Origin of the sequence: Ciceribacter sp. T2.26MG-112.2, from assembly GCF_900492205.1 — a bacterium.
GTDB classification, from domain to species: domain Bacteria; phylum Pseudomonadota; class Alphaproteobacteria; order Rhizobiales; family Rhizobiaceae; genus Allorhizobium; species Allorhizobium naphthalenivorans_A.
In genome coordinates, this window is the sequence record NZ_UEYQ01000011.1 from 1 (window position 1) to 56600 (window position 56600).

General features: G+C 63.9%; 50 protein-coding genes and 1 other RNA gene (1 of these 51 running past the window's edge). 36 read left to right on the plus strand and 15 right to left on the minus strand.

The window, feature by feature from the left end; all coding sequences use genetic code 11:
• The first annotated feature begins 335 nt into the window (after positions 1-335).
• On the plus strand, positions 336-1343 hold the full coding sequence (locus DYZ14_RS15450) for an ArsR/SmtB family transcription factor (protein ID WP_154721607.1): 1008 nt from the start codon (positions 336-338) through the stop codon (positions 1341-1343).
• A complete protein-coding gene (gene metF / locus DYZ14_RS15455; RefSeq protein ID WP_154721509.1) occupies positions 1344-2261 on the plus strand; it encodes a methylenetetrahydrofolate reductase [NAD(P)H] in 918 nt (305 codons plus the stop codon).
• A 452-nt stretch (positions 2262-2713) separates the two neighbouring features.
• On the opposite strand, the gene DYZ14_RS15460 is transcribed toward metF, so the two are convergent.
• From DYZ14_RS15460 to DYZ14_RS15480, 5 genes are all read right to left on the minus strand, one after another.
• Positions 2714-3631 (minus strand): DMT family transporter, encoded by a 918-nt coding sequence (locus DYZ14_RS15460; RefSeq protein WP_154721510.1) that lies wholly within the window; start codon positions 3629-3631, stop codon positions 2714-2716.
• Between the two features lie 223 nt (positions 3632-3854).
• Positions 3855-5039, minus strand: coding sequence for a lytic murein transglycosylase (locus DYZ14_RS15465; protein ID WP_154721511.1), 1185 nt, complete (start codon positions 5037-5039; stop codon positions 3855-3857).
• Positions 5040-5258: 219 nt separating this feature from the next.
• The gene (locus tag DYZ14_RS15470) at positions 5259-6044 is read right to left on the minus strand and encodes a glycoside hydrolase family 25 protein (protein ID WP_154721512.1); all 786 of its coding nucleotides are present in this window, start codon (positions 6042-6044) and stop codon (positions 5259-5261) included.
• A gap of 131 nt (positions 6045-6175) precedes the next feature.
• Positions 6176-6841 carry a class I SAM-dependent methyltransferase gene (locus DYZ14_RS15475; protein WP_154721513.1) on the minus strand — a complete coding sequence of 222 codons (666 nt, stop codon included), beginning with the start codon at positions 6839-6841 and terminating at the stop codon, positions 6176-6178.
• Positions 6841-8088 (minus strand): DUF3419 family protein, encoded by a 1248-nt coding sequence (locus DYZ14_RS15480; protein WP_154721514.1) that lies wholly within the window; start codon positions 8086-8088, stop codon positions 6841-6843. The genes DYZ14_RS15475 and DYZ14_RS15480 overlap by 1 nt, the downstream gene beginning before the upstream one ends.
• Before the next feature lie 199 nt (positions 8089-8287).
• On the opposite strand from DYZ14_RS15480, the gene DYZ14_RS15485 reads away from it, so the two are divergent.
• Complete coding sequence (locus tag DYZ14_RS15485) at positions 8288-9661, plus strand: serine hydrolase domain-containing protein (protein ID WP_154721515.1); 1374 nt, start codon at positions 8288-8290, stop codon at positions 9659-9661.
• A 120-nt stretch (positions 9662-9781) separates the two neighbouring features.
• On the opposite strand, the gene DYZ14_RS15490 is transcribed toward DYZ14_RS15485, so the two are convergent.
• The 4 genes from DYZ14_RS15490 to DYZ14_RS15505 all read right to left on the minus strand — a co-directional run bounded on the left by DYZ14_RS15490 (position 9782) and on the right by DYZ14_RS15505 (position 13711).
• Positions 9782-10738: a lytic transglycosylase domain-containing protein gene (locus DYZ14_RS15490; RefSeq protein ID WP_154721516.1), complete on the minus strand. Its 957-nt coding sequence runs from the start codon at positions 10736-10738 to the stop codon at positions 9782-9784.
• A 105-nt stretch (positions 10739-10843) separates the two neighbouring features.
• Positions 10844-11479: a LysE family translocator gene (locus tag DYZ14_RS15495; RefSeq protein ID WP_154721517.1), complete on the minus strand. Its 636-nt coding sequence runs from the start codon at positions 11477-11479 to the stop codon at positions 10844-10846.
• A 48-nt stretch (positions 11480-11527) separates the two neighbouring features.
• Positions 11528-12742: a pyrophosphate--fructose-6-phosphate 1-phosphotransferase gene (locus DYZ14_RS15500; protein ID WP_154721518.1), complete on the minus strand. Its 1215-nt coding sequence runs from the start codon at positions 12740-12742 to the stop codon at positions 11528-11530.
• Positions 12743-12835: 93 nt separating this feature from the next.
• Entirely contained in the window at positions 12836-13711 is an 876-nt protein-coding gene (locus DYZ14_RS15505; protein WP_154721519.1) for a DMT family transporter, read from the minus strand.
• A 236-nt stretch (positions 13712-13947) separates the two neighbouring features.
• Between DYZ14_RS15505 and DYZ14_RS15510 the strand changes: the two genes are divergently transcribed.
• The 28 genes from DYZ14_RS15510 (at position 13948) to ligA (ending at position 47295) form a co-directional block, all read left to right on the plus strand.
• Positions 13948-14685 (plus strand): J domain-containing protein, encoded by a 738-nt coding sequence (locus DYZ14_RS15510; RefSeq protein ID WP_154721520.1) that lies wholly within the window; start codon positions 13948-13950, stop codon positions 14683-14685.
• Positions 14682-15443 (plus strand): N-acetylmuramoyl-L-alanine amidase, encoded by a 762-nt coding sequence (locus tag DYZ14_RS15515; RefSeq protein ID WP_154721521.1) that lies wholly within the window; start codon positions 14682-14684, stop codon positions 15441-15443. Before DYZ14_RS15510 ends, DYZ14_RS15515 begins: the two co-directional genes overlap by 4 nt.
• 265 nt (positions 15444-15708) lie before the next feature.
• A complete protein-coding gene (locus DYZ14_RS15520; RefSeq protein ID WP_154721522.1) occupies positions 15709-16230 on the plus strand; it encodes a lytic transglycosylase domain-containing protein in 522 nt (173 codons plus the stop codon).
• A 188-nt stretch (positions 16231-16418) separates the two neighbouring features.
• Positions 16419-17606 carry an FAD-dependent oxidoreductase gene (locus DYZ14_RS15525; protein WP_154721523.1) on the plus strand — a complete coding sequence of 396 codons (1188 nt, stop codon included), beginning with the start codon at positions 16419-16421 and terminating at the stop codon, positions 17604-17606.
• 82 nt (positions 17607-17688) lie between these two features.
• Positions 17689-18087, plus strand: an RNA gene (gene rnpB, locus DYZ14_RS15530) — RNase P RNA component class A.
• A 419-nt stretch (positions 18088-18506) separates the two neighbouring features.
• On the plus strand, positions 18507-18947 hold the full coding sequence (mraZ, locus tag DYZ14_RS15535) for a division/cell wall cluster transcriptional repressor MraZ (RefSeq protein ID WP_154721524.1): 441 nt from the start codon (positions 18507-18509) through the stop codon (positions 18945-18947).
• A gap of 14 nt (positions 18948-18961) precedes the next feature.
• Entirely contained in the window at positions 18962-19987 is a 1026-nt protein-coding gene (gene rsmH / locus DYZ14_RS15540; protein WP_154721525.1) for a 16S rRNA (cytosine(1402)-N(4))-methyltransferase RsmH, read from the plus strand.
• A 3-nt stretch (positions 19988-19990) separates the two neighbouring features.
• Entirely contained in the window at positions 19991-20365 is a 375-nt protein-coding gene (gene ftsL / locus DYZ14_RS15545; protein ID WP_154721526.1) for a cell division protein FtsL, read from the plus strand.
• Positions 20365-22119, plus strand: a complete 1755-nt coding sequence (locus DYZ14_RS15550; RefSeq protein WP_154721527.1) for a peptidoglycan D,D-transpeptidase FtsI family protein — start codon at positions 20365-20367, stop codon at positions 22117-22119. The genes ftsL and DYZ14_RS15550 overlap by 1 nt, the downstream gene beginning before the upstream one ends.
• Positions 22120-22181: 62 nt before the next feature.
• Positions 22182-23642, plus strand: coding sequence for a UDP-N-acetylmuramoyl-L-alanyl-D-glutamate--2,6-diaminopimelate ligase (locus DYZ14_RS15555; RefSeq protein WP_154721528.1), 1461 nt, complete (start codon positions 22182-22184; stop codon positions 23640-23642).
• Positions 23639-25072 carry a UDP-N-acetylmuramoylalanyl-D-glutamyl-2,6-diaminopimelate--D-alanyl-D-alanine ligase gene (locus tag DYZ14_RS15560; protein WP_154721529.1) on the plus strand — a complete coding sequence of 478 codons (1434 nt, stop codon included), beginning with the start codon at positions 23639-23641 and terminating at the stop codon, positions 25070-25072. The genes DYZ14_RS15555 and DYZ14_RS15560 overlap by 4 nt, the downstream gene beginning before the upstream one ends.
• Positions 25073-25096: 24 nt before the next feature.
• Positions 25097-26197 carry a phospho-N-acetylmuramoyl-pentapeptide-transferase gene (gene mraY / locus DYZ14_RS15565; RefSeq protein WP_154721530.1) on the plus strand — a complete coding sequence of 367 codons (1101 nt, stop codon included), beginning with the start codon at positions 25097-25099 and terminating at the stop codon, positions 26195-26197.
• Between the two features lie 7 nt (positions 26198-26204).
• Positions 26205-27614 (plus strand): UDP-N-acetylmuramoyl-L-alanine--D-glutamate ligase, encoded by a 1410-nt coding sequence (gene murD, locus DYZ14_RS15570; protein ID WP_154721531.1) that lies wholly within the window; start codon positions 26205-26207, stop codon positions 27612-27614.
• 1 nt (position 27615) lies between these two features.
• Complete coding sequence (ftsW, locus tag DYZ14_RS15575; RefSeq protein WP_154721532.1) at positions 27616-28770, plus strand: putative lipid II flippase FtsW; 1155 nt, start codon at positions 27616-27618, stop codon at positions 28768-28770.
• A gap of 6 nt (positions 28771-28776) precedes the next feature.
• Positions 28777-29898, plus strand: coding sequence for an undecaprenyldiphospho-muramoylpentapeptide beta-N-acetylglucosaminyltransferase (murG, locus tag DYZ14_RS15580; RefSeq protein WP_154721533.1), 1122 nt, complete (start codon positions 28777-28779; stop codon positions 29896-29898).
• Positions 29895-31307, plus strand: a complete 1413-nt coding sequence (murC, locus tag DYZ14_RS15585) for a UDP-N-acetylmuramate--L-alanine ligase (protein WP_154721534.1) — start codon at positions 29895-29897, stop codon at positions 31305-31307. The genes murG and murC overlap by 4 nt, the downstream gene beginning before the upstream one ends.
• A 1-nt stretch (position 31308) precedes the next feature.
• The gene (gene murB / locus DYZ14_RS15590; RefSeq protein ID WP_154721535.1) at positions 31309-32283 is read left to right on the plus strand and encodes a UDP-N-acetylmuramate dehydrogenase; all 975 of its coding nucleotides are present in this window, start codon (positions 31309-31311) and stop codon (positions 32281-32283) included.
• Positions 32284-32430: 147 nt separating this feature from the next.
• The gene (locus DYZ14_RS15595) at positions 32431-33285 is read left to right on the plus strand and encodes a GGDEF domain-containing protein (RefSeq protein ID WP_154721536.1); all 855 of its coding nucleotides are present in this window, start codon (positions 32431-32433) and stop codon (positions 33283-33285) included.
• A 227-nt stretch (positions 33286-33512) separates the two neighbouring features.
• Positions 33513-34439: a D-alanine--D-alanine ligase gene (locus DYZ14_RS15600; RefSeq protein ID WP_154721537.1), complete on the plus strand. Its 927-nt coding sequence runs from the start codon at positions 33513-33515 to the stop codon at positions 34437-34439.
• Positions 34440-34459: 20 nt separating this feature from the next.
• Positions 34460-35359, plus strand: a complete 900-nt coding sequence (locus DYZ14_RS15605; RefSeq protein ID WP_154721608.1) for a cell division protein FtsQ/DivIB — start codon at positions 34460-34462, stop codon at positions 35357-35359.
• Positions 35356-36687 carry a cell division protein FtsA gene (gene ftsA, locus DYZ14_RS15610; protein ID WP_154721538.1) on the plus strand — a complete coding sequence of 444 codons (1332 nt, stop codon included), beginning with the start codon at positions 35356-35358 and terminating at the stop codon, positions 36685-36687. The genes DYZ14_RS15605 and ftsA overlap by 4 nt, the downstream gene beginning before the upstream one ends.
• 100 nt (positions 36688-36787) lie before the next feature.
• Entirely contained in the window at positions 36788-38554 is a 1767-nt protein-coding gene (gene ftsZ, locus DYZ14_RS15615) for a cell division protein FtsZ (protein ID WP_115669136.1), read from the plus strand.
• 284 nt (positions 38555-38838) lie between these two features.
• Positions 38839-39795: a UDP-3-O-acyl-N-acetylglucosamine deacetylase gene (gene lpxC, locus DYZ14_RS15620; RefSeq protein WP_154721539.1), complete on the plus strand. Its 957-nt coding sequence runs from the start codon at positions 38839-38841 to the stop codon at positions 39793-39795.
• A 298-nt stretch (positions 39796-40093) separates the two neighbouring features.
• Positions 40094-40903 carry an outer membrane protein assembly factor BamD gene (locus DYZ14_RS15625; RefSeq protein ID WP_419178267.1) on the plus strand — a complete coding sequence of 270 codons (810 nt, stop codon included), beginning with the start codon at positions 40094-40096 and terminating at the stop codon, positions 40901-40903.
• Between the two features lie 31 nt (positions 40904-40934).
• Entirely contained in the window at positions 40935-42608 is a 1674-nt protein-coding gene (gene recN / locus DYZ14_RS15630; protein ID WP_154721540.1) for a DNA repair protein RecN, read from the plus strand.
• A gap of 64 nt (positions 42609-42672) precedes the next feature.
• On the plus strand, positions 42673-44121 hold the full coding sequence (locus DYZ14_RS15635) for a phospholipase D-like domain-containing protein (RefSeq protein WP_154721541.1): 1449 nt from the start codon (positions 42673-42675) through the stop codon (positions 44119-44121).
• 115 nt (positions 44122-44236) lie between these two features.
• On the plus strand, positions 44237-45052 hold the full coding sequence (locus tag DYZ14_RS15640; protein ID WP_154721542.1) for an endonuclease/exonuclease/phosphatase family protein: 816 nt from the start codon (positions 44237-44239) through the stop codon (positions 45050-45052).
• Between the two features lie 83 nt (positions 45053-45135).
• Positions 45136-47295, plus strand: a complete 2160-nt coding sequence (ligA, locus tag DYZ14_RS15645) for an NAD-dependent DNA ligase LigA (protein ID WP_154721543.1) — start codon at positions 45136-45138, stop codon at positions 47293-47295.
• A 130-nt stretch (positions 47296-47425) separates the two neighbouring features.
• Here the strand turns inward: ligA and DYZ14_RS15650 are convergent, their stop codons facing one another.
• Positions 47426-47869, minus strand: a complete 444-nt coding sequence (locus DYZ14_RS15650) for an Rrf2 family transcriptional regulator (protein WP_154721544.1) — start codon at positions 47867-47869, stop codon at positions 47426-47428.
• A gap of 232 nt (positions 47870-48101) precedes the next feature.
• Between DYZ14_RS15650 and DYZ14_RS15655 the strand changes: the two genes are divergently transcribed.
• Positions 48102-48797, plus strand: a complete 696-nt coding sequence (locus tag DYZ14_RS15655; protein ID WP_154721545.1) for a class I SAM-dependent methyltransferase — start codon at positions 48102-48104, stop codon at positions 48795-48797.
• 37 nt (positions 48798-48834) lie between these two features.
• Here DYZ14_RS15655 and DYZ14_RS15660 read toward each other — a convergent pair whose 3' ends face one another.
• From DYZ14_RS15660 to DYZ14_RS15670, 3 genes are all read right to left on the minus strand, one after another.
• Entirely contained in the window at positions 48835-49245 is a 411-nt protein-coding gene (locus DYZ14_RS15660; protein WP_154721546.1) for a TIGR02588 family protein, read from the minus strand.
• Between the two features lie 7 nt (positions 49246-49252).
• Entirely contained in the window at positions 49253-50122 is an 870-nt protein-coding gene (locus DYZ14_RS15665) for a TIGR02587 family membrane protein (RefSeq protein ID WP_154721547.1), read from the minus strand.
• Between the two features lie 204 nt (positions 50123-50326).
• Positions 50327-52423: a DEAD/DEAH box helicase gene (locus tag DYZ14_RS15670; protein WP_154721548.1), complete on the minus strand. Its 2097-nt coding sequence runs from the start codon at positions 52421-52423 to the stop codon at positions 50327-50329.
• Between the two features lie 257 nt (positions 52424-52680).
• On the opposite strand from DYZ14_RS15670, the gene DYZ14_RS15675 reads away from it, so the two are divergent.
• Both DYZ14_RS15675 and DYZ14_RS15680 read left to right on the plus strand, forming a co-directional pair.
• A complete protein-coding gene (locus tag DYZ14_RS15675; protein ID WP_154721549.1) occupies positions 52681-53292 on the plus strand; it encodes a 3'-5' exonuclease in 612 nt (203 codons plus the stop codon).
• Between the two features lie 65 nt (positions 53293-53357).
• A complete protein-coding gene (locus tag DYZ14_RS15680) occupies positions 53358-53846 on the plus strand; it encodes a CreA family protein (protein ID WP_154721550.1) in 489 nt (162 codons plus the stop codon).
• A gap of 419 nt (positions 53847-54265) precedes the next feature.
• On the opposite strand, the gene DYZ14_RS15685 is transcribed toward DYZ14_RS15680, so the two are convergent.
• The gene (locus DYZ14_RS15685) at positions 54266-54730 is read right to left on the minus strand and encodes a chemotaxis protein CheW (RefSeq protein WP_115669150.1); all 465 of its coding nucleotides are present in this window, start codon (positions 54728-54730) and stop codon (positions 54266-54268) included.
• Positions 54731-55020: 290 nt separating this feature from the next.
• Positions 55021-55809, minus strand: coding sequence for a DUF2189 domain-containing protein (locus DYZ14_RS15690; protein ID WP_154721551.1), 789 nt, complete (start codon positions 55807-55809; stop codon positions 55021-55023).
• Between the two features lie 140 nt (positions 55810-55949).
• On the opposite strand from DYZ14_RS15690, the gene DYZ14_RS15695 reads away from it, so the two are divergent.
• Both DYZ14_RS15695 and DYZ14_RS15700 read left to right on the plus strand, forming a co-directional pair.
• Entirely contained in the window at positions 55950-56108 is a 159-nt protein-coding gene (locus DYZ14_RS15695; protein ID WP_154721552.1) for a hypothetical protein, read from the plus strand.
• 137 nt (positions 56109-56245) lie between these two features.
• Positions 56246-56600: the 5' portion of an SCO family protein gene (locus DYZ14_RS15700; RefSeq protein ID WP_115669152.1), read on the plus strand. It continues 245 nt past the right edge of the window; the window shows 355 of its 600 coding nt (coding positions 1-355); the start codon lies at positions 56246-56248; the stop codon falls past the right edge of the window.

Sequence of the window (56600 nt, forward strand, 5' to 3'; positions counted from 1 at the left end):
TGGAATAATCGAGCCCGAAACGCAGACCGACCTCCCGGTAGCTATGCTCGCCGCCGCCATAATATGCGACGACCTCCTGCCTGAATGTGCTGCTGTATTTGGACATGCAAAACCCCCGAAGTTGGGTGTCCAACTTTCGGGGGTCAGTTCATCGCCGGGGTTTTTTGTTGTCGCCTTGCACGTAGGGCCGGGCAACGCCGCCGGGTTGCGAGCGCGTTAGTCGTGGCCCGTGATTCCACCTCAACCACTCGTTTGCGCATTTTGCCCTTGCACAAGAATTTCAGTCGATATAAAGACATCTTTATATCTTGATTGGATGCGACATGGCGGCAAGCATGAAATTCGGCGTCGATGCCTTGGTGGAACTCTTGAAAGCGGCCGGCGAGCCCACGCGGCTGCGCTTGCTGGCTCTGCTTTCCGCCGGCGATCTCACGGTCACCGATCTCACCGATATCCTCGGCCAGTCGCAGCCGCGCATTTCCCGTCACCTCAAGCTCTTGACCGAGGCTGGTCTCGTCGACCGCTATCAGGAGGGGGCCTGGGCCTATTTCCGGCTCAAGCAGGACGGTGATGCGGCAGCACTGGCCAATGCCCTTCTGGGGGCGACCGACGTGAACGATGCGGTTCTGGTGCGCGACGGCGAACGTCTCGCGGCGGTCAAGCGGAACCGGGCCGAGCGCGCCCAGGAATATTTCAAGCTCAACGCGTCCGAATGGGACGAATTGCGCCGCCTGCATGTGGATGATGGCGCAGTCGAGGCCAAGCTGCTCGAACTGATCGGCACCGATCCGGTCGATGCGCTTCTCGATCTCGGCACCGGCACCGGGCGGATTCTCCAGCTCCTGCAAGACAGCTATCGCCGGGCGACCGGCATCGATGCCAGCCGCGACATGCTTGCCGTGGCGCGCGCCAATCTGGACAAGGCAGGTGTCGTCAAGGCCTCGGTGCGCCATGGCGACATCCTCAACCTGCCGCTCGACGGCAATGAATACGATATCGTCATCATCCACCAGGTGCTGCACTTCTTGGTCCAGCCGGAAATGGCGCTGGCCGAGGCGAGCCGCATGCTGAAGCCGGGTGGGCGGCTGATCATCATCGACCTCGCGCCGCATGCGCTGGAATACCTGCGGGAGGAGCATGCCCATGTGCGGCTCGGCTTTTCTCACCAGACGATGGCCGAGTGGCTGACGAAATATGGGCTGACGGTCGAAAAGTCCGTGGACCTGCCGCCGGAGAGCTCGGCAGCCAAGGGACTGACCGTCACCATCTGGCTTGCCCGACAGGGCGCCAATTCCTCCGCAACCCCCATCAACGGGTCCGCCGACCAGACCGGGAGCAGGTGAATGGCTATCAAGCATGATCGTAACGTCCCGACCGCCCAGCGCCTGCGCTACTCGTTCGAGTTCTTCCCGCCGAAGTCGGAGGACATGGCCGACCAGTTGTGGAAGACGGTGGACGAGCTTTGCCTCTGGGACCCCGACTTCGTCTCCGTGACCTACGGCGCGGGCGGCACGACGCGCGAGCCGACGCTTTCGACCGTCAGGCGGCTGATCGCCGAGACACCGCTTCGTACCGCCTCGCACCTGACCTGCGTCGGAGCGACGAAGGAGGAGGTGCATCAGGTCGTCGAGCAGTTCCGAGCCGTCGGCGTGAATCATTTCGTGGCACTTCGCGGCGATCCGCAGGACGGCATGGGTACGGCCTACCAGCCGCATCCGGGCGGCTATGCCAATGCCGCCGAACTGGTCGCCGGTTTGCGTGAGCTGGGTGATTTCGAGATCTCGGTATCGGCCTATCCGGAAAAACACCCGGAAAGCCCGGACGAGGCAGCCGACATCGACATGTTGAAGCGCAAGGTGGACAATGGCGCCTGCCGCGCGCTGACCCAGTTCTTTTTCGATAACGATGTTTTCGAGCGCTATCTCGAGCGGGTGAGGGCGGCTGGGATATCGATCCCGATCGTTCCGGGCATCATGCCGATCCAGAATCTCAACCAGTTGAAGCGTTTCGCCTCGATGTGCGGCGCGACCATTCCGGCCTTCCTGGACAAGCGTTTCGCCGGTCTCGACGAGCAACCGCAGGCGCGGGCCGAGGTTGCAGCCGAGGTCGCGGCCGAGCAGATTGCCGATCTGTCGTCGCGTGGCATCGCCGATTTTCATCTTTACACGATGAACCGCTCGGCTCTGGTCAATGCGACGCTTCGCAATCTCGGCCTCGAGCCGAAAGGCCGGCGGAGCGAAGGAACGGGTGCCGCCGCCTGAAGGGCGGTCATCGGTGGCCAAAGAAAAAGGCGCATCTCCGAATGGATGATGCGCCTTTCTTTGTGAAACTGGAAAGCTCTACCGGCTTGTTTCGGGCCTGACCGCTGAGGGTTCCTTCGAGGCCTTGTTCAACTCATGTGGTTCAGATGAACAGCATTGTGGCAATGAACACAAACGCCGCACCGACGATCAGGACATTGAGAGAGTTCGTAAGTCCCATGTCTGCCTCCTTGTGTTGACCGTTAGATAATATGTCGGATTTGTGTCGCAAGGAAAGCGATTAATGTGCTGCAGTGCCGTCGAAGACGGTGGAAAACTAGTCGCACCCCCGCGCAGTTGTAGAAAATTCAACCGCTTGGCGCATTTCAGCGTTTGTTAATGTTGCTTAACAAGCGTGATCGGCAGGGCGGGCGACCGCCTCCAATGGGCACACTGGCCCGCTGCGATCGCCTCTATGCTGCGCTGCGGTAGAATACCGGCAGGCGACCGTCGAGGACCAAAAGGGCGATGCCGATCAGCAGCATGCCGACCAGATCCAGAACCTGAAGAGTTTCGCCGAGGAACAGCGCGCCAAGCAGAATCGCACTCGGCGGCACCAGCAGCGTGACCAGCGAGGCATTGGTGGCGCCGGCCTGCGCCATGATGCGGAAGAAGAGAATATAGCCAAAGGCGGTCGAGATCAGCGCGAGCGCGAGGATCGCGGCTGCGGCTTCGAGCGGGGGAAAGGGAATCTGCCAGGAGTGGTCCACCAGAAGCGCGGTCGGCAGCATGATCAGCGAGGACGCTGTCAACTGGCCGGTAGCGGTGACGGGTGCTGGAAGGTCGCGGAAGCGTTTGCCGTAGGTCGCGGCAAAGCCATAGGAGATCGCCGCGCCGATAGGCAGCAGGACGGCCCAGAGCGGGATGTCGCTGGCGTTCAGCGCACTCGGGCCGATCAGCACCGCGGTGCCGGCAAGTCCCAGCAGCGTGCCGGCGAGCTTGGCGGACGAGAGCTTCTCGTCCGACGTCAGGCGGTTGGCAATCAGCATGGTCCAGATCGGTGTCGTGGCGTTGAGAATGGCGGCAAGCCCTGCGCCGATTTCCGTCTGGCCGAAGAGAATCAGCGTGTGCGGGATCGCGTTGTTGATCAGGCCGAGCAGCAGGAAGGCCGGCCAGCGTTGCCATAGCGACCGGTAGAGGTCCATGCGGCCATGCAGGTAGACATGCAGTGCCACAGCGGCGATCGACAGACGCAGGAAGGCGAGCGTCACGGGTGGCACATAGGGCACGGCCACCCGGCCGAAGAAGAATGAACCGCCCCAGATCAGCCCGAGCAGGGCGAGCAGCGACCAGGTGGTGGCATTGAGGCGTGGCGGTGTTACGGCGGACATTTTGGCTCCATGAAACTCTCTGGAGCGAGGTTTAGGCGAAGGGCGCTTCTCGGGCCACCCGAAACATGTCGCCTGCCGGCGATCTTCGTGAGGCGGGCTTTGTCGGCCGTGTTGCCCCAAAGCTTGCGTCGATCGCGCCCGAGAAGAACCTTCCGCCGGCCGCGATGGATCGCCACGGTGCAAGAATCGGGCGGCGCAAGTGCTTGTGCCGCCCGTGACCTTGTCAAAGGGCGGCGAGCAGGGCCGGGGTCGCCCAGCCATCCGCCGGCATGCCGAGGCGCTGCTGTTCCTTCTGGATGGCGATGCGGGTGCCGGAGCCGAGGATGCCGTCGATCTTGCCGACGTCGTGGCCCATTGCCTGCAGCTTGGTCTGCAGCGCCTTCATCTCGGCATCGGCGAGTCCCGGTTCGGGATTGCCCTTCTGATAGGGCTCGGCCCCCATCAGCCGGGTGGCGAAATAGGCGGCCGAGGTCGTGTAGATGAACGACTGATTCCATTCGAGATAGATGTTGAAGTTGGGATAGGTGATGAAGGCCGGTCCCTTGCGGCCCTGCGGCAGGACGATCGACGCCGGCAGCGCGCTTGAGGCGGTGTTGCCGTCGCGCGGCTTGACGCCGAGTGCGAACCAGTCGCCCGCCGTCATGCTGCTGCCGAAGCCGGTCTTCTCCCAGGGCAGGTTGTCGGGTACCACGACTTCCTGGATCCATGGCTCGCCCCGGCGAAAGCCGAGATGCTCGATGAATTTGGCGGCCGTCAGGATGGCATCCGGCGAGCTCTTCTTGACGTTTACATGGCCGTCGCCGTCCCCGTCGACGCCGAAGGCGACGATGTCCTTCGGCAGCATCTGCACCTGGCCGATCTCGCCGGCCCAGGCGCCGGTATTGGTGGCCGGGTCGAGGTCGCCGTGCTGGACCATGGTGATGAGGTTCAGGAGTTGCGGGCGGAACAGTTCCGGGCGGCGGCAGTCATGGGCGAGCGTGAGGAGCGCGTTGCGGGTGTTGAAATCGCCCTGGACGGCGCCGAAATCGGTCTCCATCGCCCAGAAGGCGGCGATTACGCCCGCCGGAACGCCGTATTCCTGTTCGGCACGGCCGAAGACTTCGGCATATTGCTTGATCTTCTGGCGGCCGATGTCGAGCCGCGACTGGCTGACGGTGCGCTGCGAGAATTCGAGGAAGGTCTGCTTGAACACGCCTTGCGAACGGTCGCGCGACAGCACCTTCTGGTCGATCTTCGCGCCGGCAAGTGCTGCATTGGCGGCCTCGGGAGATGCACCCGCGGCGATCGCCTCGGCCTTCACGCCGTCGAGGAATACGCCAAGGTCACCGCCGCATTGCTGGGCTGCGGCAAAGGAAGTCGTGGCGAGAAGGGCGGTCAGGGCAAGAGCGAGGCGGGAGGCGGTCTTCATGGGGTCATCCTTGCGGTTCTGGCGGTGATTTGGCGCTGCGGCTGGAGGAAACACCCCGGCCATGACGGCGCCGTGAATGGTTTGACGGAATCAGTACGATCGCAAACGGCGACCGGCGGATCGTTCGGGTAGCGATATCGGCCGACTTTTTGACCAAAGCGAGATCGTCGCGCGAAAACCGCGGTGTACGCGGCATTTTTCGCGCCCCGATCGCGTCGGTCAGCGGTTCGACACGGCCGCCACCCAGTTCTTCCAGTTTTTCTCGGTGCCGGCGAAGACGTTGATGTCGGTGTCGCCCTTGATGCCCGGGACGACACCGGTCGACGTATACTGCCAGAAGGCCCAGCGCCGCGCCGGATAGATTTCTTCCGGATGCTGGGCCACTGCCCGAACCCAGAAGTGATGATCCTGGAAGGCACCCTCGAGATTGTCGCGGTGGAAGTCGACCGAGGTGTAGATGATCGGCCGCTTGCCGTAGTGTGCCTCGATACGGTCCATGAAGCGTTTCATCGCGGCCCTGACGGTCGCCTGATCCGGGCGCAAGGTGCAGGTGGGCGAGGTGGGATTCCACTCGACGTCGAGCACCGGCGGCAGGTGCATCGACGCCTTCGGTACGTTGCGGATGAACCAGTCGGCCTGTTCGTCGGCCGTCGAGCAGAAATAGTAGAAGTGATAGGGTGCATGCGGAAGGCCGGCGGCGGCGGCCTTGCGCCAATATTCATCGAAGCGCGAATCGATCCTGTCCTTGCCCTCGGTCGCCTTGATGAAGACGAAGGAAACCCCGGATTTCTTCACCTTCACCCAGTCGACATCGCCGTTCCACTTCGAGACGTCGATGCCGTGCACCTTGTGGTGATGAGGCGTCTTGTCGCCGAAATCCTGCGGGTCCTTGTCCGCAAAGCGCGGAGCCTGGACCGACGCGGTTTCCATCAGGTCATAGCTGGCGGAGGTGCAGCCGCTGACGGCGAGCGCGATCGGCAGGAGGGCAGGGAGAAGCCACCGCATGGAACATCCATTCTCGATTTCGAAGTCATGCCCCTCATGCGACGCGCGCATGCGATCGGAAGGGAGCCGACGCATCCCTTCTCTTTCATCATCCTTAAATATCCGTGATTTTCAACTGGCCTGTTGGCAATTCAGGTGCGAATGACAGCATGCCAGGCGTAGCCGCGACCGATCGGCTCGAATTCCAGCCGTCCATTCACCGATTCTGCCCTGGCCGCCAGAACCTGTCGAAGCGTCGCGCGCGGGGTCACATGGAAACGGGCGAGCCAGCCCTGCAGCATCCGCTTGAACCAGAGGGGAAGCCGTTCCTGCTGACCGAAATCGACGACGTGCAGCGATCCGCCGGGCTTGAGTGCCGCAAGCGATGCGTCGATCGCCTTCTCCCAGTCGGGTATCATCGACAGGGCGTAGGAGATCATGATCCGGTCGAAGCCCTCGACCGCAAAGACGCTCGGGGTGAAGGCCGTGGCATCCGCCACCTCGAGCTTCGGCATGACCGGCTTGCCGCGAAAATTGGCCTTGGCCGAGACCAGCATTTCGGCGGAAATATCGAGCCCATAGAGCCGGGCCGTCGGATAGATGTGGTGAGCCAGCAGGAGGTTGCGGCCCGTTCCGCAGCCGACTTCCAGAAGCGTGCCGTCACGCGGCACGTCGAGACGGCCGATCATCCGGTCGCGGCCGAGGAGATAGTATTTGCGCGTCAGATCGTAGATGTGCCGCTGGTAACGATACATTCCGTCCATGCGCTCGGCATGCTCGGTGTCGATGACGGGTGCGACGGTCGGCTCGACGGCCATCAGGCCGTCCTCTCGTAGATATGGAAGCCGCCGTAGATCGCCGACCGGTCCTGCTTGTTCAGTTCCTGCGACCGTTCCGCGTGATAGGTCCAGCGGCCGAGCAGGCCGTCGGCCAAGCGCCCGTCGAGCACGCTCTTTTCGGCCGCGGTGCGGAAGATGACGCGGGCACCCGGGGCGGCGGTGCGGGTGATCTCGGTCCACAGGTCGGCGAGCTGGTCGTCGTTCATCCAGTCCTGGGCGTCGAGCAGGATGTAGCGGTCGACGCTGCCAGCCGGCTTCGAGGTCAAGAGTTCGGTGAAGCTGGCATGATGAACCGTGACACGCTGCGCATTGGCACGGATCGCCGGGTAGTTCTGCGGCTGGAGATAGGTCGGCAGCACGCCTTCGTGCGGCTTCGGATAGCGCCGGGCAAAGGCCTGCCAGGCGAAGTAATTGTCCTTCATCGGGAAGTGACAGGTGAGTTTTTCCAGCCTGTGGCGCAGAACCGGGGCGATCGTGCCGCCTTCCGAAAGGCTGGCGAGCTCGTCATATTGCTGCGGCGGAATGCCGAGGCCGAAGAGCGAGCTCTTGCGGCTCGTCATCCAGCGGATCAGCGGCTTCTCGAACAAGGGAGCGATGCGGTCGTCGAAGAACTGGCGCTGCTCGCGCAGCGATTTGGTCCTGGTGATTTCGGTGAGGTCGACGCCGTGCAGCCGTGCCACGAGGTGTCCCGCGCCGATGAATCGGCCGAGCAGGCCAGTGCGACAGAAATTGCGGTCGAAGGCGGCGATCCGGCGCTTGCCGTCGAGGCCACGCCGGTTCCAGTAGGATCGCGTCCAGTCATCGAGATTGGGGGCGATGTAGCGGTCGAAGTTGCGGCTGTTGGTGCGGTTCTGCTCGCAGGCGAACTGGCGCACCACGGTCTCGTGGTCCGGCAGGTGGCGGAACGCGGCAAGCTTCAGACGGTTCAACGCCACATGGTTCGGATTGAGATCGACGACGTCGATGCGGGAGGGGTGGCGCGACAGGTAGGCGAGCATGTTGCAGCCGCCTGAACCGATCGTCACGATCGAATGGCCCTCGGCAAGCTCCATGGCCTCCATGTCGACCTCCGGATCCTCCCAGATCTGGGCATAGACCAGACCGGAGAACAGTAGCTCGAACAGCCGTTCCGAAAGGCCGTCGCGGCTCAGCGGCTGGTGCTGGAGAAGAGCGTTCTTCAGCTTGTGGTTCTTGCGAAAGCCGGCATCGGGCGCAACATCGGTCATCTTTGTCAGCCATCCATTGAACGTTGATGGCGTTTAGCCGCGCACTGCTACAGTTTGATGACGTGGCCTGTTGGCCAAGGCGGACTGCTCTCGCTTCGCCAAGAAAGACGTGCGCAAGCGGTGTGAAGATGGCTTTTCCGGCTTTCGTGCTTTGGCAGTTCCATGCTTCCATGGCCCAAGATCGACGGAGGAGACGCGCATGCGACTGTTCGGGAAGATATTGAGGGGAGCCGCTCTTGCGGTCATCATGCTGGTGGCGGGCGTCATCGTCTGGCTGTCGGTCGCACCACCCGAACTGCTTCGGGTCGGCACGGGCTATGCGGCGAAAATCGTCTGCTCCAATGTCTTCCTCGCCGGGCGCGATCCCCAGGCGGTGCTGGCGCTCGACGTGCAGGCGCCGGGCCACCCGCTGCTCAAGCTGGTCGGCATCGATGTCGATACAAAGAACGGGGTCGTCACGGCGCGGATGCTGGGCGCATTCGCAAGCGGAACAGCCGTTTACCGCGAAGGGCTCGGCTGCGCCAGCGTGCCGGACGGCGACGTCGAGGCGGCACTCGCGGTCTCCGCGCCGGCGCCTGGGTCTCCAGCCGTCGCGGACGTCGGCGCGTCCTGGCCTGCGGGTGAGAGGACCATGCCGGCCGACGCGCGCATTGCTCTCCTTCTGTCCGATCAGGCCCTTGTCGGTCCCAGCATGCGCGCCGTCGTTGTCGTCAAGGACGGGCGGATCGTCGGCGAGACCTATGGTCCGGGCTTTTCCGCCACGACCCCCTTGCTCGGCTGGTCGATGGCGAAGACCGTCAATGCGGCGATCATCGGCCGGCTGGTCGAGGACGGGCGCCTCGATCTCGACGATACACGGCTTCTGCCCGAATGGAGCGACGAGCCCCATGCATCGATCCGGCTGCGCGACCTTCTGGCGATGGAAAGCGGGCTCGAGTTCAACGAGGACTATGGCGACGTCGCCGATGTCACCCGCATGCTCTATCTCGAGCCGGACATGGCAGGCTTCAGCCTGGCGAAGCCCGTGCTCGCCGGCACGGGCGAGCGATTCGGCTATGCCTCGGGCACCAGCGTCCTGCTCGCCCGCATCTGGATGAGCAGGTTTGCCGATCCGGCGCAGGCGCTCGCCTATCCGCGCCAAGCCCTGTTCGATCCGCTCGGCATGACCAGCGCCGTGCTGGAGACCGATGCCTCGGGCACCTTTGTCGGCAGCTCCTATCTCTATGCCACGGCCCGGGACTGGGCGCGATTCGGCCAGTTCCTCGTCGATGACGGCGTGTGGAATGGGGAACGCTTGCTGCGGGAGGGGTTTGTCGCGGCGATGCAGCGGCCGACGGCCGCATCCGGCGGGCGTTATACGGAAATCCAGGCCTGGCAGGTCGGTCCGGGCGACGAACCCGACGAAAGTTTTGGCCTGACGCCGGAGACCTTCTGGCTGCAGGGCCACGACGGCCAGGTGGTGGCCGTCATCCCGTCAGAGCGGCTGGTCGTCGTTCGCCTGGGGCTCACCCCGTCGCGGCTCGGCTACAGGCCGCAGAGACTGGTGAAGGCGGTCGCGGACGCGTCCAGATGATGGGCGATGGACCCGCCACCGCGCAGGGACAGGAACGCCCAAGGAGGAGACGTCCAGCCGTCAGCCGCAGGTATCAGGCGTGCACCGGCCGAGGCCGGTGACATGGCGCTCACATGGTGCTTACATGAAATCGGGTTGCAGGACGTGCAGCATGCCCTTGCGCTTGGCGTCGTAGTAGAAACCGCGCGAATAGTGCCGCACCGCGCCGTCGTGGCTCTTGTCGGCGACCAGCCAGGCACCCTTCAGGTATTTGATCGCGTATTTGAGATTGGTTTCCGCATCGAACAGGCCGGAGGCCGGGCCGTCGTAGCCCATCGACTTGGCGGTCGCATATTTGATCTGCATCAGGCCGTAGTGGCCGTTGTTGTAGGCGGTCGGCTTGTAGGTGCTCTCGCGGTTGACGACGCGGTGGATCAGCGATTCGGGCATCTGGTAGATCGCGGCATATTTCTTGATCAGCGCATTGATCAACGTCGGACCCGAGGTGGCCGGCTTGGTCGCTTCGATCACCGGAGCGGGACCCGGCGGCGTGACGTCGAATTGCGAATCCAGTGCGGCGAGCGATGTCGCGGCGGACGGTGACGCATAGGCGAGGGCACCACCGGCGGGCTTGGCGACCGGCACGATCGTCTGTTGCGCAGTCACTTCGGGCGGCAAGACGGCGGGATCGGCGGTATCCGTCGACATTGGCAGCGTGGTCACCGTATTCGGGGACGACGGCATGGCCGCGGTCTGGATGGCGATATTCTCCTGCCCTGCCGCCATGGCTTGAGCGGCAGGCGTTGCCGCCGCATTCGTCAGTGCGACGGCCTTGAAGGTCGGGATCGGCGCAGGGGTGGCAGTGCCGGGAATGATGGGCGCGGGCTCGGCCACTGCATTCGGATCAACGGGCGCCGGCAGCGTGCTCGCCGCTTCGGCGGACGCCATCTGGACCTGGCCAGCCGCGCTGCCAGCGACCGGATTGGCCTTCAGTTCCTGCTTGGCGGCTTCTTCCATGCTGCTGGTGCAACCGGCCAGACCCGCAAGCAGAACCACTGCGAGGCCGAGGTGCAATCCGTGGTCTCTCTTTGCGATCATGCCGACTTCCCAATTAATCCCCGAGCAGCAAGCAAAGCGAGCGCCCTCCATTTGTATTCCGTTGTCATAATGGATGGGCTAAATTGCGGCAAGCTGACCTTGGATTCAGGCGGCGAGCTTGCGATAGCCCGCCGTCACCGAGGCCGAGGCGATCAGAACCGGGTCGTGACGGCGGCTCGTCACGCGCCGCGGGATGCGCCGTCGCATATGGCGATGAATGGCCTGCGCGCCGAGCGCCGCGGCGATCCAGGCGACAAGGGCGAGAGCGAGGACGATGCCGACAAGCGTTGCCGCCTCCTGCGGCAATGATGCCCCGGAGCGCAGGAATTGCGTCAGCAAAGCGGCGGCGAAGACATAGTTCCAGCGATCAAACGCGACGAGGACAAAGGCGTGGCGCATGATTCGCAGCGGCTTTTTCTCGGGAAGATTGTCGTTGTCCGCGAGCGGCGCACGTCCCTGATGCGGGCGCCACAGGCGGATAAGAACGAGCAGGAGAAAACCGGGTCCGAGCCAGCGAACGGGGTCGAGGATCTCCGGCACGGTATTGAGCAGCCGGGCAAGGGCGAGCAGCGTGATGCCCGAAACGAACAATACGCCCAGCGCCAGCGCGGGAAGCGTGGCGAGGATCGACCCCGGCCCGCGGGCGAGGGCCTGGGACATGACGGCAAAGGTCACCCGATTGGGCGATGCCAGGAAGGCCGCCGAGACGGCGGCGAAAGCCAGCCAGGTTTCAAGTGACATCGATGCTACTCCTCCACCCGAAGAGCAAGCCAGCTTTCGCCCGTGCCGTCAATTGGCCGGGTGGAATTTCTGGCCCATATAGTCCATCACCTCGTGGAACCACGGGGTGTTCAGATCAAACGCCTTGCCGCCCTTGATGCGGGGAAATTCGATGACCCGCAGACGGCCGTCCTGGTCCTCGTCATGACCGGTGACGCCGGAGATCTTGTTCAGGCCGCTTTCGACGGCGAGGTCGACCATGCTCTGGATGAGCCGCAGGTCTTCATAATTGGCCGGCGCCGAGCGCGCATAATAGCCCGACTTCTGCACCATGGAACGGTCGGCCTTCAGCAGCTTGGCAAAGTGCTTCTGGAACCAGTTGCCGACATTGATCGTGTCGATCTTCACGTGGCCGAAGGCGTCGCGCTTGACTTCCTCGCCGGCCGCCTCGCGGTCCGCGACGATCTCATCGAGGCAGGCGCCTTCCGAGACGAACAGGGTGACATAACCGCTCTTGTCCATGATCTCCTTGAGGCGGTCGGCCTCGGAATCGAGATCGAAATGGGTTTCCGGCAGGTAGAGGCCGTCGATGTTCTTGAGCTCGGTGTTCATCATCAAGCCTTCGACATACTCGTTGTTGCGCGTGCGATTGATATAGGCGCGCGCGGTCGCCGCGGTCAGCCAGCCGCAATGGCGGCCCATGACCTCGTGGATGACCAGCGTGCGCGGGGCCGCACTCTGTTCGTTCGAGACGTGGTCGAAGAAGCGGGCGCCGACTTCGGCGGCGGTCCAGGCGCCGAGCGACTGGCGGATCGGCACGACGTCGTTGTCGACGGTCTTCGGCAGGCCGACCACGGTCAGGTTGTAGCCATTGGCGCCGAGATAGGCGGCAAGGTCGGCGGCGGTGGTGTTGGTGTCGTCGCCGCCGATGGTGTGGAGGATGGTGACGCCGTCCTCGGCCAGACGTTCGGCGGCGACCCTGAGCGGGTTTTCGCCTTCCTTGGTCAGGCCGCGCTTGGCACAGTCGGCGGCATTGGTGAGCTTGACGCGGCTATTGCCGATCGGCGAGCCGCCGTAGCGATGCAGAACATGGGCCTTTTCGCGCATGTCCTTGGTGATCTGGATGCTGTCTCCCAAAAGCACGCCCTGATAGCCCGAACGGTAGGCGATCATTTCGATCTCCGGGGCGATGTCCGTGTAGCGCTCGATCAATCCGCCGACGGCGGATGAGAGGCAGGGCGCCAGGCCGCCGGCGGTCAGCATTGCAACTTTCTGTTTGGCCATCGATCCTCCTTCGGCGCCACATCCGGTGCCGTTGTCTTGCTTCTTTCCGGGCGAATGGATGCGACGAGCAGATGGCCTTGTAAAGGGAAAAGTTCAGGAAATACGGGCCTTTCGGCCGAGCCAGACGACGAAGGCGACGGCGATCGCGAATATAATCGTTTCAATGCCGATGTGCTCGCCGAGCAGGATCGCGGAAAACAGCAGCGTGACGAAAGTCTGCATCAGCTGGATCTGCGCGACGCGCGAAATGCCGCCGATCGCCAGCCCCGCGTTCCAGAAGATGAAGCCGCCGAACATCGACAGCAGGCCGTGGTAGAGAAGCGCGCCGATCGCGGCCTGGCCCGGCGCCGTGACACCGCTCGAAAAGGTCAGCACCGCGCCGACCAGCGACAGCGGCAGCATGACGACCAGCGCCCAGGAGATGACCTCCCAGCCAGACAGTCGGCGCGCCAGCCGAGCGGACAGCACGTAGCCGAGTGAGGCCGAGACGGCGGAGGCGAGCAGCCAGAGGTCGCCGACCTCGAGATGGAAACCGCTCTGGCGGGCGGAAAAGGCGACGACGAGGGCCGCTCCGGCCACGCCGCAGAGCCAGAAGACCGGACTTGGCCGCTCCCCGTCGACGATGACGGCGAAGATCGAGGTGAGCAGCGGCAGCAGACCCAGCACGACGCCGCCATGGGCGGCCGGCAGGCTCTGCATGGCGATCGAGGAGAAGATCGGAAAACCGAAGACGAGGCAGATGCCGGCGAGGAACAGGGCCGGGAAGGCGCCGCGCGGCCATCGTTTGCCGAGCACGAGAAGCGCCGTGCCCGCCGCCGCCGAGGCGATCACTGCACGGCCGAAGGTGATGAACAGCGGCGAGAAGCCGTCAAGGGCGATGCGGGTCATCGGCAGGGTGAGCCCGAAGATGGTGACGCCGATCGCGCCGAGGACGAGGCCGAGCGCAGGAGAGGGGATTGCCGATTTCATGCGGGCTCCGCTTGGAGGAAATGCGGCGGTGGTCGCATGAGACAGACGAATAGTCCAATCAATCCGCGAGATGGACCGGCGGTCGTGCCAAAGGGATCCGATGGCCGCCGGCCTGGCCGAAGGGGATGGATACATCGTCGCGATTCAGCGTTTCGCAATCGAACGTGAATAAAGTTTAATGTCCGGCAGGGCCTGTCCGGCTTGCTTTTTCCGGCGATATTTGGTCAAGCTCGCTCATGATTATCGATTTCGCCTGCGAACAGATCGCGTCGTTGTGGGATCGTCTGCTGGGCGCTATCGGCGATGCGGCGGGCAGCGTCCTGTCGGGCATGGTCGAGGCGGTCCGCACGGTTTTCGAGGGCGATCCCGAAACCCGCCGTCGTGTGTCCTTCTCCGTTGCGATCATCGCCTTGTCCGCCAAGATGGCGAAGGCCGACGGTATTGTCACCGTCGCCGAGGTCGATGCCTTCCGCAGCATCTTCGATTTCCCCGAGGAGGAGGGCAAGAACGTCGCCCGGCTTTACAACCTGGCGCGCCAGGATGTTGCCGGCTACGAAGCCTATGCCGAGAAGCTCGCGAAGCTCTGCCGGACCTGCGAAAACTTCTGCCCCGTGCTCGAGGACATCGTCGACGCGCTGTTCCACATCGCCAAGGCCGATGGCTTGCTGCACGAGAAGGAAATGGATTTCCTGGCGCGCATCGCCGAGATCTTCGGGATAACCGAGGAGCGCTTCCAGACCATCACCGAGCGGCACCTGCACCTCGACGGCGATCCGTATGGCGTGCTCGGCGTCCAGCGGTCTGACGATTTCGCCACCATTCGCAAGCGTTACCGGGCGCTGGCCGCGGAGCACCATCCCGACCGGCTGCATGCCCGCGGCGTGCCGTCGGAGTTCCACGCCGTGGCGCATCATCGCATGGCCAAGCTCAACGCCGCCTATTCGGCAATCGAGAAAGAGCGCCGCGCCGCATGACGCCGTTCACCGCCGATTTCGCCGGCGCAACCGTCATGCCGTCGCCCAATTGCGGCGAACGGGCAGGCGGTGATCGCCCCGACATGATCATACTGCACTATACCGGGATGCCGGAACATGAGGCGGCGCTCGCCTGGCTGTGCAATCCCGAAAGCCAGGTTTCCAGCCACTATTTCGTCCATGAGGACGGCCGGATCGTGCAGATGGTGCCGGAGAACCGTCGCGCCTGGCATGCGGGAAAAAGCTTCTGGGCGGGCGAAACCGACATCAATTCGCGCTCGATCGGCATCGAGATTGCCAATGCCGGGCACCCGGCGGGGCTCCCCGCGTTCCCTGAAAAGCAGATCGAAGCGGTCATCGAATTGTGTCTCGATTGCGGCCAGAGGCTCCATATCGCCCCGGAACGCGTGCTGGCGCACTCCGATGTGGCGCCCGTTCGCAAGGTCGATCCGGGCGAAAATTTCCCCTGGGGACGGCTTCATGCGGCGGGCGTCGGCCACTTCGTCGAGCCGGTGCCCGTGCAGGGCGGACGGTTTTTCCAGAAGGGCGACCATGGGCAACCCGTCGAAGCCTTGCAGTCGATGTTGTCGCTCTATGGTTACGACATTGATATTACCGGAGATTATTCCGACAAGACCGAAGGCGTCGTGGCTGCGTTCCAGCGCCATTTCCGCCCCGAACGGGTGGACGGGATCGCCGACATGTCGACCATCGAGACCCTGCATCGGCTGCTCGCGACGCTGCCGCGCTACACCTGAAATTTGGGTCGCGAGCGAGCGCCTTTTGGCCGGCCGGCCAAACGCGCGAAACGCCAATTTGTTGCATCGCCACACGAATTCCCTATTTCGCCGCTCTAAAGAACGAACTGAACGGCGGCACGGGCACCCAGATTTTGCGGACCGTGTTTGCGAATATCAACGATGAGAGCATGGGCGACGCCTGACCGATCGGTCGGGCGAACGAGGAAGATTGCGTCCTGAGCGGACGTTCGCCCACCTTTCTGGTTCGGAGACTGACTTTTACATGATGAAGCGAATTGTTGCTGCTGCGGCATGCCTCGGTATTCTTTTGTCCTCGTCCATGACGGCCTTCGCCGGCGATGACGAGCGTAGCTTCAAGGCTTCGATCAAGACGGTGAAGCGGGAGGCCGGCTATCCGGCGCCTTCCTTCTCCAAAAGCCCCTATACGAGCCTGATTTCCAAATACGCCAAGACCTACGGCGTTCCGGTGGCACTCGCCCACGCGGTGGTCAGGGTCGAGAGCAATTTCAATCCCAAGGCACGCGGCAGCGCCGGCGAGATCGGTCTCATGCAGATCAAGCCGGCCACGGCCCGGATGATGGGCTATTCGGGCTCTTCCAAGGGCCTGTACGACCCCGAAACCAACATCCGCTACGGCATGAAGTATCTGTCGATGGCGCATGACCTGGGCAATGGCCAGACCTGCTCGACCATCCTGAAGTACAATGCCGGCCATGGCGCCAAGCGGATGAACCCGGTCTCCAAGCGCTATTGCGGCAAGGTGCAGGCCCTGTTGGCATCGTAATCCCGTCGTAATCCCCCTTGGCGGCGCGACGAGCGGTCGCGCTGCCTTCGCGCCTGCCCGAGGGGCGCCCGCTCGTCCCGTCTCGCGGCAGGCCCTGCGATATGCAAACTCCCCCAAAGATTCGGCTCTTGCCGACAAGGCCCTGATCGGCAAGAAGCTTGTCGCGATGTTTCGACAGGGATTGCGACATGACCGACAGGTTCAACTTCATCATCATCGGTTGCGGCATGCTGGGCTCGGCCGCCGCCCGTCATCTCGCTCAGCAGGTGGACGGGGTCGCCCTGATCGGCCCCGACGAGCCGAAGGACGCCGCCCGGCACGAGGGCGTGTTCGCCAGTCACTACGACGAGGCGCGCATTACCAGGACGATCGACACCGATCCGGTCTGGGCGTTGCTGGCGAAGCGATCGATCGCCCGTTACGGCGCGATTGCCAAAGAGAGCGGCATCGATTTCTTCCACGAAACCGGTTGCCTGATGGTCGGGCCGCCGCGCGGCGGCGCCGATCCCTATGTCGCCGACATTTGCCGTGCCGCGGAGCGGGTCGGCGCTCAGACCCGCATTCTCGATGCAGCCGCCCTGGGGGAACGCTTTCCATACTTTGACTTCGGCACGGGCTGCGAGGGCGTGTTCGAGGCGGTCGGGGCCGGCTATGTCAATCCGCGTCGCCTGGTCGAGGCGCAGTCGGTGCTGGCGCGGCGCGCGGGCGCGACACTCATTCGCGCAACGGTCGTCGCCACGCGCGAGACCGACGACGGGGTCGTGGTCACGACGGCGGACGGGCAGGAGATCCGCGGTGAAAAGGTTCTGGTCGCGGCCGGCGGATTCTCCATTGCGGAGAATCTCTTGCCCAAGCCGGTTGATCTGTCGGTTTATGCTCGCACCGTCGCCTTCTTCGAAATCCCGGATGACGAGCTTTCCCGCTATGCCGGCATGCCGTCGCTCATCCATCAGCCCGACGATCCGCATGACCACATCTATCTCCTGCCGCCGGTGCGCTATCCGGACGGCAAGACCTATCTGAAGATCGGCGGCGATCCGGACGATCTGGCGCTTGCAACCGAGCCGGAGGTCCGAGCCTGGTTCAGGAGCGGCGGACGGGAGAGCACGCGCGACCATCTCAAGCGAATCATCGACCGTCTCATTCCGGGCCTTTCCGCGGCGCCCCTCAGCATGGGCGCCTGCGTCACGACTTTCACCCCGAACAACTACCCGGCGATTGGCTATGCCAGCGACCGGGTCGCCGTGCTGACCGGCGGCTGCGGAGCGGCCGCCAAGAGTTCGGACGAAATCGGCCGGCTCGGCGCGGAACTGCTGATCGGCGGCGGTCTGGACGAGGCCGCCTATGGCGATGTTTCTCGACCCTCTTTCCGCTGATTGTTCACCATCTGCGGCCATGCGCGCCGCCGGGACCTGTTTTTGGTGGCAATCGCCCGGCCGCTCGGTTAAGGACGCGGTGCCAGTTGGCCGGGCAGCCGCGCTTTACCAATGCCGAAAGGCGGTAGGGTGAGGAAAGTCCGGGCTCCACGGAAACACGGTGCCGGATAACGTCCGGCGGGGGCGACCTCAGGGAAAGTGCCACAGAAAGCAAACCGCCTCGCTCGCGAGGTAAGGGTGAAAGGGTGGGGTAAGAGCCCACCGCGTCGCTGGCAACAGGGACGGCACGGTAAACCCCACCGGGAGCAAGACCGAATAGGGATGACGCGGGTCACGCGCAAGCGCGGCCACAGCCTGTTTCCGGGCCAGTCATCCGGGTGGGTTGCGTGAGGCAGCGTGCAAGCGCTGTCCCAGATGAATGGCTGCCACGTTCCGGGAAACCGGAGCCATACAGAACCCGGCTTACAGGCCAACTGGCAATTTTCTCCCCGTTTTCGTCGCGAATTCTCCGCAGAATCAGCCGGGAAATCCAATGCGCTGAAAAAGCTTCACAATTTCGTCTCGCCCCTGACCAGCTTCGATCAAGGTCGAGCGTGATAAAGCATTGGTCCGACGGGCATTTCTAACCATTCGTTAAGCTTAACCGCTTATCAATATTTGATCCCGTTTCAGGGTCGTGAAGTCCTCTGTCCCATTGACGCCCATATAGTCCCATGTTATCCCATAATCGTACCGTTGAGGGGTCGATCAAGGTCCCGGAAATCGCAATCGAAAGCGGGTCGGTCGCCAGTTGCGACGGGTGGCCAGCGGTTCGGTTTGGCGGATCGGCGGTGCGGGTGGTGTCGAGTTCGCAAGGGTGGCCTGGCCATTCTCTGCAAGAAGGGGGTGCGGTCGGCAGTCATGAACCGCTTCCTGTCCAGCGCGATAAACAGGATCGATGCGAAGGGGCGGGTTTCCGTGCCGGCGGTGTTTCGTGCCGTGCTCGCGCAACGCGATATCCAGGAGCTCTACTGCATCCAGGATTTCGTCTTTCCGGCCATCAGCATCGGTGGTCCGGACCTGCTGGAGCGCTACGAACGGCAGATTTCGGCGGAGGACCCCTTCGCGCGGGAAGGCAACGAGATGTCGCTGCTGGTGCATGGCGGTGGGGTCTTCATGAAGCTCGATGCCGAGGGGCGTCTCATGGTCACGGATTTCATCCGCGACTTCACCGGCATCACGGCGGAGGTTTGCTTCGTCGGGCGCTCGGATCATTTTCAGCTTTGGCAACCGCAGGCGTTCCACGAGGCGCAGGTGGCTGCGAGGGAAGCGCGCAGGCTGCGAGGGCTGCATGCTTCATAAGACGGGGAAACGGAATGGCGGCGAATCCAGGCGGAGGTTCTTCTGATGCTGGTGGCGGACCGGTTCGCCACATTCCGGTCCTCCTCGGCGAGGTTCTGGCCGCGCTCGAGGCGGCGCCGGGCAAGGTCATTCTCGACGGCACCTTCGGTGCCGGCGGCTATACCACTGCGATCCTCGAGGCCGGCGCCGACGTCATAGCGCTCGATCGCGACCCGACGGCAATCGCCGCGGGGCAGGCGCTCGTCGCCGCGCATCGCGGTCGTCTCAAGCTCCATCACACGCAATTCTCTCATCTGGCGGACTATGCGCCACAAGGCGGTCTTGACGGCGTCGTGCTCGATATCGGCGTCTCGTCGATGCAGATCGACGAGGCCGAGCGCGGCTTCTCGTTCCAGCGGAACGGCCCACTCGACATGCGCATGTCGGGCGCCGGCGTTTCCGCCGCCGACGTCGTCAATCGCGCCAAGGTCGGCGACCTCATTCGCATCTTCGGCTTTCTCGGCGAGGAGAAACAGGCGGGGCGCATCGCCCGTGCCATCGAGAAACAGCGCCTCAAGGAACCGTTCCGCACCACACGCGACCTCGCCGGGCTGATCGAGATCGTCACCCCGCGCAAGGCCAAGGACAAGATCCATCCGGCGACCCGGGTCTTCCAGGCGCTGCGGGTCTTCGTCAATGACGAGCTCGGCGAACTTGCCCAGGCGCTGTTTGCCGCTGAGCAGGTGCTGAAGCCTGGTGGGCGGCTGGTGGTCGTCACCTTCCATTCGCTGGAAGACCGGATCGTCAAGAAGTTCTTCTCCGAGCGCTCGGGCAAGGCCTCCGGCTCGCGGCACCTGCCGATGGTGCATGAGCGGGCGGCAACCTTCGAGCCGATCGGCAAGCCGATGGTGGCGGCCAGCGAGGCTGAGGCGGAGATCAATCCGCGGGCCCGTTCGGCCAAGCTGCGGGCGGGATTGCGCACGGCCGCGCCCGCCGAACGCCCGGACATGGCGATCTTCGACCTGCCCGATCTGGCAAGCCTCGAAAAGCTGGGAGTGTGACCGATGATTAGGACATTCGATCTCCTGCTGATCGGCGCGATGGCGGCCGCGGCCGCCGTGACCTACCAGATCAAGCATCTCGCCGACAACAAGCTCGAGGAAGTCCGGCGGCTGGAGGCCGAGATCAAGCTCGAGAAGGATACGATCGACCTGCTCAAGGCCGACTGGGCGCTCCTGACCCAGCCCAACCGGTTGCAGCGGCTGATCAACGTCTATGGCGCCGAACTGGAGCTTCAACCCACGGCGCCGGACCAGTTGGCGCGGCCCGTCGAACTTCCCATGCCGAAGGATCAACTGCCCAAGCCCGAGGTGGCGGAAGGCACGAAGAGCCAGGATCCCGTCAAGGATCTTATCACAACCGGATCGGTGAAGCCCTGATGACATTCCTCTCGCGAATCATGCTGCTGAAGAGCCAGGCGCATTTCTCGACCGACGTGCAGCGCGGCGGTGGGCCGACGATGAACGGGGCCGCCTTCAAGGGCACTGGAAAGCGCAAGACCGAACTTGCCCGCAAGCGCGTCGGCCTGATGATCGCCGGTTTTGTCGTCGCCTATGGCGTGATCGGTGGACGCCTCGTGCAATATGGCTATGCCCAGCCGGAGGTGACGTCGAGCATCCTTCCGGCCGACCGGCTTATGGCGTCGCGTCCCGACATTCTCGACCGCAATGGCGAGGTCCTGGCGACCGACATCCGCACCGTCTCGCTGTTTGCCGAGCCGCACAAGATCGTCGATCCGGACGAGGCGGTTGAAAAGCTGGCCACCGTACTCACCGACATCGATATCAAGGGCACCTACAAGAAGCTCTCCAACCCCAATTCGCATTTCCAGTGGCTGCGCCGCCAGTTGACCCCCAAGCAGCAGAGCCAGATTCTCGCGCTCGGCATTCCGGGCATCGGCTTTCGCCCGGAGAAGCGCCGCTTTTATCCCGGCGGTTCGACCGCCTCGCACATTGTCGGCTATGTCAACATCGACAATCGCGGCATGGCGGGCATGGAGAAGTATATCGACAACCAGGGGCTCGCCGACCTGCGCGACCTCGGCATGACGAGCAATGCGCCGCTCGAGCCGGTCAGGTTGTCGATCGACCTGCGCGTGCAGAACATCGTGCGCGACGTGCTGGTCAACGCGATCGACAAGTTCAAGGCGCTGGGCGCCGGCGCCATCGTGATCGACGCGAATACCGGCGAGGTCCTCGGCATGGGTTCGCTGCCGGACTTCGACCCGAACAATCCGGCCGCCAGCGCCCAGGAAGGCTGGCTCAACCGGATGACGAACGGTACGTTCGAAATGGGCTCGACCTTCAAGACCTTCACCATCGCCATGGGGCTCGATTCGGGCAAGGTCACCATCAACGACAGCGTGGATGCCCGCTATCCGATCCGCATCGGTGGCTTCACCATCAAGGATTTCCACGGTAAGCACAGGATCCTGACCATCCCGGAAGTCTTCCAGTATTCGTCGAACATCGGCACCGCCAAGGTCGCAGACCTGGTGGGAACGGAGGGCCACAAGGAATTCCTCACCCGCCTCGGCCTGCTGTCCAAGGTCCGCACCGAGCTGCCGGAAGTCGCCATGCCGTCTCAGCCGCGGGAATGGAAGAAGATCAACTCGATCACCATTTCCTTCGGTCACGGCGTCTCGACCACGCCGTTCCAGACGGCCGTTGCCGGCGTTGCCATGGTCAATGGCGGCAGGCTGATCGAGCCGACCTTCCTGCCGCGCACGCGCGAACAGGCCGAGCAATTCTCGACACAGGTCATCCAGCCGTCGACCAGCAAGGACATGCGCTTCCTGTTCGAAACCAATGGCGTCAAGGGGTCGGGCCGCAATGCGCGCGTCGAGGGCTTCAATGTCGGCGGCAAGACCGGTACGGCTGACAAGGTGGTCAACGGCCGCTATGTCGGCGACAAGAACTTCAATGCCTTTCTCGCCGCCTTCCCGATCGATGACCCGAAATATGTGGTGCTGACCTTCATCGACGAACCGAAAACCGACAAGGGCAATGGCGCGGCGCTGGCCGGTACCTCGGCCGCCCCGATGGCGGGCGAGATTATCCGCAGAAGCGCCGCAATTCTCGGTGTAGAACCCAAATACGGGGAAGACGGTTCGGCCTTGCTCGTCTCTTATTGAGCCAATTTCAAATCAGGCGGCGATTCTTTCAGAAACGCCTCCCAGCAGTGGATGAATGATCGATGTTGTTGCGGGATCTGGCGGGCGCGGAATTTCAGGGACAGGTGGACAGGGCCGGCGCTGCCGCCGGCGCCATCGAGATTTCCGGCCTCTCCGCCGATAGCCGCAAGGTCGAGAAGGGCACGCTCTTCGTCGCACTGTCCGGCACCAAGGCGGATGGGGCCGCCTATGTCGCCGATGCCGTTGCGCGTGGTGCCGTCGCCATCGTCGCCGGCCATGCCGTCGATGCCTCCGTTCCTGTTGTCGTCGTCGAAAACCCGCGCCGGTTCCTGGCGGTTGCGGCGGCCGCGTTTTTCGGTCGCCAGCCACCCACCATGGTGGCCGTCACCGGCACGGCCGGGAAGACATCGGTTGCTTCGTTCACGCGGCAGATCTGGGCCGAAGCCGGTCATCTCGCCGCACAGATCGGCACGACCGGCGTCATCTCGCCGAGCCGCAACGACTACGGCTCGCTGACCACGCCGGATCCGATCGGGCTGCACAGGCTGCTTGCCGAACTCGCCGACGAGGGCGTCACCCATGCGGCGATGGAAGCCTCCAGCCATGGTCTCGACCAGAGCCGCCTCGACGGCGTCAGGCTCGCCGCGGCCGCCTTCACCAATCTCGGCCGCGACCACATGGACTATCACCCGACGGTCGAGGACTACATGGCCGCCAAGATGCGGTTGTTCGACACGCTGCTGCCCAAGGGGGCGCCTGCGGTGATCTTTGCCGATGATCCGTGGTCTGCCGAGGCAATCCGGGTGGCGACCGCGGCCGGGCACAAGGTGCTGACGGTCGGTCGCAACGGTCAGTTCCTGGCTTTGAAGCGTGTCGAGCACTTCCGCCACAAGCAGGTTGCCGAAGTGCATTTCGGTGACGCGATTTTCGAGGTGCATATCCCGCTTGCCGGCGATTTCCAGGTCGCCAATGCGCTGGTCGCAGCCGGTCTCGCCATTGCCACCGGCGTCGATGCGGCCGTGGCGATCAAGGCGCTGGAAAAGCTGAAAGGCGCTTCCGGCCGTCTCGAACTGGTCGGGCAGTCGAAGGCCGGGGCGCTCGCCTATGTCGATTACGCCCACAAGCCGGATGCGTTGGAGAACGTGCTCACCTCGGTCCGTCCCTTCACCACCGGCCGTGTGATCACCGTCTTCGGCTGCGGCGGCGACCGCGACAAGGGCAAGCGGCCGATCATGGGCGAGATCGCCTGCCGGCTTGCCGACATCGTCATCGTTACCGACGACAATCCGCGCTCCGAGGTCCCGTCGGTCATCCGTTCGGAGATCATGGCGGCGGCGCCCAAGGCGATCGAGATCGGCGACCGGGCGCAGGCGATACGCGCCGGCGTCGCCATGCTGTCTTCGGGGGACACGTTGATCGTGGCCGGCAAGGGGCATGAGGAGGGCCAGACGGTTGGCGATGTCACGCTGCCGTTCTCGGATCATGCGGAATTGCGCAAAGCACTGGAGGAGTTTGACCATTGACCTTTCTTTGGACGGCGCAGGAAATGATCGAGGCCATGGCGGGTCGCCCCTTCGGGTCGCTGCCCGCGGGGATCACCGGCATATCAATCGACAGCCGGACGATTGCGCCGGGCGAGGCTTTCTTCGCCATCAAGGGCGATCGGGTGGACGGCCATGACTTTGCCAGCCTCGCGATCGCCAACGGTGCTTCGCTTCTCGTCGTCGCCGAATCCAAGCTTCCCGCCCTCGGCCGCCTGACCGTGCCGATGATCGTCGTCGACGACGTGCTGGGCGCCCTTCAGAAGCTGGCGCTGGCAGCCCGTGACCGGAGCTCGGCAACGATCATCGCCGTCACCGGTTCGGTCGGCAAGACGACCACCAAGGAAATGCTGCGGCTGGCGCTGGCGCCCTTCGGCAATGTGCATGCGGCCGTCGCATCCTTCAACAATCACTGGGGCGTGCCGCTGACGCTGGCCCGCATGCCCGTCGACACCCGCTACGGCGTGTTCGAGATCGGCATGAACCATCCGGGCGAAATCGGCCCGCTGTCGCGCATGGTGCGGCCGGATGTGGCGATCATCACCACTATCGCCCCCGCTCATCTGGGCAATTTCTCCGGCATCGAGGAGATCGCCGCCGCCAAGGCCGAGATATTCGAGGGCGTCGTTCCAGGCGGCGACGTGATCCTCAATCGCGACAACAGCCAGTTCGAGTTTCTCGAGCACGCGGCGCAGGCCGCCGGCATCGACAACGTCCACTCCTTCGGCCAGCATGCCAAGGCGGAGTTCCAACTGGCCGAGTTCGACGGCGCCGCCGAGCTTTCCACCGTGTGGTTCAATCATGGTGGCGAGACCCGTGAGGTCGTCATCGGCGCGCCGGGGCAGCACATCGCGGAAAACGCCATGGCGGTGCTCGGAACCGTCTTGCTGGTCGGTGCCGACATCGACGCCGCAATCGAGGCACTGGCGCAGCTTTCTGCCGTCAAGGGCCGCGGCGCGCGCCATCGCCTGTCGATCGGCAATGCGAGCTTCACGCTGATCGACGAGAGCTACAATGCCAACCCGGCCTCGATGCGCGCGGCGATCGCGGTGCTGGCGGCAGCCCAGCCGGAAGGCGAGGGGCGGCGGATCGCGGTCCTCGGCGACATGCTGGAGATGGGCGCTTTCTCGCCTGCGGTTCACGCCGAACTGGCGAGCCCGCTGCTGGCGGCGGGCATCGAGCATGTCTGGCTCGCCGGTTCGGAAATGGCCGCGCTGCGCGACGCCTTGCCCGAGAGCGTCGACATCGAATATCGCGCGACCACGGATGAACTCGTTTCCTTCGTGACCGGCGCCGTCGCTCCGGGTGACGTGGTCATGGTCAAATCCTCGCTCGGCCTCGGTTTCGGCAAGATCGTCTCCGCTCTCCTTGACAAGTATCCGGCATTCCCCGACACGGGGCGCCAAATTTAATCCGGGCTTTTGGAAAGGGCTCCAATGCTGATCTGGCTTGTGGAACTGTCGGACAATTTTCAATTCTTCAACCTGTTCCGTTACATCACGTTCCGCACGGGAGCCGCGCTCCTGACTTCCGCCCTCGTCGTCTTCCTGTTCGGCCCGACGATGATCGCATCGCTGCGCGTCCGTCAGGGCAAGGGCCAGCCGATCCGCGCCGACGGACCGCAGACCCATTTCAAGAAGGCCGGAACGCCCACCATGGGCGGGCTGATGATCCTCGCCGGCATCGTCGTCTCCTCGCTTTTGTGGGCCGATCTTTCCAGCGTCTACGTCGTCTCCACCCTGCTGGTCACGCTCGGCTTTGGCGCCATCGGCTTCTATGACGACTATCTCAAGGTAACGAAGCAGACGGAGAAGGGCTTTTCCGGCAAGGCCCGCCTCGGCATCGAGTTCGTCATTGCCGGCATTGCCGTCTACTTCATGATGACGACGGCGTTGAGCTCCGGACCGCAGGGCTCGACCTTCGGTTCCTCGATCGCCTTTCCCTTCCTCAAGGACTTCAGCATCGATCTCGGCCTGTTCTTCATCGTGTTCGGCGGCTTCGTGATCGTTTCGGCCGGCAATGCGGTCAACCTGACGGACGGCCTCGACGGTCTCGCCATCGTGCCGGTGATGATCGCCGCCGCTTCGTTCGGCATCATCGCCTATCTCACCGGCAATGCGGTGTTCTCCAACTACCTGCAGATCAATTTCGTCCCCGGCACGGGGGAACTGGCGGTCGTGCTCGGCGCTGTGATCGGGGCCGGCCTCGGCTTCCTGTGGTTCAACGCGCCGCCGGCGGCGATCTTCATGGGCGATACCGGCTCGCTGGCGCTCGGCGGCCTGATCGGTTCGGTCGCGGTCGCCACCAAGCACGAGATCGTCATGGCGATCATCGGCGGTCTGTTCGTCGCCGAAACCCTGTCGGTCATCATCCAGGTCGGCTATTTCAAGCTAACCGGCAAGCGCGTCTTCCTGATGGCGCCGATCCACCACCATTTCGAAAAGCTCGGCTGGACCGAAAGCCAGGTGGTGATCCGCTTCTGGATCATCGCGGTCGGGCTGGCCATGCTCGGCCTCTCCACCCTGAAACTGCGGTGAGGGCGCGATGATCCCGGCCACCACGTTCAAGGGCAAGAGAGTAGCGCTGTTCGGCCTCGGCGGCTCGGGCCTCGCCACGGCGACGTCGCTGGTGGCCGGCGGTGCGGATGTCGCCTGCTGGGACGACAATCCCGACAGCGTCGCCAAGGCCAAGGCCGAGGGCATCCCGACCGAGGACCTGCGCGGCATCGACTGGAAGGCCGTCTCCACGCTGGTCCTGTCGCCCGGCGTGCCGCTCACCCATCCCAAGCCCCATTGGTCGGTCGACCTTGCCCGGGCGGAAGGTGTGGACGTGATCGGCGATGTCGAGATCTTCGTGCGCGAGCGCCGGGCGCAAGCGCCGGACTGCCCGTTCATCGCCATCACCGGCACCAACGGAAAGTCGACCACGACGGCACTGATTGCCCATATCCTCCAGTCTTCGGGGCGCGACACCCAGCTCGGCGGCAATATCGGCCGCGCCGTACTGACTCTCGATCCACCGAAAGCCGGGCGCTTCTTCGTCGTCGAGTGCTCGTCCTACCAGATCGATCTGGCCCCGACGCTCAACCCGACCGCCGGAATCCTGCTCAACGTGACGCCGGACCATCTCGATCGCCACGGCACCATCCAGCATTATGCCGACATCAAGGAACGCCTGGTCGCCGGCAGCGGGACGGCGATCGTCGGCGTGGACGACAGCTACTCGGAACGGATCGCCGACCGCGTCGAGCGGGCCGGCACCAGGGTCGTGCGTATTTCCAAGCGCCAGCCGCTGGCCGACGGTCTCTACAATGAGGGTCATCGCATCATCGAGGCGCATGGTGGCGCAACCGCCGTGATTGCTGACCTGAACGGCATCCAGACCCTTCGCGGCGCGCACAATGCGCAGAACGCGGCTGCTGCGATTGCCGCGTGCCTCGCCGTCGGCGTGTCGCCCGACGAGGTGAGGGCGGGGCTGAAATCCTTTGCCGGCCTGAAGCATCGCATGCAGCCGGTCGGACAGCGTGGCCGGGTCGTCTTCGTCAATGATTCGAAAGCCACCAACGCGGAAGCCGCGGCCCCGGCGCTGTCGAGCTATGAGCGGATCTACTGGATCGCCGGCGGCCTGCCGAAGGAGGGCGGGATCGCCAGCCTGTCGCCGCTCTTTTCGCGCATTGCCAAGGCCTATCTGATCGGCGAGGCGGCGTCCGCCTTCGCCTCGACGCTCGGCAATGCCGTGCCTTACGAAATCTCCGGGACAATGGAAAAGGCTGTCGCCCATGCGGCGGCCGATGCGGCCATGGAAAATAACCCGGTTGCCGTGATGTTATCCCCGGCTTGCGCAAGCTTCGACCAGTACAAGAACTTCGAAGTCAGAGGTGATGCCTTCGTCGGCCACGTCGCGGCCCTCGACGGAGTGACGATGCTGGTCGACGTGCCCAAGGGAGGCAATTGACATGGTAAGCCGCGTTGAGAGAGGTCCGGTCGCCGACTGGTTCTGGACAATCGACCGCCTGTTCATGATCACCTTCATCCTCTTGATGGGGATCGGGTTCATGCTCTCCTTCGCGGCGTCACCGGCGGTCGCCGAACGCCTTAACCTCGACAGTTTCCACTTCGTCAAGCGACATGCCGCCTTCATGCTGCCGGCGCTCGGCGTGATGATCGGGCTTTCCTTTCTCACCCCTCGCCAGGTGCGCCGGACGGCCATGGTTATCCTGGCGATGTCGCTGCTGATGATGGTGGCAGCGCTGTTCTTTGGCATCGAGGTCAAGGGCGCGCGGCGCTGGATCACCCTTGCCGGCATCTCCATCCAGCCGTCCGAATTCATGAAGCCGGCATTTGTCGTCATCTGCGCCTGGCTGTTTGCCGAGCACGCGCGCCAGCCGGAAATCCCCGGCAATCTGTTCGCCATCATCCTGTTCGGCATCGTCGCCGCTCTGCTCGTCGCCCAGCCCGACCTTGGCCAGACCATCCTGATCTCGGCCGTCTGGGGCGGCATGTTCTTCATGGCCGGCATGCCCTGGCTGTGGATCACGCTGCTCGGCGGCATTGGCGTCGCCGGCGTGTTCGGCGCCTACCTGACCCTGCCGCACGTCGCCGGCCGTATCGACCGCTTCCTGACCGGCGAGGGTGACACCTTCCAGGTGGACACCGCCCGCCAGGCGATCATCCGCGGCGACTGGTTCGGCCAGGGGCCGGGCGAGGGGATCGTCAAGCGGATCATCCCGGACAGTCACACCGACTTCATCTTCTCGGTCGCGGCCGAGGAGTTCGGCATCTTCTTCTGCATGGTCCTCGTTTCGATCTTCGCCTTCCTTGTCATCCGCGGCCTTAGTCACGCCTTCAAGGAGCGCAACGACTTCAACCGTTTCGCCGTCGCCGGTCTGGTGCTGCTGATCGGCACGCAGTCGATGATCAATATCGGCGTCAACCTCGAACTGCTGCCGGCCAAGGGCATGACGCTGCCGCTCATCTCCTATGGCGGCTCGTCGATGGTGGCGATCTGCGTCACGGCCGGCTTCATCCTGGCCCTGACACGACGGCGGCCGGAAAAGCGAGCCCAGGAGCGCAGCCTGTTTCGCGCCGTTCACGGCGTTCCGGCGGAGTAAGTCGTCATGACAAAAGGCATCATCCTGCTTGCCGCCGGCGGAACCGGCGGCCATCTCTTTCCGGCCGAGGCTTTAGGGCACCTGCTCGCAGAGCGCGGCTATTCGGTCCACCTCGTCACCGACAGCCGCGCGGAGCGCTATGCCGGCACCTTCCCGGCCGAGGCGATCCACACGGTTGCCTCCGCGACCATCGGCTCGAAGAACCCGATTGCGGTCGCGCGGGCTCTACTGTCGCTGTGGAAGGGATTTCGCCAGGCAAAGCAGCTCATTCGGACGTTGAAGCCGAAGGCCGTGATCGGTTTCGGCGGCTATCCGACGGTGCCGCCGCTTCTGGCCGCCGCAGGCCTCGGCGTCCCGACCCTGGTGCATGAACAGAATGCCGTGATGGGGCGCGCCAACAAGGCGCTCGCCTCGCGGGTCAGGGCGATCGCCGGCGGCTTCCTGCCAGAGGGCGGTACCTATGCGGACAAGACGGTGGTGACCGGAAACCCGGTGCGTCCGGCGGTCATTGCCGCTTCCTCGGTCGCCTATTCAGCTTCACAGCCGGGCCAGCCGTTCCGCCTCGTGGTGTTCGGCGGCAGCCAGGGCGCGCAGTTCTTCTCCTCGGCGGTGCCGAACGCCATCAGCCTGCTGGATGCTTCGCTGCGAAACCGCCTGGCGGTCACCCAGCAGGCGCGGCCCGAGGATGCCGAGCGCGTCACGGGTTGCTACCAGAAGCTTGGCGTTCCGGCTGAGGTGTCGCCCTTCTTCAACGACATGGCGGGACGGATCGCCGCTGCCCACCTGCTGATCTGCCGGTCCGGCGCCTCGACCGTCTCCGAGCTTTCCGTGATCGGCCGGCCGTCGATCCTCGTGCCCTATCCCTATGCGCTCGACCATGACCAGGCGGCCAATGCCGCGGCACTGGCGGGCGCGGGCGGGGCAAGCGTGATTGCCCAGTCCGAACTCTCGCCCGAGCGTCTGGCGCAGTTGCTGACCAGCGCCATGCAGGAGCCGGAAAGGCTGGCACGCATGGCGGATGCGGCGAAAACCGCGGGAAAGCCGGATGCAACGCGCTTGCTCGCCGATCTGGTTGAGTCTATTGCGGCAGGCAAGAATATCGCTCACGTGAAGGGAGCCAATTCATGAAGATGCCGACCTCCATCGGGCTCGTCCATTTCATCGGCATCGGTGGGATCGGGATGAGCGGCATTGCCGAAGTGCTGCACAATCTCGGCCACCGCGTCCAGGGGTCGGACCAGTCCGACGGGGCCAATGTCCAGCGCCTGCGCGCCAAGGGCATCGAGGTCTTCGTCGGGCACAAGGCCGAGAACCTCGGTGATACGGAAGTGGTGGTCGTTTCGACCGCGATTCGGAAGGACAATCCCGAACTCGTCGCGGCCCGCGAAAAGCTGCTGCCGATCGTGCGCCGGGCGGAAATGCTGGCCGAACTGATGCGCTTCCGCAATGCGATCGCCATCGGCGGCACGCATGGCAAGACGACGACGACCTCGATGGTTGCAGCACTGCTCGATGCCGGCGGGCTCGACCCGACGGTCATCAATGGCGGCATCATCAATGCCTATGGCACCAATGCCCGCATGGGCGAGGGCGAATGGATGGTGGTGGAGGCCGACGAATCGGACGGCACCTTTCTCAAGCTTCCGGCTGAAGTGGCGATCGTCACCAATATCGATCCCGAGCATCTCGACCACTACGGCAATTTCGATGCGGTGCGCGCCGCCTTCCGGCAGTTCGTCGAGAACGTGCCGTTCTACGGCTTCGGTGTGATGTGCCTCGACCATCCGGAAGTGCAGGCACTGGTCGGCCGCATCGAGGACCGCAAGGTCATCACCTATGGCGAAAACCCGCAGGCCGACGTGCGCTATTCGAACGTCCGGCTCGAAGGTACGCATTCGATCTTCGACGTCGAGATCCGCCGTCGGCGCACCGGCCGCGTGTTCAATTTCAAGGACCTCCGGCTGCCCATGCCGGGTCGCCACAACGTCGCCAATGCCTGCGCCGCGATTGCGGTCGCCAACCGGCTCGACATTCCGGAAGAGGCGATCCGCAAGGGCCTTTCGTCCTTCGGCGGCGTCAAGCGACGCTTTACGCTCACCGGAACCTGGAACGGCGTGCAGGTGTTCGATGACTACGGCCACCATCCGGTCGAGATCAAGGCGGTGCTCAAAGCCGCGCGTGAAGCCTGCCAGGGCCGCATTATCGCCGTCCACCAGCCGCATCGCTATTCGCGCCTGTCGAGTCTGTTCGAGGATTTCGCCAACTGCTTCAACGATGCCGACACGCTGTTGCTTGCTCCGGTCTATGCCGCAGGCGAAGACCCGATCGAAGGCGCCACCGCAGAAGCCCTGGTCGAGCGTATCCGCGCCGGTGGCCATCGCGACGCGCGCTATCTGACGTCGTCCGACCAACTCGCACCGATCGTGGCGGGCATTGCACAACCGGGTGATTTCGTGATTCTGTTGGGAGCAGGTAACATCACGCAATGGGCGGCGGCTCTGCCCCGCGAACTGGAAGCGTTGTCAGGAAAGTCTTGAAATGAAGCAGGTGGATGGGGAAAAGCTGCTGGCCTCGCTCGGGCCGGGTGTGGATCAATTGCGTGGTCGTCTGACGCCGGATGCCCCGATGGATCGCGTCACCTGGTTCCAGGCCGGCGGTCTTGCCGAACTGATGTTCCAGCCGCACGACACGGACGACCTCGTCGCGTTCCTGAAGCTGCTGCCCGAAGAGGTGCCGCTCACCGTCGTCGGCGTCGGCTCCAACCTTCTGGTGCGTGACGGCGGCATTCCGGGCGTGGTCATCCGTCTGTCGGCCAAGGGTTTTGGCCAGGTTGAGCTTGCCGGCGAAAACCGTATCCGCGCCGGCGCGATCTGCCCGGACAAGCACATCGCCGCGATGGCCATGGACCACAATATCGGTGGCTTCCACTTCTACTACGGCATTCCCGGCTCGATCGGCGGGGCGATCCGCATGAATGCGGGCGCCAATGGCGGGGAGACCGCCGAGCGTCTGATCGAGGTCGAGGCCGTCGACCGCCAGGGTAACGTGCATGTGCTCTCGAAGGCCGAGATGAGCTACAGCTATCGCCATTCGGCGGCACCGGAGGGGCTGATCTTCACCAGCGCGCTTTTCGAAGGCTATCCGGAAGAAAAGGCCAAGATCCGCGCCGACATGGATGCCGTGCGTCACCATCGCGAGACGGTCCAGCCGGTCAAGGAAAAGACCGGCGGCTCGACCTTCAAGAACCCGCCCGGTCACTCGGCCTGGGAACTGATCGACCAGGCCGGTTGCCGTGGGCTGATGATCGGTGGGGCGCAGATGTCGTCGCTGCACTGCAATTTCATGATCAATGTCGGCCATGCCACGGCCTATGATCTCGAATATCTCGGCGAGACCGTGCGCCAGCGCGTGTTCGAGCATGCCGGCATCAAGCTCGAATGGGAAATCAAGCGCATCGGCATCTTCATGCCGGGCCGCGAGGTCAAGCCCTTCCACGGCGTCACGACGGCCTGAGATACGGGGCAGGGCGGGACACCCCATCCATCCCGGTGCCCGGCGTTCGGCTGTCGCAGGTCGGCGAATAAAAGCGAATCGCCTCCCTGCCCGCGACGAATTGTTAAGCGGCTCCCCCTATGCTTTCATGGGTTTGCGGAGTGGCTCATGGAAAATGCAACGAAGAACTGGATCGTCGGCCAGCTGACGCTCGGGGAGTTTGCCAGCCGCGGTGCAGTGATTTCACGCGCCGGTTGGATGGCGGTGAAGATCGCGGTCCTCGCCTATGTCCTCAATGTCTGCGCCCATTTCGGCCTCGTCGCCTTCGACCTTCTGCCTTACGATCTCGCGCCGGCGCTGGTGATCGCCACCGTGCTGACGCCCCCGGTCTCCTTCGTCGTCGCGGTCATCGCCTATGCGGTTGTCGGCTTTGCCATCTACGATCTCGGCATCTCGCGTGCCGAATTCGAGCGGATCAGCCGCATCGACATGCTGTCGGGCCTGCTCAACCGCCGTGCCTTCCAGAGGGCTTTCGACGACGGCAAGGGCGATGTCTCCCTCGTCCTTTTCGACATCGATCGCTTCAAGACGATCAACGATACCTTCGGTCATTCGGTCGGCGACGAGGTGATCGCTGCCGTGGCGGAGGTCATCCGGGAGGGGTTTGGCGATTCGGAGGTCTGCGCGCGGATAGGCGGCGAGGAATTCGCGGTATTGTGGCCAGCTTCGGGTGTCGAGACGATCACCGAACGGGCCGAGCATGTCCGCCGCCGGGTCGCCGCACTCGACATTCCCTGCAATGGTCGTCGCGTCAAGGTGACGATTTCGGGCGGCGTTGCGGACCTGCCGAATGGTCGCAGCTTTAACGAAATCTTCTCCGAGGCCGATCGTGCGCTCTATGTGGCGAAGGCCGGTGGGCGCGACAGAATCGTTAGCCACCGCGACATCGACTCGCTTTCGACCGGCATGATCAAGCTACCGACGGCTCTCGCCGGTGCCGAACCGAGCCGCCGGGTAGGCTGACCCAATCTCCGCATTTTCTGGAAAAGTCGTTGATACGCAAGGGTTTGCGATCCTGATCGCCTGTCTCGTGCGGCAAAAAAATCGGGCCGCCGGGTCCGCCGGTTAACGAAAGTAAACACTTCATTAACCTTAATGTCGTCTAACTGATGCAAAGGACGGCGCCCCTCCCAACCGAGAAATCCGGCGCCAGATGTCCGGTTGGTGTTTCGCGATATGCGGGGGCGTTGATGAGTGGCAAGCATGTAGCCGTCCTGATGGGTGGCCTTTCCTCCGAAAGGCCGGTGTCGCTTTCCTCCGGGAAGGCGTGCGCCGAGGCCCTCGAGGCCGAGGGCTACCGCGTCACGCGCGTCGACGTTGACCGCAATGTCGGCCAGGTTCTCGCCGAGTTGCGTCCGGACGTCGCCTTCAATGCGCTGCATGGGCCGTTCGGCGAGGATGGCACGATCCAGGGCGTGCTCGAATATCTGCAGATCCCCTATACGCATTCCGGCGTGCTCGCCTCGGCGCTCGCCATGGACAAGGGTCAGGCGAAGATCGTCGCAGGCAATGCCGGGGTGCCGGTCGCCGAAGCGCGCGTCATGTCGCGTTTCGATATCGGCAACGAACATCCGATCGCGCCGCCCTATGTGGTCAAGCCCGTGTGCGAAGGTTCGAGTTTCGGTGTCGTCATCGTTCGCGAGGATATGGCGCATCCGCCGCAATCGCTGACCTCGAGCGAATGGCGCTACGGCGATCGCGTGATGGTCGAGCACTACGTCGCCGGTCGCGAGCTGACCTGTGGCGTCATGGGCGGCAAGCCGCTCGGTGTGACCGAGATCGTGCCTCAGGGTCACAGCTTCTATGATTACGACTCGAAATATGTCGCGGGTGGTTCGCGGCATGTCCTTCCTGCGGAAATTTCACCGAAAATTTACCAAAAAATACAATCATTGGCCGTTACGGCGCATCAGGCAATCGGGTGTCGCGGGGTGAGTCGTTCGGACTTCCGCTATGACGATCGTTTCTCCGAGGATGGCGAGCTTATCTGGCTGGAAATCAATACCCAGCCCGGCATGACCCCAACCTCGCTGGTGCCCGAAATGGCGGCGCATGCCGGCCTTGGTTTTGGTGAATTCGTGCGTTGGATGGTGGAGGACGCGTCTTGTTTGCGGTGAATGGCGATAAATCTGCGGATATGGTGGGGCGCTCCGGCGTGGCCTCCGGTTCTGCCGGCGAGGGGCTGGTTCTGCCCCGGCCGATGCGCCGTGTCGTGCGCTTCGTCGTCAGCCTCTGCTCGGGTCGCATCGTCATTCCGGCCCATGCCGGCAAGGTTTCGCTTGCCGGCTTCTATTCCGCCGTGGCGCTATACGGGATCGTCGTCGGTGGCCATGGCCCCGCAGTCGTCCAGGCGATGACGACGGGTGCGGGGTTTGCCGTCGAAGATGTTCACGTCTCCGGCAATCAGCACACATCCGAGATCGACATTCTCCAATTGCTCGGCCTGGATGGTTCCACCAGCTTGCTGGGTCTCGACATTGCTGCTGCCCGCCAGGCCCTGGCGGAGATGCCCTGGGTCGAATCGGCGGAGGTTCGCAAGGTCTATCCGCGGGCGGTCGAGGTCGTGCTGCGCGAGCGTCAGGCCTACGGCATCTGGCAGCACGGCACCGAGCTTTCGCTGATCGAGAAGTCCGGCAGCGTGATTGCTCCGCTGCGTGACAACAAGTTCGCCTCCCTGCCGCTGTTCGTCGGGCGCGATGCCGAGACGGCCGCCGCGACGGTCGAGGCGCAGTTCGCAAGCTTTCCAGGCATCGCCTCGCGGGTGAAGGCCTTCGTTCGCGTCGCTGGTCGTCGCTGGGATATTCATCTGGACAATGGCGTCATCGTCAAGTTGCCCGAGGATAATGTCGATGCGGCCCTCGCCAAGCTGGCGCGCCTGGATGCCGAACAGCAGCTCCTGGCGCGCGACATCGCCGCCGTCGATCTGCGGCTTCCCGATCGCACCACCATCCGGCTGACGCCGGAGGCCCAGGAACGTCGTCTTGCAGCGCTTGAAGAGCGGCGCAAGATGCTCAAGAAGGCGGGGCAGAACATATGAGCCTGTTCGGAAGCTCCCACTTCGGTCTGCCGCGCATGAAGCCGCTTTCGTCGAAGCGGGTGCATGTCGTGTCGGTGCTCGACATCGGTTCGACCAAGGTCGTCTGCATGATCGGCCGCCTGACGCCGTGCAAGGAAAGCGCGGTCCTGCCGGGTCGCACGCATAATGTCGAGGTCATCGGCATCGGCCACCAGCGCTCGCGCGGCATCAAATCCGGCGTGATCTCCGATCTCGACGCGGTCGAAGGCGTCGTGCGGCTCGCTGTCGATGCCGCGGAGCGCATGGCGGGCCTCACCGTCGAAAGCCTGATCGTCAACGTCTCGGCCGGTCGCATCGGCTCCGACGTCTACACGGCCACCATCGATCTGGGTGGCCAGGAAGTCGAAGGCAGCGACCTGAAGAAGGTCCTCGTTGCGGCCGGACAGCAGTCCCAGGGCAATGACCGTGCCGTGCTGCATTCGCTGCCGACCGGCTTCTCGCTCGACGGCGAGCGCGGCATCCGCGATCCCCTCGGCATGTATGGCGATGTGCTGGGTGTCGATATGCATGTAGTGACCGCCGAGCGCGCAGCACTGCGCAATCTCGAACTCTGCATCAATCGCGCGCACCTGACCGTGGAGGGCGTGGTCGCCACCCCTTACGCCAGCGGCCTTGCTGCCCTGGTCGACGACGAGGTCGAACTCGGCTGTGCCGCCATCGACATGGGCGGCGGCATGACGACGATCTCGGTCTTTGCCGAAGGCAAGCTCATTCACACCGATGCAATCAGCATAGGCGGGCATCACGTCACGACCGATCTGGCACGTGGCCTGTCGACCCGCATCGAGGATGCCGAGCGTCTCAAGGTGGTGCATGGTTCGGCGCTCGCCAACGGGGCCGACGAGCGCGAAGTGGTTTCCGTTCCGCCAATCGGCGAGGACGACCGTGACCAGCCTCTGCAGGTGCCGAAGGCGCTGTTGACCCGAATTATCGGCGCCCGCATCGAAGAGACTCTTGAACTGTTGCGCGATCGGATTCAGAAGTCGGGCTTCTCGCCCGTCGTCGGCAAGCGAGTCGTCCTCACGGGCGGCGCCAGCCAGCTGACCGGCATGCCCGAGGCGGCTCGCCGCATTCTGGCCCGCAACGTGCGAATCGGGCGCCCGATGGGTGTCGCCGGCCTCCCGGCCGCGGCCAAGGGCCCCGCTTTTTCGACCGCAGTCGGATTGATGATTTATCCGCAGGTCGCCGATCAGGAAACGCATGCCGGGCAGGGCGGGTTGTTCTCTCCCTTCGGCAACGGAAACAGCCGGATGGCCCGCATGGGCCAATGGCTGAAGGAAAGCTTTTGAATTGCCTCCAGGCCGCCGCTTGCGGTCCGGCCTGGGGCGAAACGGTTGAAATGACAATGGCCGGCGTGGCGCTGTGGCCGGAGAAAGAAGGAAGTCTGAAATGACCATCAAGCTGCAAAAGCCAGATATCACCGAGCTGAAGCCTCGGATCACCGTGTTCGGCGTCGGCGGCGGCGGCGGCAACGCTGTCAACAACATGATCACCGCGGGCCTGCAGGGCGTCGACTTCGTCGTCGCCAATACGGACGCCCAGGCACTGACCATGACCAAGGCCGATCGCGTCATCCAGCTCGGCGTCAGCGTCACCGAAGGCCTCGGCGCCGGCTCGCAGCCGGAAGTCGGCCGTGCCGCCGCCGAAGAGTGCATCGACGAGATCATCGATCACCTGAACGGCACCCATATGTGCTTCGTCACCGCCGGCATGGGCGGCGGCACCGGCACCGGTGCGGCACCGGTCGTTGCCCAGGCTGCCCGCAACAAGGGCATCCTGACCGTTGGCGTCGTCACCAAGCCGTTCCACTTTGAAGGCCAGCGCCGCATGCGGCTTGCCGAGGCCGGCATCGAGGAGCTGCAGAAATCGGTCGACACGTTGATCGTGATCCCGAACCAGAACCTGTTCCGCATCGCCAATGACAAGACGACGTTTGCGGACGCCTTCGCCATGGCCGACCAGGTGCTCTATTCGGGTGTCGCCTGCATCACCGACCTGATGGTCAAGGAAGGCCTGATCAACCTCGACTTCGCCGACGTCCGTTCGGTGATGCGCGAAATGGGCCGTGCGATGATGGGTACCGGCGAGGCTTCGGGCCAGGGCCGCGCAATGCAGGCTGCGGAAGCCGCTATTGCCAACCCGCTGCTCGACGAAACCTCGATGAAGGGCGCTCAAGGGTTGCTGATCTCGATCACCGGCGGTCGCGACATGACCCTGTTCGAAGTCGACGAAGCCGCAACCCGCATCCGCGAGGAAGTCGATCCGGACGCCAACATCATCCTCGGCGCGACCTTCGACGAAGCGCTGGAAGGTCTCATCCGCGTGTCGGTCGTCGCCACCGGCATCGACCGTGCCGCTGGTGCCATGGCAGCCCGCGACGCCGCTCCGGCAGCAAGGCCGATTGTCCGTCCCTCCGCGGCCGTTGCTTCGGCTCCGGCCGCAGTGCAGCCTGCAATGGCGCAGGCACCCAAGACCATCGACCCGGTGGCAGAAACCATCCGTTCGGCCGAAGCTGAAATGGAACGTGAACTCGAAATCGCCATTGCTCGTCAGGCAGCCGTCGCCCCGCAGCCGGCCGCCGAGCCCGACTTCCGTCCGCAGAGCCGGTTGTTTGCGACGCCTGCTGTCGCCGAGGCACAGCCTGCCGTTCGCATGCCGGTCGAGCCGGTTGCAGCTCCGGCGCCGGTCATGAGCCGTCCGGCTCCGGCCATGCATATGCCGGCGGCCGAAATGCAGGCGCCGGTCGCTCCGGCTCCGGTACGCCACGAGCCGGTTGCTCCGGCCATGCGTCAGGCGGCCGAGCCGGTGCGTATGCCGAAGGTGGAAGACTTCCCGCCGGTCCTGCGTGCCGAACTCGATCACCGCGCCCAGCCTGCGGCTCCGGCCGCCCAGGACGAGCGTGGTCCGATGGGTCTCCTGAAGCGGATCACCAACTCGCTTGGCCGCCATCAGGAAGAAGAACCTGCCTCCGACATGACCGCCTCTGCACCGGCCCCGGCCGCTCCGCAGCGTCGCGCTCTTTCGCCGGAAGCCAGCCTCTATGCGCCGCGTCGCGGCCAGCTCGACGACCAGGGTCGCGCCACGCCCCCGTCGCGTTCGAGCCACGAGGACGACCAGCTGGAAATCCCGGCCTTCCTTCGCCGCCAATCCAACTGATCGAACGCTTTCAGTGATCAGGGGCCCGGGTCTTGCGACCCGGGCCCTTTGCCTTTCAACATCCTTGCTGGTGTTTGTTTTTCATATGAAATTCAGTGGTTTGGTTTCGTTACAATGCGAAACGAACAGTGATTTGGCAGGACCCCGGCCAGTGCGTATGTAGGGGCTCGGAATGGGATTGGCGTGTTTGCCGCGTGATTCTCCACTTCCGGACAAGACAGGAGCAGCCGCGCATTGATCGAGCCCGAAGGTCGGGCCGGCTGCATCGCTTAAAGGCAGATTTCATGGCAATCGCATTGCTGGGTTTCCAGACCACCATCGCAGCTCCCCTCAGCCTGACGGGTATCGGCGTCCATTCCGGCCGCACGGTCACCATCAACATGCTTCCGGCCGAGGCCGGGACGGGGATCGTCTTCGTGCGCCAGCACGACGATGGCAGTTCCACGGAGCTCAAGGCGGTTTCCTCGCAGGTCGGCAATACCGATCTGTGCACGGTTCTCGGCTTTTCGCCGGCCCGTTCGATCGCCACCATCGAGCATGTCATGGCGGCCATCTATGCGCTCGGCCTCGACAATCTGGTGATCGAGGTCGACGGCGCGGAAATGCCGATCATGGACGGCAGTTCGGAAGTCTTCATCGATGCGATCGAGCTGGTCGGTATCGTCAATCTCGGCGTCAAGCGTCGCTACATTCGCGTCATCAAGCCGGTCCGGATCGAGTCGGGTGCGTCCTGGTCGGAGTTTCGCCCCTATGACGGCACGCGCTTCGAGGTCGAGATCGATTTCGACACGCCCTTGATCGGCCGCCAGAAGTGGGAAGGCGAGCTCACCGCCTCAAACTTCAAGAACGAGCTTTCGCGCGCCCGCACCTTCGGCTTCATGCGGGACGTCGAACGCCTTTGGGCCGCCGGCTTTGCCCTCGGTTCGTCGCTGGAAAATTCCGTCGTCATCTCCGACGACAACACCGTCATCAATGTCGAAGGCCTGCGCTACGATAAGGACGAGTTCGTCCGTCACAAGACGCTCGACGCTGTCGGCGACCTGGCGCTGGCCGGCGCGCAGTTCATCGGCTGCTACCGCTCCTATCGCGGCGGCCACAAGATGAATGCCAATGCGCTCAAGGCCCTGCTCAGCGATCCGACCGCCTACGAGGTCGTCGAGGCGCCGTCACGCAGCCTCAAGGCGCGGGCGCGCGAATTCGTCCCCGTCAATGTTCCGGAATTCGCGCCCTGGTCGGCGTGACCCTCTGATTACCTCCAAGCTAGGGCCGGGGCATTGAAACCTCGGCCCTTTTTTCGTCTTGAAGAATGTGCCGTGTTCGACCGGCGTTGCGCTTTGGGCCAATTGTCGTATTTCCCGACAGCCGCCACAAAAATGCGTTAAATCGCCATCATTGCGTTGCTCTCATACTGCTTTTATGGCTAGAAACGCGTGTTGAAAGCGACGGTTTTCTAGCGGCGCTGCAATCGGGAACTGTCGAATGAGTCATGTAGGGTCGGTCGTTGTGAATAAAGCCGCGCGTATTGCCAGTATATGTGTGATGATGACGGTGTCCGGCGCGCTGCTGGCTGCATGCCAGTCGGATCCCGACATCGACATCACCAAGCTCGGCATCGAGACCGATCCGCCGGAAACGCTCTACAATCAGGGTCTGGCGAACATCAAGGCCGGTAACATCGTCGAGGCGTCGCGCAAGTTCGATGCGATCGACGCGCAGCATCCCTTCTCCGAATGGTCGCAGAAGGCGCTGGTGATGAGCACGTTTACCAAGTATCGCCTGGCCCGTTACACCGATGCCGTGGCCGCCGGCAACCGTTACCTCAATCTTTATCCGCGCTCGGACGATTCGGCTTACGTGCAATATCTCGTCGGCCTTTCCTACTGGAAGCAGATCGTCAACGTGACGCAGGACCAGAAAACCTCGCTGCAGACGATCGATGCGATGCAGAAGGTGATCGATAACTATCCCGACTCGGAATATGTCGACGACGCGCAGGCCAAGATCCGTTTCGCGCGCGACCAGCTGGCCGGCAAGGAAATGCAGGTCGGTCGCTACTATCTCGAGCGCAAGGAATATCTTGCGGCCATTTCGCGCTTCCGCGCCGTGGTCGAAAAATATCCGAACACCAACCAGATCGAGGAAGCGCTGGCGCGCCTCGTCGAGGCCTATTTTGCCCTCGGTGTGGTGCAGGAAGCCCAGACGGCCGCAGCGGTGCTCGGACACAATTATCCCGACAGCCAGTGGTATGCCGATTCCTACAAGCTCCTGAAGTCGGGCGGCCTCGAGCCGCGCGAGAATACGGGTTCGTGGATCGCAAGGGCCGGCAAGAAGATCCTTGTCGGGAGCTGACCCTCTTTCCTAGACGCGAGATGAGTGTTCCATGCTGGTCCAGCTGTCGATCCGCGATATCGTTCTGATCGAGCGTCTGGATCTTGCCTTCGAGGCCGGACTGTCGGTGCTGACCGGCGAGACCGGCGCCGGCAAGTCGATCCTGCTCGACAGCCTGTCGCTGGCGCTCGGCGGGCGCGGCGACGGCTCGCTCGTTCGCCATGGTGAGGACAAGGGGCAGGTCACCGCCGTCTTCGACGTCGCGATGACCCATCCGGCCCGCACCCTTCTGCGCGGCAATGGCGTGGATGACGACGGCGACCTGATCTTCCGCCGCATCCAGTCCGCCGACGGCCGCACCCGCGCCTATATCAACGACCAGCCCGTTTCGGTGCAACTGATGCGCCAGGCGGGGCAGCTTCTGGTCGAGATCCACGGCCAGCACGACGACCGTGCGCTCGTCGATACCGATGCCCACCGCATGCTGCTCGATGCGTTTGCCGGCCTTTCCGACGAAGCGGTCAGCCTCGGCGAGAGCTATCGCCGCTGGCGCGAGGCCGACCGGGTGCTGAAGGCCCATCGCGCCCGCGTCGAGGCGGCCGCGCGCGAGGCGGACTATCTGCGGGCTTCGGTCGAGGAACTGGAAAAGCTTTCGCCACGCGACGGCGAGGAGGACGAACTGGCCGAACGGCGCGCCGTCATGCAGAAATCCGAGCGGATCGCCGGCGACATCGCCGAGGCTTCGGAATTCCTCAACGGTCACGCCTCGCCGGTGCCGCTGATCGCCTCGCTCGTCCGCCGGCTGGAGCGCAAGAGCCACGAGGCTCCGGGCCTTCTCGAGGATACGGTCCAGCTGCTCGATTCGGCGCTCGACAACCTCTCCAATGCGCAGATGGAAGTCGAAGCAGCACTTCGGCGCACCGAATTCGATCCGAACGAGTTGGAGCGGGTCGAGGAACGGCTGTTTGCGCTGCGTGCCGCGGGTCGCAAATATTCCGTGCCGGTGACCGGCCTTCCGGCGCTCGCCGAAAAGATGATCGCCGATCTGGCCGAACTGGATGCCGGCGAGGAGAAACTCGGCGCGCTCGAGGCTGAAGTGGTCGAGGCGAGGGCGCATTACGACCACCGGGCCCGGGCGCTGTCGGACAAGCGGCGCAATGCCGCTTCCGCGCTTTCCGAGGCGGTGATGGCCGAGCTTCCGGCGCTGAAACTGGAGCGCGCGCGCTTCATGGTCGAGGTGACGAGCGATCCGGAGGCGGCCACTGCCGAGGGCATCGACACCGTCGAATTTCACGTCCAGACCAATCCGGGAACACGTCCGGGGCCGATCATGAAGGTCGCCTCCGGCGGCGAGCTGTCGCGCTTCCTTTTGGCGCTCAAGGTGGCGCTCGCCGATCGTGGTTCGGCCCCGACCCTGGTGTTCGACGAGATCGATACGGGCGTCGGCGGTGCCGTCGCCGATGCCATCGGCCAGCGCCTCAAGCGGCTGTCCGCCAAGGTCCAGGTGCTCTCCGTCACCCATGCGCCGCAGGTGGCGGCTCGCGCGGCCACCCACCTGCTGATCTCCAAGGGCCCGACGGGCGAGGGCGGCGAGAAGATCGCCACCCGCGTCGCCACCATGGAGCCGGAACATCGGCGCGAGGAGATCGCCCGCATGCTGGCCGGCGCCTCGGTCACCGACGAGGCGAGGGCGGCTGCCGCGCGTCTGCTGGCCGGAGAGAACTGAGGCGCACCGGACCTTTGGGCCGGCAATTGCATTCAACGCCGAAACCTGTTTCCCTCGGTGCACGATGTTCGAAGTCCTGTCTCCCTATTGGCCGCATATCCTTGCCGTTCTGTCGATCGCCATGGGCGCGGTGGCCGCGATCCATGCCGCCATGACCAAGCGCGAGGTCCGCTCGGCCTTGGGATGGGTCGGTGTCATCCTCCTGTCGCCCCTGCTCGGCGCCTTGATCTATGCGGTCGCCGGCGTCAACCGCATCCGCCGCAAGTCGCTGATCTCGCGCCGCGCGCTGCATCTCGACGAGCTTTGGCGGACGCTTTCCCATTACGGCGTGTCGCGTGAGGCGGTGGAAACGCGGTTCGGCAGCCGCATGGCAGGGCTGAAGACACTCGGCGACCGGGTCGCCAGACACGCGCTCTCCTCCGGCAACCGGATCGACATGCTGTCCTCCGGCGACGAGACCTATGCCGCATTCTGCGCGGCGATCGATGCGGCGGAACGCAGCATCATCCTCGAGACTTACATCTTCGACCGGGACGCTGCCGGGCTGCGGGTCGCCGACCGGCTGATCGCGGCCCACAGACGTGGCGTCTCGGTCCGCGTGCTGATCGATGCGGTCGGCGCCCGCTACAGCGTGCCCAGCATCCTCGGCTATCTGGCCGAGGGCGGTGTCACGGTCGCCGCCTTCAACGGCAAGGTCGTCGCCGGCCTGAGGCTGCCCTATGCCAATCTGCGCACCCATCGCAAGATCCTGGTGGCCGACGGCGCCGTCGCCTTTCTTGGCGGCATGAACATCCGCGCCGCTTTCGAGGGCGACGAGGCGGCGCGCGACACGCATTTCCGCCTGACCGGGCCGGCCGTCGCCGACATCTTCGCGGTGGCGGCCGAGGACTGGCATTTCGAGACGGGCGAGATCCTGAACGGCGAGGTCTGGAGCGTCGCGCCGTTCAGCGCCGATCCCGGCACGCCGAGTTTCGTGCGCACCGTCGTCTCGGGTCCCGATGCCAATCTGGAGACGAACCACAAGATGATGATGGGCGCCTTTTCCGTGGCGGAGAAGTCGATCCGCATCATGTCTCCCTATTTCCTCCCCGACAATATCCTGCTCGGCGCGCTTGCCACGGCTGCCCGGCGCGGGGTGGCGGTCGACATCGTCATCCCGGCGCGGAACAATCTGGCCATCGTCAGCCATGCCATGGCAGCCCAGTTCGACCAGATCCTCAAAGACGGCAGCCGGATCTTTCGCGCGCAAGGGCAGTTCGATCACTCAAAGCTGATGACCGTCGACGGGCAATGGGTCTTTGTCGGTTCGTCCAATCTCGACTCGCGATCGCTGAGGCTGAACTTCGAGATCGATCTGGAAGTCTTCGACCCCGATTTCGCCGCGACGATCGACGCGCGCATCGATGCCGCCCTCGATGGCGCCGAACCTGTCACGCTGGAGGAACTGAGCAGGCGCCCATTCGTTTTCCGTCTGTTCGACCGTGTCCTTTGGCTCGGCTCGCCCTATCTGTGATGGAGACCTGTCTTGTTGAAATCCTGTCGTCATCCCGGAGCGGGCGTGGTCATTCCCGCCACATGCCCTATGCTTCGGGCGGGTCCGGCGATGGTGCAGTCCGCATGGAAGTGAAATGACGAAGACCAACAACACCCTGGCTTCCGCGGTCATTGCCTCGATCAAGAACCGGTCCAATCGCATCCACAATCCGCTGAGGCGGGACGCGCGCGACGGCTCCATGCTGGTCGCGTCCTATAATGTCCACAAATGCGTCGGCACCGACGGCCGCTTCGATCCTGAGCGCATCATCGAGGTCATCCGCGAGATGAACCCCGACGTCATCGCCCTGCAGGAGGCCGATCAGCGCTTCGGCGAACGGTCCGGCCTGCTCGACCTGCCGCGCCTGCGGCTGGAGACCGGGCTGATGCCCGTGCCGGTGCTGCACAAGCCGAAATCCCATGGCTGGCGCGGCAATGTGCTGCTGTTCAGGGAAGGCGTGGTGCGCGACGTCCACCAGGTGGCGCTGCCGGGGCTCGAGCCGCGCGGGGCGCTGGTGGCCGAGATCGACATCGAGGCGCGCGAGGGATTGCGAATCATCGCCGCCCATCTCGGCCTGCTGCGCTGGGCGCGCCGGCAGCAGGCCGACACGATCCTCGACATCATCGGCCGGCGCGAAGACCGACCGACCCTTTTGATGGGCGATTTCAATGAATGGCGCCTCGGTCCCGGATCGGCGCTCACCCGCCTCGAATCGGTGTTCGGACCGCTGCCGACGCCGATCCCGAGCTATCCGGCCCGCATGCCGGTGCTCTCGCTCGACCGGATCATGGCCAACCGCGCCGACCTGATCGCCGAAATGGCGGTGCATGACACGCCGCTCGCCCGCAAGGCCTCCGATCACCTGCCGCTTCTGGCGCGGATCGATCTTGGCGCCGGCAGCCTTGGCTGATTCAACTGTGCGATTGCTCGGACGAGGTTTTTCAAGCCGTGAATCTCGGCTAAGACCGACGAGTCAAATTCGGAGCAGGGGCAATGGCAGAGCAGATGATCGCAGTCGAGGACCTGAGCGAGGAACAGGCGAGGACCGAGCTGGCACGGCTGGCCGAGGAGATCGCCCGCCACGACGCGCTCTATCACGGCAAGGACCGTCCGGAGATCTCGGACGCCGACTATGACGCGCTGAAGCGGCGCAACGATGCGATCGAGGCGCGGTTCCCGGCCCTGATCCGCCCCGACAGCCCGTCGCAGCGGGTCGGGGCCGCGCCTTCTGTCACCTTCGCCCCGGTCGTCCATGCCCGACCCATGCTGTCGCTCGACAACACCTTCTCTGACGAGGACGTCGCCGATTTCGTCGCCTCTGTCTATCGTTTCCTCGGGCGGCTGCCGGACGATTCGATCGCCTTTACCGCCGAGCCGAAGATCGACGGTCTCTCCATGTCGATCCGCTACGAGAACGGCCGGCTTGTGACCGCCGCGACGCGTGGCGACGGGACGACCGGCGAAAACGTCACCGCCAATATCCTGACCATCCCGGAGATCCCGCGGCAATTGCCGGCCGGTGCGCCCGCCGTGGTCGAGGTGCGCGGCGAGGTCTACATGGCCAAGAGCGCCTTCCTGGCGCTCAATGCGCAGATGGAGGCCGAGGGCAGGCCGACCTATGTCAATCCGCGCAACACCGCGTCCGGTTCGCTGCGCCAGCTCGACCCGAAGGTGACCGCCAGCCGCAAGCTGAAATTCTTCGCCTATGCCTGGGGCGAAATGTCGGAAATGCCGGCCGACACGCAGATGGGCATGGTGGAGAAATTCCGCGAATGGGGTTTCCCGGTCAATCCGCTGATGAAGCGGCTCACCTCGACGGCCGAGGTGCTCGATCATTATCGCCAGATCGGCCTGATGCGTGCCGATCTCGACTATGACATCGACGGCGTCGTCTACAAGGTCGACCGGCTCGACCTGCAGGAGCGTCTCGGTTTCCGCTCGCGGAGCCCACGCTGGGCCACCGCCCACAAGTTCCCGGCCGAGCAGGCCTTCACCACCGTGGAGGCGATCGATATCCAGGTCGGCCGGACCGGGGCGCTCACCCCGGTCGCGCGGCTGGAGCCGATCACGGTCGGCGGCGTCGTGGTCACCAATGCGACGCTGCACAATGCCGATTACATCCAGGGAATCGGCAATTCCGGCGAGCGCATCCGGCCGGAGGATCACGACATCCGGGTCGGCGACACTGTGATCGTTCAGCGTGCCGGCGACGTCATTCCGCAGGTGCTCGATGTCGTACTCGAGAAGCGCCCTGAGGGTGCCGTTCCTTACGCCTTCCCGACGAAATGCCCGGTCTGCGGCAGCCATGCCGTGCGCGAAAAGAACGAGAAGACCGGCAAGCTCGATTCGGTCACCCGCTGCACCGGCGGCTTCGTCTGTTCGGCGCAGGCCAAGGAACACATCAAGCATTTCGTCTCGCGCAACGCCTTCGACATCGAGGGGCTCGGCACCAAGCAGGTCGATTTCTTCTTCGAAGCAGAGGATCCGGCGATCCGGATCCGCACGGCGCCTGACATCTTCACCCTGAAGCGCCGGCAGGAGGCTTCGCCGCTGGTGAAGCTGGAGAATATCGAGGGTTTCGGCCGCGTCAGCGTGCGCAAGCTCTTCGACGCGATCGACGCCCGCCGCGAAATCGCCCTGCACAGGCTGATCTTCGCGCTCGGCATTCGCCATGTCGGCGAGACGACTGCCAAGCTCCTTGCGCGCTCCTACGGCTCCTACGCCGCCTTTGCCGAGGCGATGAAGGCGGCAGCGCCGATGTCCGGCGATGCGTGGAACGAACTCAACGCCATAGACGGCATCGGCGAGGTGGTCGCCGCCTCGATCGTCGAATTCTTCAAGGAGCCGCGCAATCTCGAAGTGGTCGATAGGCTGCTGCAGGAGATAACGCCGCTCGACGCCGAGGCGCCGGTCACCAGCGGCAGTCCCGTCGCCGGCAAGACCGTCGTCTTCACCGGATCTCTGGAAAAATTCACCCGCGACGAGGCGAAGGCGCGGGCCGAAAGCCTCGGCGCCAAGGTGGCCGGATCGGTGTCGAAAAAGACCGACTATGTCGTCGCCGGCGCCGATGCGGGCTCCAAGCTCGCCAAGGCGCAGGAGCTTGGCGTTTCGGTTTTAACCGAGGATGAGTGGCTGACGCTGATCGGCGGGTGAGGGGACCGCTCAGTCTGTGGGACCGGGCGGTTCGGGCTTGGGCCCTTGTCACGTTTCTTTGCGCAGGGACGGCAATCCGGCGCGTCCGTCTCGACAGAAGCCCCCGCATCAGCTTCCCCACCTTCATCATTCACTGATCTGCGCGGCAATGCTGCGTCGGCGTCTCTGACTGTTCGGGTGCGAGCTGGTCCAAGGTCACCTGTCCGAACCGCTCGATGAGGAGAGACTCGGCCTTTGCCATCGTGTCCGACAGCGCGGCGTTGACATTCTTCTCGATCACACAATGGGGATGGTCCGTGCGACTACCGATGGCAAAGAGGGTCGGCCGATCGAGGGCCTCGTAGACGGCGAGCAAGGTGATCTCTTTCAGCGGACGGGTCAATTGCCAGCCGCCGCCGTGACCCTTGCCGGAGCGCACGTGACCGGCCTTGCGCAACCCGGCCATCGTTCTTCGGAACACCGCCGGATTGGTGCGCATGCTTTTGGCCAGAACATCCGAGGTCAAAGGCCGCTCGACCTCGGCCATGTGGAGGAGCACGTGCAGGACGTCTGAAAGCCTGGTGTCCTTGTTCATTTCATCTCCCGTGCGCGGCGATAGGATTGTCATGAATCAGTTGTTGTTTCATGATGGCTGCACTGTTATGTAACTCTCATTGATACGAGAGGGTGACCGGCCTGTCCAGCCATGGCAACGCACCCTCTAGCGAGAGTTCCGGTCGAACGTTAGGCGAGGTCATCCTTGCCAAGGCCGATGAAAGCGAGGCGGTGGGGCGGCCGGCCGCTCACTCTTATCCGAGGAGAGACGCATGGAAGACAATCTCACGCCGTTCCTCAATCCGGATGCGGTTGGGACCTACACGCAGGATACGCAGCGCAAGGTGCCGGGACTGGCCGCCCTGCACCGGATGGTGACTATCCTGCTCGGGGAGGGGGCGCCTGCCGCTGCCCATATCCTCGCTGTCGGGGCGGGTGGCGGTCTGGAGCTGAAGGCGATGGCGGAACAGCGCGCCGGCTGGCGATTCACCGGCGTCGATCCGTCCCCCGCCATGCTTGACATCGCCCGCCGGACGACCGCCCCTCATGCAGATCGGATCGAACTGAGGACGGGGACGATCGATCAAGCGCCGTCCGGTCCGTTCGACGGCGCGACCTGCCTGCTCATGCTGCATTTTCTCGACAGGAACGAACGGTTGCGCACCCTCAAGCAGATCCATACCCGTCTGAAGCCGGGCCGCCCGCTGGTGGTTGCCCATCATTCCATGCCGGAATCTGAGCGCCGGCAATGGCTGACGCGGTCCGCCGCCTTTGCCGGCGACGTCGATTTCGATGCGAAGAGCGCCGCGGGCTCCGTCAAGGCGATGGCCGAGCGTCTGCCGCTACTCGCCCCGTCTGAGGATGAAGCGCTTTTTCTCGAAGCAGGCTTCTCGGAGCCGGCCCTGTTTTACGCCGCCTTCTCGTTTCGAGGCTGGCTGGCGCTCTCCGGCCAGCCGTCCACGAGGTAATGCAGGGGGCAAGTGGTGTCGGTGCAGTGACCTAGGCTCACGGATCGGTATAGCCGATCGCCCTGAGCGTCAGTTGGGCGCTGCCCGGGTCCGTGGTGAACAGGATCGCGCCGCTCGACTGGGATTCGCCGGGCACATAGTCGAAGGTGACGTCGACCGTCTCGACACTCTCTTCGCCCCGCAGAAGTTCCCCGCGGACGACAACGGCCGCGGCTGTGCTGTTGGCGCGATTCTCGATGTCGAAGGTGATGCGGTAGCCGCCCGTCATGCGTTCCATGCCGGTCGCCTCGATGGCGAATTCCGGTGGATCCATCTGCTCGGTCAGTGCATTCCAGCCGACATAGCCGATCAGCGTGGCGATCAGGGCAGCCGAGACGAGGCCGGTCAGCCACTCCATCCAGTGCGGATCGTCGGCTTCTGTGTGGCGGGGGCGATGGGAGGGGCTCATAGGTTCCTCACAGTATCAGCCGGGCGGCGGCGGCGCCGATCGCGGCGGGAAAGGCGAGTACGATCACGGCGAAGACCAGTGGGGTCAGCGCCGTGCCGTCGACCTGCTCGAAGATCCACAGGCAGAACAGGCTGATCGAGAGCGCGATGACATAGCCGGGCAGGGTGAAGCGGATCAGGGCGTGCCACCAGGGCGTCTCCGGCGAAAGCTCATGACCGCCCTCGAAGGAGACCGCATAGACGAAGCCGTGCATCAGCGCGATCGACAGGGCAATGGCGACGAGCGCGTGCCAGGCCGTCATCTTGTAGGAGAGCAGGATCATCTCCTCCGTCGGCGCGACGTTGAGCGACAGGAACAGCGCGCCGACCGCCATGAGGAAAAGCTCGCCGAAATAGGTTGCCGGGCGCTTGCGCAGTTCGGGGTTTTCACATTCCTCGTCCTCGTCGCGGGTCAGCTGGCTGCGGCCGAGCATGGCGCCGATGCTGGCGGGCACCGCCTGCACGGCGATCTTGCCGAGCAGTTCGCTCATCGGCATCTCCATCTTCAGAACGCCGAACAGGGCGAGGATGAGACCGCTCGCCGCAATGCCTATCCCGTAGGCGACGATTGCGTCGCGAAGATCTTCACGCCAGCCGAACGTCTCCTCGAAGCCGATATGGTGGGACAGGATGAGCAGGAGCGGGAGGTTGATGACCAGCAGCAGGAGCAGCTTCTCCCGGTCTATATGAAAGCCGAGCTGCCACATTTCCATGGTCATCAGCATGGGAAGGGCAAATAGCAGGGCGCCGGCGAGCCCGCGTCCCATGCCGGCGAGAAAGGCCGTCCTCGCCCGTCGCCGCTGAACCAGGCCGCGACCGCGCGCTGCAAATTCCGACATATCGCCCCCAGCTCCATTCCTGCGCGCTCGACAACGCGGAGAAGGGGTAATTGTTCCACCGCAGGCATCGGCTGCCGGCGGGGGGAGAGCCGGGGGGAGGGGCAAAGCCCCGATCGAAGCCCCTGCGGTGCGGAGCCCGAGAGGCGGCAAACGAAAAGGCCCGCACATGGGAATGCACGGGCCTTGACGTTCGTTCGAGCGGGATCAGCCCTTCGGCTTGAAGCTCTTCTTCTTCGGTCCCGCTGCGGGGCCGCGATCGTCGAACTTGCCCTTCGGCTTGCCGGCATAGGCCGGCTTGTCGCCCTTTGCCGCATAGGCGGGCTTATCGCCCTTGGCTGCATAAGCGGGCTTGCCGGCCCAGTCGGGCTTGGCCGCTTTGTCGTAGGCGTTCGAGGCGCCCTTCGGCTTCTTCTTGAAGGCGGGTTTGTCGCCGCTCCAGTCGTCGCGGGCGGGCTTGGCCGGGGCATCGCCCCAGACCTCGGCATCGGCCTTGGCCATCTCGTCCGGGAACTGGCGGCTCGATGCCGGTTCGCGCTTGTCGGCCCAGGCCTTCTTTTCGCCCTGCGGCTTCTTGTCCGCGTAAGGTTTCTTGTCGCCGAATGGCTTCGTCTCGGCAAAGGGTTTGGCATCGCGGGCCGGACGCTCCTTGGGCGGGGCGTTGAAGTTGGGCGTGCCCTCCAGGCGCTTGACGATGATGCCGCGCTCCAGCGTCTTGTTCGGGCCGATCGCCGCGACAAAACCCTCGACGCCGCTGTCGGCGATTTCGACGAAGGTCTCTTCCGGCTGCATCTTGATCGCGCCGATCGCCGCCTTGGTGATGTTGCCGTTGCGGCAGAGCATGGGGATCAGCCAGCGCGGCTCGGCATTCTGTCTGCGGCCGACGGAAAGCGAGAACCATGTGCTGGCGCCGAAATCGGAGCGCGGTTGGGTGGCGGAGCTGGATGGATTGGCGTAGTCGGGCTCGCGGCGCTTCTTGGCGGCCTCCAGACTGACCGGGATCAGGTCTTCCGGGGCCGAGCGGTTGCCACGCTGAAGGCGCAGGAAGGCGGCGGCCACCTGTTCGGCGCCGTGGGTCGCCAGCAGGGTGGCGATGAATGGAGCCTCGTCCTCGTTGATCTTTTCCGAAAGCGCGGGATCGGCGAGCAGTCGCTCGTCGTCGCGCGCCAGCACTTCGTCGGCCGAAGGCGGAAGGACCCAGGTCGGCTGAACATTGGCGCCGGCGAGCAGACGCTCGGCCTTGCGCCTGGCGCTCATCGGCACGATCAGCGCCGAGACACCCTTGTTGCCGGCACGACCGGTACGGCCCGAACGGTGCAGCAGGGTATCCGAATTGGTCGGCAGGTCGGCATGGATGACCAGTTCGAGGCCGGGCAGGTCGATGCCGCGGGCGGCGACGTCGGTGGCGATGCACACACGGGCCCTGCCGTCGCGCATGGCCTGAAGGGCATGGGTGCGCTCGTTCTGCGAAAGCTCGCCCGACAGCGCCACGACCGAGAAACCGCGATTGTGCAGCCGCGCCGTCAGATGGTTGACGGCGGCGCGGGTCGAGCAGAACACGATGGCATTGCGCGCCTCGTAGAAGCGCAGCACGTTGATGATCGCGTTCTCGCGATCGGGATTGGCGACCGTCAGCGCGCGGTATTCGATGTCGACATGCTGCTTGCGCTCGGAAACGGTTTCGATGCGCTTGGCATTGCGCTGGTAGCTCTTGGCCAGATCGGCGATCGAGCGCGGCACGGTGGCCGAGAACATCAGGGTGCGGCGATCATCCGGCGCCGCCTCGAGGATGAATTCGAGATCCTCGCGGAAACCGAGGTCGAGCATTTCGTCGGCCTCGTCCAGCACGACGGCGCGCAGGGCGGAGAGGTCGAGCGCGCGGCGGGTGATGTGGTCGCGCAGGCGGCCCGGTGTGCCGACGACGATGTGGGCGCCACGCTCCAGCGCCCGGCGCTCGTTGCGTATGTCCATGCCGCCGACGCAGGAGGCGATCACCGCACCGGTCTTCTCATAGAGCCATTCCAGCTCGCGCATGACCTGCATGGCGAGTTCCCGGGTGGGCGCGATGGCAAGCGCCAGCGGTGCGCCGGCACGACCGAAGCGGTCTTCGCCGGCCAGCAGCGTCGGCGCGATGGCAAGGCCGAAGGCAACCGTCTTGCCCGAGCCGGTCTGGGCCGACACCAGCGCGTCGGCGCCCTCGAGGTCCGGGTCGAGCATGGCCTGCTGCACCGGGGTCAGCGTCGCATAACCGCGCTTGGACAATGCCTCTGCGATCGGCGCCACGATGCCGTTGAATTCTGTCATGGAAAAGGTCTTTCGAACTGGATGTGTTGAGCGGGCCAATGCGCCGCGCCCGCCGATTGCGGGTATGTTTGGCGCGTTCCTATCCGGCAAACGCCGAAATGTATAGGGGGAGGGACGAAAAAGGCGAGAGATGCAGGCGAATCCGGGTGCCGAATCGCGCTCGCCGCGCCATGCTGCGGGGATATGTCGTATTTGCTTCGCCAGGGTGGAAGCCCTATGACCGGACAGCGCCACCGAATCCGAAGAGTCCTTATCCCTTGAAAACCATCGCCATCGATTTCGAAACAGCGAGCGAAGAGCGTGGCAGCGCCTGTTCGGTCGGCCTTGCGTGGATCGAGGACGGCGAAGTGGTACGGGTCGAGGAACGTCTGATCCGGCCGAAGTCCATGCGGTTTTCGCCGTTCAACATCGCAATCCACGGCATCAGGCCGGAGCAGGTCGAGGATGCGGGCGAGTTTCCCGAGGTGATGGACGAGTTTGCCGAGGATTTCTCGGGCGCCATGATGGTCGCCCATAATGCCGCATTCGACTTCTCCGTCTGGCGCTCTGCACTCGACGCCTATCGCCAGCCCTATCCGGAACTGTCCTATCTGTGCAGCGTCAAGCTGGCCCAGCGCATGTGGCCGCAACTCGGATCGCACCGGCTGAACAGCCTGGCTGCCCATCTTGGCCTGAGATTCAACCATCACAATGCCGCCGATGATGCACGGGTCTGCGCGCTTGCCTCTCTAGCCATGGTGCGCGAGGCGGGGGTCGCGCATCTGGCGGAACTTCCCGGCGCGATCGGCATTGCTCCCGGCCGGCTGTTTCGCGGCGGCTACGAGGCCTGCTCGGTGCGCCGCATGCGAAAGCCCGTGCCGGCCTTGTAAGGTGGTCGGTCGCCCTTATCTAGATCGCAGTCACTCCTGATCGCCGTCACTCCTGGAGATTTGCCATGTCTTTCCGATCCGCCTTCCTGTCCACTTCGCTCGCTCTTGCGGCCCTCGCTGCCCCGGCCTTTGCCGAAACCGTGGGAAAGGTCGGCGTCGACTGGGTCGGCAACGACATCGTCGTCGAGGCGGTGACCGATCCGAAGATCAAGGGCGTTACCTGCCACGTCACCTATTTCGACCGTTCGATCATCGACCGTCTGTCGAAGGGCAACTGGTTCGAGGATCCGTCCAACAATTCGATCGCCTGCCGGCAGACCGGACCGATCGAGATCGGCGACATCGATCTGTCGAAGGAGGGCGAAGAAGTGTTCCGCGAGGGCATGTCGCTGATCTGGAAACAGCTGGTCGTCAACCGGATCTACGACAAGGCGAATGATACGCTGATCTACCTCATCCACTCGCGCCAGGTCGTCGACGGCTCCGCCAAGATGGCCATTTCCACCGTGCCGCTGTTCGATCAGCCGGTCACCTGGGCCAACGGCAAGCCTTGAGACGACGCCGGAGAGCAGTGGCCGGTTAATCGTCTGTGGCCGGCGGGCTGATATTGCGCCCAAAATTGGTCAGCTCGGCGGCGGAAAAATGTTCATTTTTCCGCGTCACGTCACTTTCGCTACAGGCTAAAGTTTGGCAAGCTTTATGAGGGCATCAGAAAACGAGCGTATCACCCCAAAACGTTCGCCTTTTGTGCCTGTCTTGCCAGTCGAGGGTTTGCAGCCTCGAATACTCAATAAGGTTGCGCTCCGTGCTTTCCTGGGCCCGGAGCGCAACTCGTTTCTGCATGGTGCATCGGCAGGTGGGAAACGGGCGGCGGGCGGCTGCTGCCGCATGCAGGCCGTGGGCGAACACCAAAACGCCGATGACCCCGCAGACGGCGGGGTCATACTGGGGAAGATCCGGAGAGTTCGGACGATCAGGCCGCCTGGGCGAGTTCGTCGGCGATCACGGTGTCGAGGTTGAGGAAGCAGACCATCGACTTCTCGAGCGCGACAATGCCGCGGCAGAAGGCGCGCTGGGCTTCCGGGATGATTTCCGGCGCCGGTTGCAGGTCTTCGCCCCTGATGGTCATCATGTCGGAGACCTGTTCGACCAAAAGGCCGACCAGCTTGCCGGCGATGTCGGTGACGATGATGGCGGCGCGCTCCGACGGCTCGGTCATCTTCATGCCGAGGCGGCAGGCCATGTCGATGACCGGGATCACCGCGCCGCGCAGGTTGATCAGGCCAAGCACGTAAGGCGGGGTGTGGGGCATCGGCGTCACCGGCGCCCAGCCGCGGATTTCGCGGATCGCCATGATGTCGATGCAGAATTCCTGGTCGCCGAGATGGAACGAGACGATCTCGAGGTAGGCGCCGGATTGCTTGATTGCGTTGCTCATCTTCAAATTACTTCCCAGTTTGCGGCTGCCGCACCCTCACTCGAACCGGGTGGCGGCATGTCGGTTTAATCTTCCCGCGACCTTGTCGACGTCCCGCGTCGACCGCATTGTGCATGCTGAGCCCAAGGAAATGGTTAACGCATTCCGGCGGACGTGATGTCCGTATGACCGGTCCGGTCATCTCGCGATCGAATGATGCCAAAGAGCCGTTAAGCAATGGATAATGTATTCCTCCAGGCTGCATTGCCCGCCAAGGCCGGGTGATGCGCCTTGTCGTCAACCTCGATCGCTCAACCGATGGAAATGGCCCGGCGATAAAGGTGCCAGGTCGCGTGGCCGAGGACCGGCAAGGCGATGAACAGGCCGGCGAACAGCGGCAGAAGCGAGAGGAAAGCGCCGGTCCCGACGATCAGGCCGAAGGCGAGCATCGGGCCGGGGTTCTCGACAACCGTGCGGATGCTCAAAAGCATGGCCGTGACGAAGTCAATGTCATGGTCGAGCAGCAGCGGCATGGAGATGACCGTGAGCGAAAAGAGGACCGTGGCGATGACGCCGCCGACGAGTGTTCCGACCAGCAGGAACAGCATGCCTTCGGGCGTCGTGGTCACCACCGTGGCGAAGGCGGCGAGCGAGGCGGGGATCTTGAAGCCGAGGAACAGGGCAAGCAGCAGCCGGACCTGGTAGATCCAGATCCAGAAGACGAACAGCACGGCGAATGCCATCCAGGAGAGTTGTCGCTCCCGCTGCCGAAAGACCTCGGTCAGCACCCCGCGCCAGGTGATGGGCTCGCCGCGTTCGTGGCGGCGGCTGATCTCGTAGAGACCGACCGCGACGAAGGGGCCGATCAGCGGGAAGCCGATGGCGACCGGGATGATCATCCACGGCTGATGATAGAGGCTGAGGATCACGACGATGAAGAGGCCGCCGAGGGCATAGATGCCGCCGAAGAACAGACCGAACAGCGGGTAGCGGCGGAAGTCCGCCATGCCCTGCGCGAGCGCTGCCATCACATCTCGCACCTCAAGTCGATTGATCCGCATTTTCGGCTGCGGCGCCGCCTGAATGACCTGCTCTTCCATTCGTCCCTCCCAAGACGTTCGGCCAGAATCCCGAATGGATCCAAGCTGGCAGAACTATTCCTAAGATTCATCAGGTTTCTTGCGCGCAGGTGCGAATCTTTTTCCTTCCACCGGGGGTGAGCACATATTATGTAGGAGAAATGGACCATGTCGCCCCGAAGAACACGAACCACCTGCTGACCTCAGCCGTTATTCTGGCCGGTGGGATCGTCTGTGTTCTCGCCTTTGCCGGCTGGATGCGATTCGGCGCGGACATCGTGCTGACCTATGCCGAGAATGGTTTGTCGTCCTGCCTTTGAGCCGATCGAAGGCGCTCGGCCCTGAGGCAAATCGGCGCGCCGGAGCGAAGAAACAACGAGTTGATTTGCACTTTGCCTCCTGAGCCTCTATCGCCGGGTGCATATCTGCCACGTGTGCGACAGGGACCAGACCATCGATGAAGACTTTGCGCATTATCCTTTGGGCCGGCGTCATCCTGCTTGCCGGCGTTCTCGGCTGGCTGACTTTGGCGGTGACGGACACCAAGGACAAGATCGCCGAGGCGCCGTTCGGCGTACCGTTCCAGCTCGTCGACCAGAACGGTAAGCCGATCACCGAGCAGGCCTTCCGCGGCAAGCCGACGGCGCTGTTTTTCGGCTTCACCCATTGCCCGGAAGTCTGCCCGACAACCCTGTTCGAGCTGAATGGCTGGCTGACCACGGTCGATCCGGACAAGACAAAGCTGCAGGCCTATTTCGTCACCGTCGATCCGGAGCGCGACACGCCGGACATGCTCGGCGCCTATATTTCCA

Excerpts from the sequence above, each read along its gene's own strand:
- DYZ14_RS15660 (WP_154721546.1), bottom strand. The coding sequence starts at position 49,245 with ATGAGCCCCTCCCATCGCCCCCGCCACACAGAAGCCGACGATCCGCAC.
- DYZ14_RS15650 (WP_154721544.1), bottom strand. The coding sequence starts at position 47,869 with ATGAACAAGGACACCAGGCTTTCAGACGTCCTGCACGTGCTCCTCCAC.
- DYZ14_RS15505 (WP_154721519.1), bottom strand. The coding sequence starts at position 13,711 with ATGAAATCGGCAATCCCCTCTCCTGCGCTCGGCCTCGTCCTCGGCGCG.
- metF (WP_154721509.1), top strand. The coding sequence starts at position 1,344 with ATGGCTATCAAGCATGATCGTAACGTCCCGACCGCCCAGCGCCTGCGC.
- DYZ14_RS15625 (WP_419178267.1), top strand. The coding sequence starts at position 40,094 with ATGATGACGGTGTCCGGCGCGCTGCTGGCTGCATGCCAGTCGGATCCC.
- ftsA (WP_154721538.1), top strand. The coding sequence starts at position 35,356 with ATGAGCCTGTTCGGAAGCTCCCACTTCGGTCTGCCGCGCATGAAGCCG.
- ftsL (WP_154721526.1), top strand. The coding sequence starts at position 19,991 with ATGATTAGGACATTCGATCTCCTGCTGATCGGCGCGATGGCGGCCGCG.
- DYZ14_RS15550 (WP_154721527.1), top strand. The coding sequence starts at position 20,365 with ATGACATTCCTCTCGCGAATCATGCTGCTGAAGAGCCAGGCGCATTTC.
- DYZ14_RS15685 (WP_115669150.1), bottom strand. The coding sequence starts at position 54,730 with ATGAGCAACGCAATCAAGCAATCCGGCGCCTACCTCGAGATCGTCTCG.
- DYZ14_RS15475 (WP_154721513.1), bottom strand. The coding sequence starts at position 6,841 with ATGGCCGTCGAGCCGACCGTCGCACCCGTCATCGACACCGAGCATGCC.
- DYZ14_RS15465 (WP_154721511.1), bottom strand. The coding sequence starts at position 5,039 with ATGAAGACCGCCTCCCGCCTCGCTCTTGCCCTGACCGCCCTTCTCGCC.
- DYZ14_RS15480 (WP_154721514.1), bottom strand. The coding sequence starts at position 8,088 with ATGACCGATGTTGCGCCCGATGCCGGCTTTCGCAAGAACCACAAGCTG.
- ftsW (WP_154721532.1), top strand. The coding sequence starts at position 27,616 with ATGGTAAGCCGCGTTGAGAGAGGTCCGGTCGCCGACTGGTTCTGGACA.
- DYZ14_RS15520 (WP_154721522.1), top strand. The coding sequence starts at position 15,709 with ATGATGAAGCGAATTGTTGCTGCTGCGGCATGCCTCGGTATTCTTTTG.
- DYZ14_RS15470 (WP_154721512.1), bottom strand. The coding sequence starts at position 6,044 with ATGCGGTGGCTTCTCCCTGCCCTCCTGCCGATCGCGCTCGCCGTCAGC.
- murB (WP_154721535.1), top strand. The coding sequence starts at position 31,309 with ATGAAGCAGGTGGATGGGGAAAAGCTGCTGGCCTCGCTCGGGCCGGGT.
- DYZ14_RS15500 (WP_154721518.1), bottom strand. The coding sequence starts at position 12,742 with ATGGCCAAACAGAAAGTTGCAATGCTGACCGCCGGCGGCCTGGCGCCC.
- DYZ14_RS15450 (WP_154721607.1), top strand. The coding sequence starts at position 336 with ATGAAATTCGGCGTCGATGCCTTGGTGGAACTCTTGAAAGCGGCCGGC.
- DYZ14_RS15670 (WP_154721548.1), bottom strand. The coding sequence starts at position 52,423 with ATGACAGAATTCAACGGCATCGTGGCGCCGATCGCAGAGGCATTGTCC.
- murG (WP_154721533.1), top strand. The coding sequence starts at position 28,777 with ATGACAAAAGGCATCATCCTGCTTGCCGCCGGCGGAACCGGCGGCCAT.
- DYZ14_RS15495 (WP_154721517.1), bottom strand. The coding sequence starts at position 11,479 with ATGTCACTTGAAACCTGGCTGGCTTTCGCCGCCGTCTCGGCGGCCTTC.
- murC (WP_154721534.1), top strand. The coding sequence starts at position 29,895 with ATGAAGATGCCGACCTCCATCGGGCTCGTCCATTTCATCGGCATCGGT.
- DYZ14_RS15655 (WP_154721545.1), top strand. The coding sequence starts at position 48,102 with ATGGAAGACAATCTCACGCCGTTCCTCAATCCGGATGCGGTTGGGACC.
- DYZ14_RS15635 (WP_154721541.1), top strand. The coding sequence starts at position 42,673 with ATGTTCGAAGTCCTGTCTCCCTATTGGCCGCATATCCTTGCCGTTCTG.
- DYZ14_RS15600 (WP_154721537.1), top strand. The coding sequence starts at position 33,513 with ATGAGTGGCAAGCATGTAGCCGTCCTGATGGGTGGCCTTTCCTCCGAA.
- DYZ14_RS15640 (WP_154721542.1), top strand. The coding sequence starts at position 44,237 with ATGACGAAGACCAACAACACCCTGGCTTCCGCGGTCATTGCCTCGATC.
- mraY (WP_154721530.1), top strand. The coding sequence starts at position 25,097 with ATGCTGATCTGGCTTGTGGAACTGTCGGACAATTTTCAATTCTTCAAC.
- DYZ14_RS15555 (WP_154721528.1), top strand. The coding sequence starts at position 22,182 with ATGTTGTTGCGGGATCTGGCGGGCGCGGAATTTCAGGGACAGGTGGAC.
- DYZ14_RS15605 (WP_154721608.1), top strand. The coding sequence starts at position 34,460 with ATGGTGGGGCGCTCCGGCGTGGCCTCCGGTTCTGCCGGCGAGGGGCTG.
- DYZ14_RS15680 (WP_154721550.1), top strand. The coding sequence starts at position 53,358 with ATGTCTTTCCGATCCGCCTTCCTGTCCACTTCGCTCGCTCTTGCGGCC.
- DYZ14_RS15690 (WP_154721551.1), bottom strand. The coding sequence starts at position 55,809 with ATGGAAGAGCAGGTCATTCAGGCGGCGCCGCAGCCGAAAATGCGGATC.
- DYZ14_RS15595 (WP_154721536.1), top strand. The coding sequence starts at position 32,431 with ATGGAAAATGCAACGAAGAACTGGATCGTCGGCCAGCTGACGCTCGGG.
- lpxC (WP_154721539.1), top strand. The coding sequence starts at position 38,839 with ATGGCAATCGCATTGCTGGGTTTCCAGACCACCATCGCAGCTCCCCTC.
- DYZ14_RS15525 (WP_154721523.1), top strand. The coding sequence starts at position 16,419 with ATGACCGACAGGTTCAACTTCATCATCATCGGTTGCGGCATGCTGGGC.
- recN (WP_154721540.1), top strand. The coding sequence starts at position 40,935 with ATGCTGGTCCAGCTGTCGATCCGCGATATCGTTCTGATCGAGCGTCTG.
- ligA (WP_154721543.1), top strand. The coding sequence starts at position 45,136 with ATGGCAGAGCAGATGATCGCAGTCGAGGACCTGAGCGAGGAACAGGCG.
- DYZ14_RS15485 (WP_154721515.1), top strand. The coding sequence starts at position 8,288 with ATGCGACTGTTCGGGAAGATATTGAGGGGAGCCGCTCTTGCGGTCATC.
- DYZ14_RS15695 (WP_154721552.1), top strand. The coding sequence starts at position 55,950 with ATGGACCATGTCGCCCCGAAGAACACGAACCACCTGCTGACCTCAGCC.
- DYZ14_RS15510 (WP_154721520.1), top strand. The coding sequence starts at position 13,948 with ATGATTATCGATTTCGCCTGCGAACAGATCGCGTCGTTGTGGGATCGT.
- murD (WP_154721531.1), top strand. The coding sequence starts at position 26,205 with ATGATCCCGGCCACCACGTTCAAGGGCAAGAGAGTAGCGCTGTTCGGC.
- rsmH (WP_154721525.1), top strand. The coding sequence starts at position 18,962 with ATGGCGGCGAATCCAGGCGGAGGTTCTTCTGATGCTGGTGGCGGACCG.
- DYZ14_RS15490 (WP_154721516.1), bottom strand. The coding sequence starts at position 10,738 with ATGATCGCAAAGAGAGACCACGGATTGCACCTCGGCCTCGCAGTGGTT.
- DYZ14_RS15665 (WP_154721547.1), bottom strand. The coding sequence starts at position 50,122 with ATGTCGGAATTTGCAGCGCGCGGTCGCGGCCTGGTTCAGCGGCGACGG.
- mraZ (WP_154721524.1), top strand. The coding sequence starts at position 18,507 with ATGAACCGCTTCCTGTCCAGCGCGATAAACAGGATCGATGCGAAGGGG.
- DYZ14_RS15460 (WP_154721510.1), bottom strand. The coding sequence starts at position 3,631 with ATGTCCGCCGTAACACCGCCACGCCTCAATGCCACCACCTGGTCGCTG.
- DYZ14_RS15515 (WP_154721521.1), top strand. The coding sequence starts at position 14,682 with ATGACGCCGTTCACCGCCGATTTCGCCGGCGCAACCGTCATGCCGTCG.
- ftsZ (WP_115669136.1), top strand. The coding sequence starts at position 36,788 with ATGACCATCAAGCTGCAAAAGCCAGATATCACCGAGCTGAAGCCTCGG.